We start from the raw sequence: 57,671 nt of genomic DNA, 5'->3' as shown, positions 1-57,671 counted from the left end.
TGTTTGTTTGTCTGATTCAGCTCCATATCGTTCAACACATAATCGGTGCTGACTTCCCAGGTACTGCGATCATTCAGGTGAAAAATAAAGGCGGGGAAGCGAGGACGCAGCCATTTGCGGATGGAGGCTCCCTCGAATTCGACTTTAGTGATTGCAGACCAAGGGACAGTTCGGACACCATCGGAAATACTATGTTCGTCAAAGATGAACAGGATGGGTTCCTTACGAAGTGTTCTGCTCAAACAAACTACCAAATAACTACCAAAAAAAGGGATTCCGACGATAGCGGATGTAATAAAGAAAAAGATTTGCAGAGCAGAGATATCTTCGTCGATAAAAATGAGCAGCAGCAAAAACAGGCAAATTAGCACAAACATCAAGCTGCCCAGAGCTTTCCAAAATGCCAAAGATCTGCGGTATACAATTTTATCCACGGAATACCGCCTCGTCGGGTACAAACGCCTGAATGAAGTGAGTGATCCGTTCTCTCCAGTCAGCTTCGGTCACACTTTCAATGCGCAGACGTGGGGTGGCTTGCATATCCAGTTCTGTATTTCTTACAACCCACACATCATTCGTTCCTGTAAGAACAAATAGTAGATTTGAAACGGAGGGACCCTCTTCATCTGTATCTGTGTATACCATCTGGCTCAAATTATCCAGGCTGCAGTGATTTCGATTAAAATCCTCTCGCCAGTCTTGTATCATTTGTTGATCCGACGCTTGAAGCTTCCATGTTGCCAATTGCTGCATTGTGAAGTTGGATGAGGTCAGCTCATTCCACTGTTCTTCTGTCAGATCGACGTATCGGCTGTGGGCATTGAAGCTGGAAGCCGACAGGCCAAACAATTGATCAATGTCGTGATGCCAGTCTTCTGGGGAAGACCAGCGAAAGAAATGGAGTTCATTGTGGCTGGAAAAATGATATAGAAAACGCTCGTCCCCATGGTGTATCGTTAATGTATTTTGCTTGTCCTGCTGCTCTTTGTATCCACGCAGCATCTGGCGGCTTTGTGCCAGGTGAGCCAGCAGTTCAACAATGAACGCATCAAATTCAAGTTGCTGTTGTCCGTCATCCCGCTGTTCCATCAAGCCCTTGGATATCAGGCTATGTGTTGCAGCGTGAAAAAGCAATTCCCAGCGATCTTCAGTCAGTTCCCCGTAATAGGATTGGAGCAGACCAGAAGCCATATCTTCTGCGCCCAGTGCGGTCAAGGCAAAGCCCAGTTCCTCAAGCGTTAAAATTACCGTTTGTTTATCCATAGTCAGGCTCCTTCTCCATCTGTTAGGTGTATATATCATTTAAATAGCTTGCTGGCCCAGCGTATCCCTTTTTCAGCGAATTTGGCGACTTTTCCACCTGCCCAGCTTCCCACTGTACCGCCAACGTATGCACCGACGGCTGCACCAACCGGACCGCCAATGGCACCGCCTATGGAACCCAAAACGACTGCACCGCCATATGTCGCGGCAGTTTTAATCGCTACGTTAGAAGCGGATACAGCCACATCCGTTCCGGTAAGCGTCCCGCTTTTCCATTTTCCAGCCAGATTGATCCCTTCGCCCACAATATTCATGGTGGCATTAATAGGGTATAGTTTTTTGGCGATCATGCCGGGAATTTGGCGTGTAGCTATGCCGTAACGGCCTTTTTCTACCCCAGCGATGACGTTCCGTGTCCACTGAGGAAAGCTACTGGCTTTGTTAAATCCAAGGCCGAGCTTACCCATTTGCAGCTTTCCAGCTAAACGATCAAAGCCCTTCAGGCCCTTCATCACAATACCGGGTTTAGCGAATTGGCGGTTTATACTTTTGCCCAAATTACGCATAAAAGCATTGTTACCCTTGCCTTTCACCCATGCCGCATTATGTATAACCGCCCGAGTGGGATTTTTCAGACTTTTCTTGAATTCTACTGTTTTGGTGAGTACAAGTGTGGAAGCCAGACCGCTATAAATCGCTGTTCCGGCAAAACCCAGTTGCCCCCGCCACTTGTTGGCCTCTGACAGGCTGTTAATGGCTATATCTGCTGGATCTTTTCCTTTGTTTCCGGAAGTTGTTCCTTCACTGCTCTTCATCTGTCTGCTCTGATCGCCTTGGTTAATCCCCGTGTCTGCTTGGGCATCTGTTTCCTTGAATTTTACTGCAATCGAACGCAGCTCTGCACTGACAGAACCAACCGTTTGAGTGAAAGCGTCCATTTGTCCACGTGCTTTATGAAAATCCTGATAAAAGCGCTGCTGTGTCGTTCCTGCCCAGCTATTCTCTAGCATTTGAATATGCTGGGACAGTTGTCCGCAAATTTGTGCCCCCAACTCACGTGCCTGTGCGAACTGCCTGGAAACTGCCTCTAGTTTCTCAGGAGGAACCATAATTTTAGCCATGATGTCCACCTCGGATGATTAAAATAATTACTTAATATTTTAGTGATTCTAGCGTTAGTTAGCAAAAAAAGGAGGGGGTTTATGCAAAAAATAAGTCATTTGTATGAGTTCATGAGGGTATATCAGGGAGAATAGTAGGAGTTGTTATGATCCGAAGTTCTTACTTGTTTTCGATAATGAAAAAGAAAAAGCCTCTCTTTCTTGTAGATATTCCCATAAGAAAGAGAGGGGTTCTTGCATAGAGGCTAATTATATATTGTGCGGTATTCTAGCTTATTTCAGAGGGACTTGCTTGGACAGTTTTTCAAACTGCTGCAAGTGAGGGGTGACCTTGGCGGTAATCCCCTTGAGATATTTGATAGCCGCTTGTCTTTGACGTTCTTTGGTAGCAATTTCTTCAGGGAAAATGGAATATTCCTTTTGGATGGAGCCATTTTTATAATTTACGGAGAAAAGCTCTCCTTGCTGCCATCTTTGGACCAGATCCTGATTAGTGTGCAAAATAGCTAGCACTTCATTTCCATTTTTATAAGTAAAGCTATAGTCCGGGTCGGCTACAGCATGGATCACTTGGTAGCCGTTCTGTAATCCATTGTTCTGAAAAGTACCTACTTGGATCTCATTCGAACGTATCGTTCCGTCCATTTGTGTCACCTTTTCAGTCTGCATACCCTTGCCGCTCATCGTGTCATTACTCCATGTTCCGTTGTATACGACTTTATGATGTTGTCCATCTGCATCTGTATATTGATTTATATATTTTCCAGTTCCTGAGCGTTTTCCATTCACAAAATCGCCCGAATACTGCTTGTATTCGCTCCATTTGATCGTACCGCGTCCGTGTGGCTGACCATTCACAACCTCTCCGTAGTAAGTCGTCTGTCCGGATAGCTGAAGCAGTTCCTTGGTTGCAGCGGCATTGGCCGCAGGTATACTTACAAACAGCGCTCCAAAAATCAGCGATGCCGACACGATAATAGGCAGGGACAGAGCTTTTCCTTTTTGCCACAGTTTTTGCATCATGCGTTTCCCCTTTCGAAGCTTTGAGTTTCTACGAGTCATGTTCAACAACCCAGCACTTTTAACCTATTTTGTGCTCGGTGGTTTATAGTTTAATATATATTGAGAGTTATAGGAAACTGTAAAGTAAAAAACAGGTAATAAGGAGGAGTATGTTTTGAATTTGCCTGAGTATGGGAGTGAGGACGTATCGAGCATTCTTGCCATAGAGTTGAATCATGCGCCTAGAAAGATGATAAAAGGAATCCATGAAGTGGAGCCTGATTCTAATATCTACTGGCTGATAGATGTGGAATTCTGTGATTTTACGTTGTCAGATGAAGACATTTTGCAATTGCTCAAAGGATATATCGTATACGGGCATGTTCAAGATTTGCAGATATGGACTAACGTCGGGCGTAGACTAGAAGGCGAATGCCATTATGATAAAATATGTATTTGTGTAGATATATTCAATAATGTAGAGATGCAGATTTGTTTGGAAGAAGCCAAGGTTGCCGACTTTATGAACACACTACCGGCGCGATTTCAGGAGAAGGGGACCATTCGTGTGCTCCCTCGGGAGGATGCTGCCCATGCACGTGCAAAAGCAGAAAAACTTCAAGCATTTGCAGATCAGGAAGGTGAGCGGGAACACACTGTCATGCTTAGGCTGGTAGCGGATCAAGGTCAATCTTATCGTGGAGCGGACATTTGGGATGTCATGCTGAGTCTTGGAATGAAGTGGGGAGATATGGACATTTTCCATGCACACCATCACGATCCGGGAGGTAATGATGAACTATTTAGCGTACATACGGGAACCGAGCCTGGATTTTTTTGGCTAAGTACACTTGCAGAGGATCGCTTTGCAGATTTGATTTTCAGTATGGATGTGGTAAGAACGGTGCAGCCGCAAGTTGTGTTTGAGGCGATGTGGAAAGGTGCCGAATATGCACGCGCCAGACTCGGCGGAACATTGGTCAATGAACAAGACTTGCCAGCTGTACCGGAAGATTATCTTCGTCAAATTCAAGAGATGGAAGACCGATTAAGTGAGTTTGGATTTAAAGCAGGCGAGTATGCTGTTAAGTTTCTACTCTAGCCTAAAAAGGGGTGATTTCGTTGACCAGCAACTCTATCGAGAAGCTAAGAACGATTCTAAAGCGTAAAGCTACTATTTTTCATACAGGGGGCCGCAGACCGTTAGATTCCCTGGAACAGAGCTGGATTGGCAGAGTTACAGTGGCTTTGCCGGCGGAAGAACAACCCATTGATGTACAGGGGAATGCTATGGCTCCGATCATGCAATTGTATTTGCCTGCTATGCCTTTTGTTCCTCAAGCTATGCGTGATGTCAAGTTGTTGACGGTCTTCCTGTCTCCCGATGTACTGGATCATGAGGACATGGAAGGATATATGTGTATTCGTGAGTATACGTCGGTAGAGGATTTGGTTGAAAAAGATTTTGGTCCAGCATTCATGCACATCAAGGCATTCCCGTTATTCCCTGAGCTCCTAGAGAATGACTATCCCGTTTGGGACGGGGAAGACATCCCTGAGGAGTATGGTGATGCTATCAACAACATGGATGAAGAGGAACCCGACTATTTTGAGGACATCGTAGAGGGAATCCATGTGGTTCACAAAATCGGTGGCTATCCCAGCTTTATTCAATCAGGCATCGACTTTGGTGAAGGCTGTGAATTTGTGTTTCAGATTGCGTCAGATGCCAAGGCTGGATTGAATATTGTCGACGGGGGCTGCTTTTATTTTGCCAAGCATCAGAATGAAGGAGCCTGGCGAGGTTACTTTGATTTTTACTAAATATTGAAATGAGGTAAAAAAGAGATGAACGTTTTAGGTCAGTTAGGATCTGCCATCCAGAACAGTCTATTTATTCAATCCGAACTGAAGAAAGCACATGCTTTGATTCAGAAGCACGACCTGCCTGTAGAACAGGTGAAGGATGATGTTCACCAGCAGATCATCTTGCTGGAGCAATATGCCGGCACTCGTATTTTTCAACAAGGGCTTGCCAGATACAAAGTAATTAATACAATGCTTATGATCCTATCTGTGATTATATTACTGGCAGCAGGCATCGTTGCGGCGGTGGAATATTTGCAGCCGGAGCGACATCTGCTGCAAGTGTTGGCGAATGCCATGTTCGACCACTGGGTTCCCTCTATTACCATACTTAGCGTTGTATTCGTGGGTGTGATCGTTCTTGCCATCGTGAGAAATATTTATGCCAGACAATTACATACGCGCGTGCTGGATCGGGCCTGGCAGGCCGTTTTCCGTCATGTGGATAAATAAGGACATAGAGTAGCTGTAGAAGATCGGCATATCATCCTAAGGAGTGGCAGCAATGAATGACTGGGAATCGGGAATCATCCAGGTCAATGATGAACAAGCGATTGATTCTTCTTTAACAGAAGATCAGTTGTTAGAGACTGCTTTCTATTCGAAATATTTTCATTCTGAAAGAAAGCTGGGGAATGGGTACATTTGGTATCATTTTGATCAGGTTCCTTTGCTGGATCGGCTTTTTTTTGTGTCTGTATGCTTTAAGGATGCAAGCCTAATGGTTGTGGAGATCTCGCTCCAGGGCAATGAATTTCCAACTTCATGGGATAATTGGTCTGAGGAAGGCGAGCGAAAGCGGCAAAGGGAGCATGATCGTTTGTTAGAGCGGCATTTGTCCATAAAGCCAAGCTACCGACAAACCAAGCCCTATCCTTACAAGGAATATAAACTAATCTGGGGAAAAATCTGCTCCTATTTTGATCCCCGATCTGGAAACACTGCGATTGCTTTTAAGTATAAAGATGAATGTTGAAGGTGAGAGTGTCAGATAAGTAAGGAGAAGTGTGATGGATAAAAAAGCAAGGAAAATACTCATAAACACTTTCTGGTCCTCCAGCGGCTGGAAGCAGGAACGAGGACCCTTTTCAGGCGAGGATTTTGAATATGCCAAAAGTAAGGGCTTGATGTTCGATCCGATCACCATTACACATGATGAGATGATAAAAAGGTTACATGAGCTGCACCAGCAAAAGGCTACAAAAGAGCGAGTGGCCGCGGCGTTTTTGCACAGTCTTTCCACGAAAAAGATTCATTTGCGAAGCGCCTTGTCGAGCTGGGCATTAACCGCAAAACTGCCGTTGCATACCTATGGGGAACGGCCCGTCGTCCTGCCCAATTACAGCAGCTGTGGGGATTGTAATTTTCATAAACTAATGTCCGATAAGGAATACGTCAATGCGGATTTGAATGTACTGAATTTTGAACGAATCAAATGGGGAGGTATTCGGCTGAATCACCTTCTTTATTGCTGGATAGACCTTGAATTGTTCAGTCAAGAGGAGGAGTTCCAGGTTTCTGATCAGGATCTGGCTATCCTTCATAACATGTTGCAAGCTGTTCAGGACTGTGAGGCTCATAACGGTCCACGACAATTGGAGAAGCGCTGGAAAGACGTGTTCCCATCCAGCAAAAATGAACGCGATGTGGCTATGGAAGTGTGGGGGTATGCGGGATTGCTGGTACCGCGGGACACACCTCGTAGACGCCGCGGCGGCAATGATGATTTTTATTCCGTAGCAAGTTGGCAAGGAGATGACGGATACTCCCAGGAAGCGCTGGATGATTACTTCGGTGCGTTTTTATAAGAAAAGTGAAGGGTTTATCTTCAGGTTAGGCTATTCCCCCAAACAAAAAAGGGAACTCCCTGATTGGTTCAATTGGACAGAATACTTAGAATTAAAGTAGGGTGAAAAATTGAATTTTTGGGGGAATGGATGATGAGTCGATTAACCGAAGCTATAAAGGTGTTAAACATTGTGAAAAAAGGATCAAGACGTTGAAAGGGATTAGTAGATACATCCCTAATCAGCATGGAGCCTGGGCAATGCTCATTCTTCCATTTTTGTTTGGCTTAGCTGCTTCTCCAAAACAATTCATTCATATACCTCTATTCGTATGCTGGTTTTTTATCTATTTATTTAGTTTTCCTGTTCTCCAATGGATCAAAACAGGAAACAGTAAAAGATACCGTAAACCTGTTGTTATATACGGAGCAATACTCCTTCCTCTTTTAGCTTCTCTAGTATGGGTTAAACCTGCGTTGATCTGGTACGGAGTTCTGCTCCTATTCTTTTTTATGGCTAATATGTATTACGCCAAAATCAAAAATGAGCGTGCTTTGTTAAATGACATTACCGCGATTCTGCTTTTCTGTTCTTTTATATATCCTGTTGTTCATATTGAAGAAGGCGGAGATTGGATACTGACTACAGAGCTGTTTTTGCTGTTGGTATGTTATTTCATAGGAACGGCTCTTTATGTTAAAACGATCATCCGTGAAAGAAAAAATCCACGTTACTATTATGCGTCTATTATCTATCATCTGATCATTGTGCTGTTTGCCGCCTGGATCAAGGTGTTTTTGATTATTCCATTTTTAATTTTGTTCATACGAGCTATATGGCTTCCTAAATTCGAGTTAAAGGCAAAGCATGTAGGCATGGCTGAAATTGGATTTTCATTGATGCTCTATGTATCTGTGCTGTTTTTATATTTTTAAAAAGGAGAGACATCAATGATATCTTTGCAAACGCCACGAGATTATCGTGTAGACCCGTTTATTGTCATTTGGGAGGTAACGAGAGCTTGCGCATTAAAATGCCTTCACTGCAGAGCGGAAGCCCAATATAAGCCTGACCCTCGTCAGCTGACATTGGAAGAGGGCAAAAGGCTGCTCGATCAAATCGCTGAGATGAATCATCCGCTGGTGGTTTTCACAGGTGGAGATCCGTTAGCGCGTCCCGATTTGTTTGAGCTGGCTCAATATGCCATTGAGGAGAAAAAGCTGTCGGTTTCCATGACTCCCAGTGCGACCCCGAAAGTGACACGAGCAGCTGTCGAAAAAGCAAAGCAGGTTGGCTTATCACGATGGGCTTTTAGCCTCGATGGTTCATGTGCGGACATTCACGATCATTTTCGTGGGACAGTGGGTTCTTACAATACGACTATGCGGGGAATTGGCTATTTGAAGGAACTGAACATTCCTATCCAAGTGAACACAACGGTGTCCCGATACAATCTTCATGACTTGGAGAAAATCGCAGAGAAGGTCAAGGAAATGCAGGCGGTGTTATGGAGCTTGTTTTTTCTCGTTCCAACTGGACGTGGTATGGAAAAAGATATGATTACTCCTGATGAGCATGAGGCGGTAATGAAGTGGTTGTATCAGATACAGCAACAGATGCCCTACGGTGTAAAGGCTACCGAAGCACCTCACTATCGAAGGGTTGTCCTACAGGAAAAGCATAAAGCAGGACAGCATAACGCGACGTCCGAACAAAAAAGGGTAGATGTTTTGGGGCGTGCTCCCAAAGGTGTAAATGATGGCGATGGATTTGTTTTTATCAGTCATATCGGCGAGGTATATCCGAGTGGTTTCCTGCCGCTGTCATGCGGAAATGTACGGAACGACAGTTTGGTCCATATTTATCGGCACTCTCCGATTATGAATAATCTTCGAGATAAATCTCTGCTTAAAGGCAAATGTGGAGTCTGCGAATTTAATACAATCTGTGGGGGTTCCAGAGCAAGGGCTTTTGCCATCACCGGAGATTACCTGGAGAGTGACCCTTATTGTGCATATATGCCCGGAGTGGGAAGGGAAGAGTGCTCATGAATAAAAATGCTAAAAAAGTTGTGATCCTTGGTGGAGGAATAAGCGGTTTAAGCGCTGCATTTTATGTGAAAAAGCTGGCGGAGGACAGGCAGCTTGAAGTGGAGATTACACTGGTGGAGAAAAGCGACCGTCTGGGAGGAAAGCTGCAAACGGTTCGCCAAAACCATTTTATGATTGAAAAAGGACCGGATGCTTTTCTGGCCAGAAAGACAGCTATATTGGACCTGACTATGGAATTGGGGCTGGAAGCCGATTTGGTGTCAACAAACCCGAAGGCCAAGTCTGCCTCCATTTTGCATAAAGGCAAGCTGCATACGATGCCGATGGGCTTTATTTTAGGTATTCCAACAAAGCTAACTCCTTTCATCCGGACAGGGTTAATTTCTCCGCTGGGAAAAGCGCGCGCAGCCCTGGACTTGGTCCTTCCAGCCAAGAAAGGCGATATGGATGAATCTCTGGGAGATTTTATCAAGCGGCGTCTTGGCGAAGAAGTGTTGAACCAGATTACGGAACCCTTGCTATCTGGTATTTACGCTGGCGATACGTATTCTCTTAGCCTCAAGTCAACCTTCCCCCAATTTAAGCAGATGGAACAAAAGCATAGAAGTCTGATTATAGGTATGGCTAAGGGAGCCGGGAGAAGATCAGGTATATCTAAAAAATACCCGGAAATCGCCAAGAAAAGCATGTTTCTTTCCTATCGGCAAGGATTATCCACCATCGTGGAGCGGTTAAAGGAAAAGCTTGACACCGTTCAATTTGTGATGGGACAGCGTGCCTCTGAAGTAAGAAAAGAGGACGCTTATCAGGTAATCCTGGATAATGGCCAAATGTTAGAGGCAGATGCAGTGATTTGTGCTGTTCCAGCCTTTGAGGCGGCTGCATTATTTTCCGATATCGAAAGTGTGAGCTGGCTCCATAAGATCAATTACGTTTCGGTAGCGAATATTTCCCTGGCTTATAAAAATTCAGACCTTCGCTTGGCCTATGAGGGAACTGGATTTCTCGTCCCCCGCAAAGAAGGAAAAATGATTACGGCCTGTACTTGGTCGTCGACAAAGTGGAGCCATACCGCACCTGAAGGGTATACACTCTTACGGACTTACATTGGTCATGCAGGTGCACAGGAGTGGGTTCAGATGACAGACGATGAACTGGTGGAAGCAGCTCGCAAAGACCTGAAAGATTTAATGGGGATTGAAGCTCAACCTGAAATGACCGAGGTCAGTCGGTGTATTCAATCGATGCCGCAATATCCGATTGGGCACACAGAGCACATGGCGAAGGTGAGACACGATTTGTCCCGGCATTTTCCGAATGTGTTTCTGTGTGGTGCTGGTTATGGAGGCGTTGGCATTCCGGATTGTATCGCTCAAGGCAAAGAAGCAGCAGAACAGCTGGTTGCAGGTTTTTTATAAGCAGGCTCTTTCCATGAGTGAAAAAGGGAACCCCCTTATTGGCACAGTCTTGAGAGAAACATAGAATGAAAATTAAGTATAAAACTGAAGTAAGATGGGGGAATGAAAAATGAGCCTGTTAACGGAAGAAACATGGGTAGCGGACATTGTGAAAGAAGTGCCCAAGACAAGTGACTTGTTCCGTAAACTACGGATTGACTTCTGCTGTGGCGGGAAAATACCGCTCCGTGAAGCAGCAGAGAGCCGAGGTCTGCACGTGGATGAACTGCTGGCGCGGGTGCATGAAGTGGAGGAAAGTCAGGCACAGCAAAAGCAAATGCAGCCTTCCTCGCTGGAACCCAAGGAACTGATTGCCTATATTCAGGATGAGTATCACACAAAATTATGTGAAGAACTAGCGGCGCTCACACCGTATATTACCAAACTGACGCGGGTCCATGGCGAACGTTATTCGCACCTAAAGCGAGTGAACGAACTTTATACCTTGCTTAAGCAGAAATTATCAGTACATATTCAATTCAAGGAAAACCTTCTGTTTCCATTGATTCAAGCGGTTCTTCAAGACTCGGCATCTGAACGTGTGGATGCACTTCATTTTCATTTGTCCGAGTTGCAGGGTGAGCATCAAGCGGTTGTGGATTTATTGCAGGAGCTGCGCTTGATTACCAATGGCTTTGAGCCGCTACAGGAAGCGTGTGGTACACACCGACTTGTATTGAAGCGTTTGGAGGACTTGGAAGCGGATATTTATAATCATATTCTGCTTGAGAATTGTACGTTGGTTGAACGTACCCAACAGGTACAACTCGATTCATAATGTGACTATCATTTAATATAAAGTGAACGCAAGGAGCCAAATCATATGGAAAAATTTATTAAACCTAGTCAGGCACTCTTTTTTGCTTTGTCCATTGTGTTATTACTTGCAGGATGCGGTGCGGGGCAACAACCAGCTTTAAGTGGAAGTAGCACGACTCAAAACGAGGTCTTCAGCCAGGATTCATCGAAAAAGGTTGAAACTGTTGATCTCACCATTTCCGCAGCTGCGAGCTTAACAGATGCACTCAAAGAAATCCAGACGTTGTACGAGTCATCCCATGAAGGCATTAAATTGAATTTCAACTTTGGTGGTTCCGGTGCATTGGAAAAGCAGATTGAGCAAGGCGCACCGTCGGATTTGTTCTTGTCTGCTTCAAAGAAAAACATGAAGTCGCTCGTAGATCAGCAGTTAATCGAGAGTAATCAACAAAAAACATGGCTGACGAATGAGCTGGTAGCAGTGATCCCTGTAGATGGGACGATGAGCATCACGAATATCAAGGATCTAACGAAAAACGAAGTGAAAAAGGTAGCAATCGGTATTCCTGAAAGTGTTCCTGCAGGCAAATATGCACAGGAAGTACTGACGAACGTAAAGCTATGGGATGTGCTGCAGGACAAGCTCGTTCAAGCGAAAGATGTTAGACAAGTGCTGCAATACGTAGAAACGGGTAACGCTGATGTCGGGTTTGTGTATAAGACAGATGCGTTGACTTCGCAAAAGGCAAAAATTGCCTTTGAGGCGGACCCTAAAACCTATTCTACGGTTGAGTATCCTATCGGGATTGTCAAAGCTTCCAAGCACATTCAAGAAGCCAAAAACTTTTATGAATACCTTCAATCGCAAGAATCTTTGAATATTATGGCTAAGTATGGATTTACCATACCGAAGTGAGTATGCAAGCTATAGATTGGAACGAATATTGGCCTCCAATCCGATTATCGCTGCAGGTTGCGCTGTTATCCAGTATTTTGGTGATCCTCTTAGGTTTGTTTTCGGCATGGTCCATGTCGCGGTTAGGATTATTTAAAGGGAAAACACTCGTTGAAACCGTGCTTATGCTGCCTCTGGTCCTCCCGCCGACTGTAGTTGGATTTCTACTGTTAATCGTACTCGGACGAAAAAGTTGGTTTGGACGGTTGGTGGAGCAATGGTTTGGCGAGCCTATTGTTTTCTCATGGTGGGCTGGGGTTGTGGCAGCGGTAGTTGTGGCTTTTCCTCTGGTCTACCGGACACTGAGAATGGGATTCGCCTCAGTGGACCGGGATTTGGAAAGCGCAGGGCGCTCGATGGGTGCAAATGAATGGCAGGTCTTTCGGTATATCACCTTTCCGTTGATCTTCCCTGCTTTTAAAGCGGCCTTTACACTCGGTTTTGCCCGTGGGCTGGGTGAATTCGGTGCTACGCTGATGATTGCTGGGAATATTCCGGGTAAAACACAAACGATCCCGACTGCCATCTATATTGCAGTAGATTCTGGTCATCTCCCCATGGCCTGGGCTTGGACATGCTCGATCATACTCATTTCCTTTATGATGCTCCTGTTAACAGGCCAAAAGAACAATTAATCTATTCATACAAGCTTCCCTCTGAAAGAGGGGGCTTTTTTTGTATGATTCCATAGAACGAGGGATTTTCTATAACGCTATAGGACATTCCCTAATGGGAACAGAGATGAATGAATTTCATAATGAGAGTAAGCGAATGAATCTTTCCCATGTACTTGCGATGGACTGAATCATTCTGAAAAGGAGCGTTGATCACCGATGAAAAAGAAATACAGTCTCAACTTCTTCAAACCAATCGAGAGCTATTCCGGAAATTGGTCAATCCTTGAGGAAAAAAATAGAGAATGGGAAAACGTGTACCGCCAGCGTTGGTCTCACGACAAAGTGATTCGCACGACGCATGGTGTTAACTGTACTGGCTCCTGTAGCTGGAAGGTTTTTGTAAAGAACGGCATCATCACTTGGGAAAATCAGCAAATTGATTATCCTTCCTGCGGTCCAGACATGCCGGAATTTGAGCCGCGTGGATGCCCGCGTGGAGCTTCATTTTCCTGGTATGAATACAGCCCGTTACGTGTGAAATACCCATATATGCGCGGTAAGCTATTGCGACTCTGGCAAGCTGCCCTCAAGGAGCATAGCAATCCGGTAGACGCATGGGCCAGCATTGTGGAAGATCCAGAGAAGGCCAAGCTTTACAAATCGGCTCGCGGCAAAGGCGGGCATGTTCGTGTGGCTTGGGATGATGTTCTGCACCTGATTTCGGCTCAATTAATTTACACAATCCGTAAGTATGGTCCTGACCGGATTGCAGGCTTCACCCCTATTCCGGCGATGTCAATGATTAGCTACGCCTCGGGAGCGCGATTCATTTCTCTGCTTGGTGGGGAAATGTTGAGCTTTTACGATTGGTATGCCGATCTTCCACCTGCTTCTCCTCAAATTTGGGGTGAGCAAACGGACGTACCTGAATCCTCAGATTGGTACAATGCGGGTTACCTGATCATGTGGGGATCGAATGTACCACTTACCCGGACGCCAGATGCTCACTTTATGACGGAAGTACGCTATAAAGGAACCAAGGTTGTATCCGTGGCTCCGGATTTGGCAGAAAACGTGAAGTTCGCTGACAACTGGCTTGCACCCAATCCAGGTACAGACGCCGCTGTGGCACAGGCGATGACGCATGTCATTCTGGATGAGTTCTATCAAGAACGTCAGGAACCCATGTTCATTAACTATGCCAAGCAATATACAGATATGCCATTCATGATTCTGCTTGATCCCCACGAAGGAGCCTGGAAAGGCGGACGTTTTCTGCGGGCCAGCGATCTGGGAGATGCTTCACAGCATGCAGATTGGAAACCGGTCATATTCGATGAAGTAGCAGGCGAAATGATGGTTCCGAACGGTACAATGGGACAGCGCTGGGAGCAGGATAAGAAATGGAATCTGATCCTGGAGCGGGAAGACGGAACAAAGGTTGAGCCTGCTCTTACGGTGGTAGGTCATGACGAGCAATGGGAAGAAATCGTATTCCCTTATTTTGATAACGCAGGTAACGGAACGTTTAAACGTGTCATTCCGGCGAAAAAAGTACGTCTAGCTGATGGCACAGAGCGTTTCGTAGCTACCGTATATGATTTGATGATGAGTCAGTATGGTGTGGCTCGCAATGATAGCCCTCATAATGCAAAGGATTATTATGATGCAGCTTCTCATTATACGCCTGCCTGGCAGGAAAAGATCACGGGAGTCAAGGCATCAGTTGTCGTGCAAGTTGCTCGCGAATTTGCTCAGAACGCCATCGATACCCAAGGACGTTCCATGATCATTATGGGGGCGGGGATCAATCACTGGTTCAACAGTGACACCATTTATCGCTCCATCTTGAACCTGGTCGTGCTGACTGCTTCCCAAGGTGTTAACGGCGGAGGCTGGGCGCATTATGTAGGTCAAGAGAAGTGCCGTCCTATTGAAGGCTGGTCAACGATTGCCTTTGCTAAAGACTGGCAGGGGCCGGCTCGATTGCAAAATGCCACTTCATTCTTCTATTTTGCAACAGAACAGTGGCGCTATGAAGAAAGTGGCACCGACACATTGAAATCACCGACTGCGGGAGAGGTCAGTTACCAACATCCGGCGGACTACAATGTGCTCGCTGCCCGGTTGGGTTGGATGCCTTCTTATCCGCAGTTTAATAAAAACAGCCTGCTATTTGCTGAAGAAGCAGCGCAATTAGGCAAGAAGTCAAACGAGGAAATCATTAACCACACTGTGGAAGAGATTAAATCGCGTAAGACCCGTTTCGCTATTGAAGACCCAGGTGCAGCAGAGAACTTCCCGCGTTCACTCTTTATTTGGCGGTCCAACCTCATTTCCAGCTCGGCCAAGGGACAGGAATATTTCATGAAACATTTGCTCGGAGCTTCCGACGCGCTGCTGGCCCAGCCGAATGAAGATCAGAAGCCAGAGGAAATCATTTGGCGGGAAGATGTAGAAGGAAAGCTTGATTTGATGGTCGCGCTTGATTTCCGGATGACCACAACGCCATTGTACGCGGATGTCGTACTTCCGGCGGCAACCTGGTATGAGAAAACGGATTTGTCCTCGACAGACATGCATCCGTTCGTACATCCATTTAATCCTGCGGTTAACCCACTTTGGGAATCCCGCTCAGACTGGGATATTTACCGTCAGCTATCTGAAACCTTCTCGAACATGGCCAAAGTACATCTGCCAGGAATATATAAAGACCTTGTAACTGCACCGCTTGGACATGATTCTATAGGCGAAATTTCGCAGCCGATGGGTCTTGTCAAGGACTGGACGAAGGGTGAGGTCGCTGCTGTGCCGGGTAAAACTATGCCTAATTTCAGCATCGTAGAACGCGATTACACGAAAATTTACGATAAGTATGTCTCGCTCGGTCCAAATTTGGCTACAGGAAAAACGGGCGCGCACGGCGTTAGCTTCTCGGTAGCGGATGAATATGAGGAATTGAAGAAGCTGAACGGGGTCTAGTACGATGAGTCCATTAAAGATGGACTGCCGAAGATTCAGACAGCTCGCCAAGTAGCCGATACGATTCTCCATCTTTCGTCGGCAACCAATGGCCGTGTCTCCCAAAAAGCCTATGAAGAGGCGGAAAAGGATCACGGGGTGAAGCTGATGGACATCTCAGCCGACCGTGCTGCCGAGAAAATCACGTTCCAAAGCATTACGGCGCAGCCGCGTGAAGTTATACCGACACCAGTATTCAGTGGCTCTAACAAACAGGGACGTCGCTACTCGCCATTTACCACGAATATTGAGCGTCTCGTTCCGTTCCGGACTTTGACAGGCAGACAGCATTTCTATATTGATCATGAAATCTTCCAGCAGTTTGGAGAGTCGCTGCCTATCTATAAACCAACTTTACCACCAATGGTATTTGGTACGCGTGATCGGGAAATCAAGGGCGGTCAGGATTCACTGGTGCTTCGTTATCTGACTCCACACGGGAAATGGAATATTCACTCCACCTATCAGGATAACCAGCATATGCTTACGCTGTTCCGTGGAGGTCCAACGGTATGGATTAATAACGAAGACGCAGCAGCCCACGATCTGGCCGACAATGATTGGGTAGAGGTGTACAACCGTAACGGTGTCGTCACTGCCCGGGCAGTTGTCAGCCACCGGATGCCAAGAGGGACGATGTTTATGTACCATGCTCAAGATAAGCACATTCAAGTGCCAGGCTCCGAAATCACGGATACACGCGGGGGCAGTCATAATGCGCCAACAAGAATTCATCTCAAACCGACCCAGATGGTTGGCGGATACGCTCAGCTTAGCTACGGGTTCAACTATTACGGACCGATCGGCAACCAGCGCGATGTGTACGTAGCGGTACGCAAAATGAAGGAGGTTAACTGGCTTGAAAATTAAAGCTCAAATTGCCATGGTCATGAACCTGGATAAATGTATTGGCTGCCATACGTGCAGCGTGACGTGCAAAACAACTTGGACCAACCGCAAAGGTGCGGAATATATGTGGTTTAACAACGTGGAAACCAAGCCAGGTATTGGGTATCCGAAGCGTTGGGAAGACCAGGAGCAGTATAAGGGCGGCTGGCAGCTTCGCAAAGGGAAGCTTGAACTGAAGTCAGGGAACAAGCTATCCAAGATAGCGCTCGGTAAAATTTTCTACAATCCCGATATGCCTGAAATGAAGGATTATTATGAACCCTGGACCTACAATTATGAACATTTAACCAACGCTAAAGAGCAAAAGCATTCTCCGGTAGCACGTGCACAATCTGCTGTAACAGGCGAAAAAATGGATCTGAATTGGGGACCAAACTGGGAAGATGATTTGGCAGGTACTCATGTGACAGGACCTCTTGATCCCAATATTCAGAAAATTGAAGAAGAGATTAAATTCAATTTCGAGAAGTCGTTCATGCTGTATCTCCCTCGGCTTTGCGAGCACTGTCTGAATCCGAGCTGCGTCGCATCCTGCCCTTCGGGTGCCATGTACAAACGGGACGAGGATGGCATCGTGCTCGTGGATCAGGAAGCATGTCGCGGCTGGCGATATTGCATGACAGGTTGCCCATACAAGAAAGTGTACTTCAACTGGCAGACGAACAAAGCAGAAAAATGTACCTTCTGCTTCCCACGCGTGGAAGCCGGGTTGCCAACCGTCTGCTCCGAGACATGTACTGGACGAATTCGTTATCTTGGCGTTCTATTGTATGACGCGGATAAGGTGCAGGAGGCTGCTTCTAAAGAGGATGAGAAAGATCTGTACAAAGCACAGTGTGATTTGTTCCTGGACCCAAGCGATTCGGCGGTAATTGCACAGGCCAAAAAAGATGGCATCTCGCAAGACTGGATTGAGGCAGCACAGAATTCACCAGTCTACAAGCTTGCTATTGAATATAAGCTGGCATTCCCGCTTCATCCGGAATACCGCACGCTGCCTATGGTCTGGTATGTCCCACCACTTAGTCCGATCATGAATTACTTTGAAGGAAAAGATTCCATCGAGAATCCGGATATGATCTTTCCAGCTATCGAAGAAATGCGCACGCCAATTCAGTATCTCGCCAATATGTTGACGGCGGGCGATACCCAGACGGTGAAGGAATCGCTGCAGCGGATGGCTATGATGCGCTCCTATATGCGTGCCCAGTCTACAGGCCAATCTTTCGATGAAAGCCGTCTGGAACGCACTGGTATGACTGCACGTCAGGCCGAGCAGATGTACCGGCTTCTGGCCATTGCCAAATATGAGGACCGTTTCGTCATTCCGACGTCGCATAAAGAGGGTTATGCCAATCCATATCGCGCCCAGGGAGCTACTGGTTACGGTGACACCTTAGGGAATATGGATGGTTGTGGAGTTCAAGGAGCTGGCTGTAGCGGTTGTAGCCTGGGAAGCTCCACAGGAATGGAAGAGCCTTCGAAAACAGGCAAGCAAATGTATGAAGAAAACTTCTACGGGGGTATTTGGCGTGATTAATGTAGCGAAACTGTATGAATTCAAGCCTTCATTCGGGTTTTTCGCCCAACAACTCATGTACCCAGAAAAGCTGGATTTTCATCCGGCTTTTCTGGAAGCATCCTTTGATCCGGGTCATCCTGCCTATTCGCATGTTCATATGTACTGGTCTCTGATGCAAGAGTTTAGTATGGAAGAGATCCAGGAAATGTATACCGAAACTTTTGATTTTCAAAAAAATTGCGCACTATATATGACTTACTTCAAGTTTGAAGATGCAAAAGAAAGAGGACAAATGCTGGTCAAATTAAAGGTTCTCTATGAAATGTATGGTCTTGAAATGCCAGATGGAGAGCTGCCTGATTATCTGCCACTCATGTGTGAATTTCTGTATGCCGCCGAATGGGTGCAGGATGCAAAGACGATAGAAAACTTCCGCATGCCGATCGCGATTCTGGAAGACGGCACCTATCATTTGCTTAAGGCACTGGAAAAAATAGAAAGTCCATATTTTCATCTGATCAAGGGACTGCGCGAAACGCTTAAAGCTTGCGTAGAACAGGAGGCGGCCACGCTATGATGTTGGAACAATTTTTATGGGTCATTTTCCCTTATATGTGCGTGGTCATTTTTATCGTAGGCCATATCTTCCGTTATAGAACTGACCAGTTCAATTGGACGGCAAAATCAAGTGAATTTATTGAAAAGAAACAATTGATGATAGGCAGTCTCTTATTCCATCTGGGGATCATTCCAGTTATTTTCGGTCATGTGTCTGGTCTGGGTATTCCTAAAACATGGATGCATGCGCTGGGTGTAAACGATCATCTATACCACATTGGAGCAGTCTATATTGGCGGAATATTCGGAGCTATGACGTTCCTTGGGATGTTGATACTTACCTCTCGACGGTTTACAATTCGTAATGTGCGCCGTTTAAGTTCAGCTTCTGATTTAATTGTAAACGTATTGCTATTAGCTCTTGTATGCGTGGGGATGTTTGCAACTCTTGTAACAAATGCGGTACAGCCTGAATTCGATTATCGGGAGACGATCTCGATCTGGTTCCGCGGTCTGTTTATATTCCGTGTCGACCCGACACTGATGAGAGATGTACCGATTTCTTTCAAGCTACATGTACTTATGGGGTTTGCGATTTTTGCATTCTGGCCGTTTACCCGGCTTGTACATGTATGGAGCGTTCCGTTGAATTATGTGCGCAGAAGTTATATTCTGTACAGAAGACATAAAACGAACTAGGAAAGCGGGCCCTGCCTTCTTTCCTAGTTTTATTAGGAGAGAGTGATGAATAATAAGATGGATTATCAAAGGGAGCTTGAGCGAATACGCGAACATTTCGGTTATGATTTTATGGCACTTGCTCTGGTTGAACCAGCCGAATATCAATACGTCATTAAATGGAAAAATGCCGCTGGCAATTTAAATGATCGATTTAAGCGGATTGTGCTGCAATCTGGAAAGGGCATAGCAGGAGTCGTGTTTAAAACCGGGAAATCTGTCTTTATTCCATCTGTTCATCAATATGTTGGGGCAGAGAACCTATTTAATTATCCAATCGTTCAATCCGAAAAGCTCAAGAGTCTAGGGGCTGTGCCTTTGTGGAACGATGCTCGCGTCGCGGGCGTGCTATTGGGTGGATTTCGAGAAGAACAACGGATGACCGAAGCCATGATGCGTGATTTGGAAGCCTTGGCACATGAGGGATTTGGAGAGTTGAACGGGAAGGAAGTGATTTGAATTGACATTGTCTATAGGAACAGACTCTTTGAGTGCGCTAATGGTGAAGATGTTTGAGAACAGCACAGAAGCTATCTTCTTTTTTGATAGGGAAGGGAAAACCCTAGCCATGAACCCGGCGGCTGAGGAGATTGTAGACGATGACGTTCTCATTCAACTCTATGAAGGACAGGACAGGGCTTTATGCGGAACATGCAGAGGCTATACAAGCGACACAGAGCCCCGTACCTGCCTCGACTGTTATTTCAATGTGCCTGAATCCGACAAATTTGCTTCTTTTCAAGTCTATTTGGAAACCAAAAGCAATGGCATGATTCCCTATGCCGCTTCTTTTCATACCGTTGATTCTACAAATGGAATCCGGGTGCTGATGCTGAGAGATTTGACCCCACAATTTCAGACACAGGAAAAATTATATCAAAACAAAATGATGAAGCATGTCATTGAAGCACAGGAAAATGAGCGAAAACGGCTTTCCAGGGAACTGCACGATAGTGTCGCCCAGGAATTGATGAGCGCGGTTGTTGAACTACGGGTGTTAAAATACATGACGAATGATGAGCAGCTCATTAAAAACATGAAGCAGACGGAAGCATCCATGACCCGCTTGCTGGATGATATCCGTAACCTGTCTGTGGAACTTCGTCCGGCCACCCTTGATGATTTTGGGCTTGAAGCGGCCTTCCGCTCCCACTTTAAGCGGGTCGAGCAAAGCTTTGGTCTAGTGGTTGAGTTTGTGTCTGATCTTCCCCAAAAGCGGTATGGAAGTGAAAAAGAAACAGTCATATACCGTGTCTGCCAGGAAGCTGTGCTTAATGCGTTGAAGTATGCACAGGTCGATACCATTAAAGTTTCTTTGTCCGAGCATGAACATTCCCTTCGTTTGACTGTAGAGGATAATGGGATTGGCTTTGATAAGGGAGGCAAACCTATTGGAACGGGACTTGGCTTGTATGGTATGCAGGAGCGAGCAGAGCTGGTAGGCGGAAGTTTTGGCGTCCTTTCGAATGTCGGTCAAGGCACCAAAGTCTTTTTACAAATTCCGATTGGACATGAGGAGGAATAGAAACTTGATCAAAATTGTATTAGCGGATGACCATGCCATTGTACGAAGCGGATTTTCCATGATCCTCAACTTCCAATCGGATATGGAGGTTGTGGGAACGGCTGCGGACGGTATTGAAGCGTATACTATGGTAGCTAAGCATAAGCCGGATATTCTCATTATGGACCTCAGTATGCCGCCAGGCGAAAGTGGATTGATCGCCACAGGTAAAATTAAAGAGGACCACCCTGACACTAAAATTCTGATTCTGACCATGCATGATGACGAAGAATATCTATTTCATATTTTGAAGAACGGTGCTTCAGGGTATGTTTTGAAAAATGCACCCGATGAGGAACTATTGCTTGCCATACGCACCATTCATGGGGGCGGGACGTATATCCATCCTAAAATGGCCACTTCTCTCGTGCGTGAGTTCATCAAGAAAGACACAACATCACAAACAGAGGATCCGTATGAGATCCTGTCCAAGCGTGAGCTGGAGATTCTCCCTCTGGTCGCAAAGGGATACGGTAACAAGGAAGTTGCCGAAAAGTTGTTCATCTCTGTCAAGACCGTGGAAGCGAACAAAGCTAAAATCATGGAGAAATTAAATTTAAAAAGCCGGCCTGAACTGGTCCAATATGCTTTAAAGAAAAAAATGCTGGATTTTTAGCCGATGAAGAAGATCATCTTTCATCCAATAATATATCTGGAATAAATCAAGTAGCTTCTTACGAGAAGCTGCTTTTTTATTTTCAGGGACTCCCCTGACCGGGAAAGGGGAGTCCCCTATATTCGAAAGGAACCGCTAGCGGCTACAATGGGAACAGAAAAATACAAATCAAACATTCGACAGAATAAAGTTGAAAAGGTGAGTTAAATGATTAGAAAAATGCAGTTGCCACTACAAACATTGAACCTGATTCTTGGATTTATGGTATGGGTTATCATTTCATCTCTCATGCCGTTCATTACGGAGGATATTGCTATTCCACCCGGAAAATTGGCTATGGTTACGGCGATTCCGGTCGTGCTTGGATCGATTCTGCGCATTCCGCTTGGTTATTATGCCAATATTTTCGGGGCAAGAATCGTTTTTCTCGTTAGCTTTGTTTTGCTTTTGTTTCCGGTCTACTATATCAGTGAAGCTTCTACGATGACGGATTTAATTATCGGTGGCTTGTTCCTTGGAATCGGGGGAGCGGTGTTCTCGGTTGGGGTAACTTCGTTGCCTAAGTATTATCCGAAGGAAAGACATGGCTTTGTCAACGGGATGTATGGTGTGGGCAACCTGGGGACAGCGGTAACGACCTTCTCCGCTCCGATTGTAGCGACACAGGTAGGATGGGCACTTACAGTTAAGCTGTATCTGATCCTGTTGCTTGCTTTTATCGTTTTGAATTTCTTCTTTGGGGACCGTCATGAAACTAAAGTCAAAACCCCCATTATGGAGCAAATCAAAGGAGTTTACAAAAATGAAAAGCTTTGGTTTTTCTCGCTCTTTTATTTTATTACGTTTGGCTCATTTGTGGCTTTTACGGTGTATCTACCGAATTTTCTCGTATCGAATTTTGAACTGGATAAAGTCGATGCAGGGATGCGTACAGCAGGCTTTATCGCGATTGCTACATTCTTCCGCCCGATCGGTGGCTGGCTGGCGGATCGTTTTCAGCCCTTGTTCCTGCTGGTAGGTACGTTTGCTGTGTATACGGTCGCTGCGATTCTTCTGGCTTTTTCACCAGACATCACCCTGTATACCGTAGGGTGCTTGGCTATCGCTGTGAGTGCGGGAATCGGGAACGGTGTCATTTTCAAGCTAGTTCCATTTTATTTTAATAAACAGGCAGGCATAGTGAACGGAATTGTATCCATGATGGGTGGCCTGGGTGGCTTTTTCCCTCCGATCTTGTTATCGACGATTCATGCCGCTACTGGCCAATATTCCATTGGGTTCATGCTGCTCTCCCAAGTGGCACTAGCTAGCCTGATTCTCGTCATATGGTTGTATTATCAAGCACGCTTCCCTGTAGCTGCCGAGCAGAACAGCTTTGAGAAACAACAGGAACTTCAGCAGTAAAGCAGTAAGAGAGAAGAGATTATAAAGGCACCTTTAACGTTTCTAGCGAGAGCCACAGGAAAAAGCACAAGTTAACGATCGCTCTTCAACGTTAGGGGGACATTGTGATGAAGGAACGTTATTCAAGACAGATCTTATTTAGACCCATCGGCAGTGAAGGACAACGTAATCTGTCTGAAGCTGTTGTTACCATTATCGGCTGCGGGGCACTAGGCTCCGCCATCGCTGAAACATTAGTAAGAGCGGGCGTCGGAGAGATTCACCTGGTTGACCGTGATTATGTGGAGACGTCGAATCTGCAACGCCAGCAGTTATTCACGGAGCAGGATGCTGCACAAATGCTCCCCAAGGTAACGGCTGCTGAAAAAAGGTTGAAGGCGATACGAGAAGACGTACGCTTGTATACCTATCTCGACAGCCTCGATGCCGGGCTTGCTCAAGAGCTTGCTGGTAAAAGCACATTGCTGATGGATGCAACGGACAATTTTGAAACCCGGCTGCTTATAAACGATGCTGCACTAAAGGCTGAAATTCCATGGATTTACGGCGCCTGTGTTGGAAGCACAGGCGTTGTTTTTCCGTTCGTGCCGGGCAAGTCGGCTTGTTTTCGCTGCCTTCTGCCCTCGCTGCCAGCAATCAATCAGACCTGTGACACGGCTGGAATCATTTCGCCCGCAGTCCAAGTGACGGCTGCCCTCCAAAGTGCAGAAGCCATGAAGTGGCTGAGCGGCAAACGTGATCAGATGCGCAGCAAGGTTCATCTATTTGATTTATGGGAGAATACGCAAATGGACATAGGGATTTCCCGTATCCATAATCCGGATTGTCCAACCTGTGGGGAACAGCCCGTGTTTCCTGCACTGACAGCACCCCATCGCTCGGCGTATGCTGCGCTGTGCGGGCGGGATGTGGTGCAGGTTCTTCCAGACCCGCATCGTCCGATCACACTGGACGATGCAGAGAAGATGGGTAGGCTTATAGCGGAACATGTAAAAAGGACTCCTTATTTCGTTGAATTTTATGCCTTTAAGCATCGAATGATTTTATTTAAAAACGGAAGACTCCTCATTCACGGGATCGGAAGTGTTGCCAGGGGTCAAAAGTTATATCATCAGTTGTTCGGCTGAACAAGAGATATAGATCTAAGAAATAGAAATTGTTCATAGAATTTTCAAAGGAAAGTAGCGTGCCGGGTGGCTGGAAGGTGGAAAAAATGAGTGTATTTGAAATCGTGACGGAGCCCATTCTCCCACAGACCTATGCGGATTATGTCTTAAGGCCGGAAGCAGGAGCAGTGACTTTATTTACAGGGCATGTAAGAGAGTGGACCCAAGGCGTACGGACGTTATCCCTTGCTTACGAAGCTTATGTACCTATGGCCGAGAAAAAGCTTGCGGAGATTGGCCACGAAATCGAACAGAAATGGGAAGGAACAAGGGTGGCAATCGCGCATCGGATTGGTGAGCTTCAAATTGGAGATATTGCGGTTGTCATCGCTGTCTCATCACCACACCGCTCGGATGCGTATGAAGCGAATGAATATGCAATTGAACGAATCAAGGAAATGGTTCCGATCTGGAAACGAGAAATTTGGGAAGACGGCACGCAATGGATCGGACAACAAAAGAAAAAACCGGGGGAAATCAGTCATGATTAAGCTGTACTATTTTGCGGGGCTCCGTGAGGTGACGGGAAAATCTGAAGAAATAGCAGACTTGGCAGGCCATACTGTGGAGGAATTGTGCAGGTGGATCACAGACAAATATCGGGATATGCCGATCGAGTCTATACGAGTTGCATTAAATGAGGAATATGCATTGCCAACAGATGTACTGCAGGATGGAGATACCGCAGCTTTTATTCCGCCAGTCAGCGGTGGCTAGTGAAAATGCTCGTCATGTGTCCATTTCTGCAACGTCAATTACAGCTAATGAAAAAAAAGAAGGTGGTCACATGAGTTCACATCCGCTGAAAGACACATTGCGGCGTCCGATCCGTGATTTACGTATATCCGTGACGGATCGATGCAATTTTCGCTGTTCCTACTGTATGCCAAAGGAAATTTTCGGTGACGACTTTGCCTTTCTTCCCAAAAGCGAATGCCTATCGTTTGAAGAGATTCATCGGCTTACGGAGCTCTTTGTGGGCCTTGGGGTCCAAAAAATCCGACTTACAGGCGGTGAGCCATTAATGCGGCCCAATCTTCCCGTCCTTGTCTCCCGTATTTTGTCGATCAACGGCGTGGGGGATATGGGATTGACCACAAATGGCTTGCTACTGGGGCAACAGGCAGAGCGCCTGTATGACGCAGGGCTGCGACGCCTTAATGTCAGTGTAGATGCTCTGAACCCGGAACTATTCGGGCGGATGAATGGACGAGGCATTAAGCCTGCTTTTATTTTGAAACAGATCGATTATGCTAGAAAAATCGGTTTTGAGATCAAGGTGAATATGGTAGTACAAAAAGGTGTTAATGACTCTGAAATTTTGCCGATGGCCGCTTATTTTAAGGAGCAGGGAATAACCCTTCGTTTTATTGAGTTTATGGATGTAGGTAACGATACCGGATGGAGCTTCAAAAAGGTAGTAACCAAAGAAGAGATTATTGAACAACTTAAGAATGCATACGAGCTGGAGCCAATAGATCAGAACTACTTTGGAGAAGTGGCCAAACGTTACCGTTATAAAAACAGCGACGCGCAAGTTGGCTTCATTACCTCGGTTTCTGATTCGTTTTGTTCATCCTGCACGCGTGCCCGTCTATCTTCGGATGGCAAGTTTTATACGTGTTTGTTTGCTTCAGACGGATTTGATTTGCGCCAGATGCTTCGTGACGGGGCGAATGACCGAGAATTACTCGATGCGATTACTTCCGTATGGGAGCAACGCATAGACCGGTACTCCGATGAACGTACTGAACAGACTGTAAACAACCGAAAAAAGATTAACATGTCCTACATTGGCGGCTGATATTTTTATCATGGCAATGTGACGTATTCAAGGTGCTGTCTCCAAAAAGAAAGCGCAAACATTTTTGTTGGCAAAACTTAAATTTGATGTTATTATGATCTTGGGATTGTTACTGAAAAGGCAAAACCCGGGACATGGAACTGGATTTCCATGTGTTGGGTTTTGCCTTTTCTTTTTGAATACAGATTTGTAGTAACGCAGAAAGGTGAGTGATGATGAGCCTTACAAGTGCTGAACAACAATGGTAATAACGTCGACCAACAAAACAGCAGCCCAGAATAATGTCGTAAGACCTTGGTTAAAGGGAAAACGTAGGGCTTATCTCTCTTTGTGAATGCGCTTTCAAGGAAAGGGTTGTAAATCTGTGCATTATAGTTGGTTTACAGCGAAAGTTGATCGGCTATTACCGTCTTGTGACCTATCTGAAATATCGCCCAGCATCTAATTCCTTTTTTAAATTATTGCGGGATCAGGGGGCAGCCAGAATGATCATAACAAAGATATTTAATAATAACGCCATAATAGCCAAAGATTCAAAAAGGCATGAATTTGTTGTTATGGGTCGTGGAATTGCTTTTAAAAAGAATGCAGGGGAACAAGTAGAAGAGCATTTAATTGAAAAGGTTTTTGTCCTAAAACAAAAAGATGCCTCCGAAAAATTCAAGCTATTGCTAGAGGATGTCCCTACAGAATATGTTTCGTTATGCTATGACATCATTGAATATGGAAAAAGCATATTGGAAGCACAGCTGAGTGACTATGTATATGTTTCGCTTACAGATCACATGAACAATGCATTTAAAATGTTTGATGAAGGGTTTAAAAATGCGAACCCGCTCATTTGGGAAATCAGAAAATTTTATCCTAAAGAATTCGGAGTTGGCTTAAAAGCATTGGACTTTATTGAAGAGGAAACAGGTAAACGATTGTCTGAAGATGAGGCAGGCAACATAGCTCTTCATTTAATCAATGCTCAAGTCAACAGCTCCTACCATAAAGTAGCTGATGTTGCTCAACAAACTCAAAAAATACAGGATATCTTAAATATTATTAAATATTCTTACAATATTACCCTGGATGAGCATTCGACCAGCTATGAACGATTTATTACGCATTTAAGGTTTTTCTTTCAGCGATTAATTCAAAAAGAAAAAAAATTAGCACTGGAAGATGATTTTCTATTAAGGCAAGTGAAAGCAAAGTACAAAAAAGCTTACAACTGTATGCTAAAGATCGAGAAATACTTGGACACAGTATTGTCAGACGAAGAAAAACTGTATATAACGATTCATATTCAGCGCGTAACTCAATGACCAATTGAATAACTCCTTGGATTGTTACTGGTAATGCAGGCGAAACCAACCTAGATCGAATTTGATCTATTTTGGTTTTGCCTTTTTTTATAAATACAAATAAAGGGGCAGTTACAATGAAGTATGAGACATTAGCAAAAGACATCATCAGAAATGTCGGCGGCAAAGAAAATGTAAATAGTCTAACTCATTGTATTACACGCTTGCGCTTCAAACTAAAGGATGAGAGTAAGGCCGATACAGAGGTTCTGAAAAATATGGATGGTGTGGTCACTGTGGTAAAAAGCGGCGGACAATACCAAGTGGTGATCGGTAATCATGTGCCCGAGGTTTATGCGGATGTTGCCGCGATAGGTGGCTTCCAGGCAGGTGATGCAGAAGAAGCATCAGGTGAAAAAGTGAGTTTGTTCAATAGGTTTATTGATACCATTTCAGGTGTATTTACACCCACGCTTGGCGTCTTGAGTGCCACGGGTATGATTAAGGGCTTTACGGCCTTGTTTGTAGCTTTAGGCTGGCTGACCGTTACCTCAGGTACCTATCAAATTCTCAATGCTTTAGGAGATTGCTTGTTCTACTTCTTCCCAGTTTTCCTGGGGTATACGTCGGCCAAAAAGTTCAATGCCAACATTTTTATAGGTATGGCGATCGGGGCGTCACTTGTTTATCCAACCTTTAGCACGATAACAGCCTCGGGTAAACCGCTATACACTCTATTTAGCGGCACTATATTTGAGTCACCGGTATATATCACCTTCTTAGGTATTCCGGTCATTCTCATGAGCTATGCATCAACTGTGCTTCCGATTATTGTATCCACCTATGTCGGCTCAAAAATAGAAAATTTCTTTAAAAAGGTCATCCCTAGCGTAGTAAGAACTTTTTTGGTTCCGTTTTTCACCTTGTTAGTTATTGTTCCCTTAGCTCTGATTGTGATTGGACCGCTCTCGACTTGGGCAGGTCAACTGCTGGGTGCAGCCACCCTCTTTGTGTATAACCTAAGCCCGATTATTGAAGGTATTATCATGGGGGCTTTCTGGCAGGTATTTGTTATTTTTGGACTGCACTGGGGTCTCGTTCCTATCGCTATGAACAACTTGGCGGTGCTCAAATTCGACCCGATCCTTGCTGCGACGCTGGGGGCCTCCTTTGCTCAAACAGGTGTGGTGCTGGCGATTTTGTTCAAAACCAAAAACGTAAAACTGAGATCCCTTTCCATTCCAGCTGTCATCTCCGGGATTTTTGGTGTAACAGAACCTGCGATTTACGGAATTACATTACCACGTAAGAAACCATTCATTTTAAGCTGTATAGCGTCTGCAGTAGGCGGCGGTATTATCGGAATGATGGGAACGAAAGGGTATATCATTGGCGGCCTGGGCATTTTCGCGATTCCAAGCTATATCAGTCCGTCAGGAATAGACAGCGGATTTTATGGGGCGGTTATCGGTATTCTGGTAAGTTTCGTATTAGGCTTCTTGCTTATGTTCCTTGGCGGATTCAAAGATGATGAGGTGAAAGAAACGAAAAAAGAAGCGAGTACAACAGGTGCAGCAAAAGGGGGAGAAGTCTTAATCAGACAGGAGACGGTGATCAGTCCGTTAAGGGGTGACGTAAAACCGTTATCTGAGGTAACTGATGAAGCCTTTTCGACAGGTGCTCTGGGGAAAGGGATTGCCATTGAGCCTGCTGAAGGTAAGGTCGTTTCGCCTGTAGATGGTGTATTAACCTCCTTATTTTCGTCAGGTCATGCCATCGGAATTACCAGTGATCAAGGCGTGGAGATTCTCATCCATGTAGGCAAGGATACGGTCAAATTAAAAGGTAAACATTTTTATCCCAAAGTAAAACAAGGGGAAGCCGTCAAAAAGGGACAATTGCTGATGGAGTTTGATATGGAGGCGATCAAAGAGGCTGGCTACGTTCTGACTACCCCTGTAATCGTTGCCAACACGGCTAGTTACTTGGATGTCATTGAAACGGAGAAGAAGACGATTGGTTATAAAGAGGATTTATTGACGGTCATGGTTTAAACTACCAATATTTTAGGAGGAATGACAATGAGTAATAATATAACCAAGAAGTTTCCACAAGGATTTTTATGGGGAGGGGCCACGGCTGCTAACCAATTTGAAGGTGGATATAACGTGGATGGTAAGGGACTAAGCACTGCTGATGTCATAACAGCCGGGACGCATACTGTTTCCCGAAGAATTACGCCTGTGTTGGAAGAAGGCATGAACTATCCAAGTCACGAGGCGATTGATTTCTACCATCATTATAAAGAGGATATCCGATTATTTGCTGAAATGGGGTTCAAGGTCTTTAGAATGTCGATTGCTTGGTCGAGAATATTTCCGAACGGGGATGATACCGAGCCGAATGAGCAAGGCTTGCAGTTTTATGATCGTGTATTCGCAGAATTAAAAAAGTACAACATTGAGCCGTTGGTTACAATCTCACATTATGAGGCACCGTTTCATTTAACTGAGAAATATAATGGCTGGTCCGATCGCAGAGTCGTCGATTTTTATGTAAGGTATTGCGAAGTGCTCTTTAACCGATACAAGGATGTCGTAAAATACTGGCTCACCTTTAATGAAATTAATATCTTAACCTTGTCTTTCGGAGCGTTCATGGCCGGAGCGATGATGCCAGAGGGAAATGGAGAGCTCGCCCATGCTACAGTGAAGGATGAGCAGGTGCTGTATCAAGCATTGCACCATCAATTTGTAGCCAGCGCAAAGGCAGTAAAGCTGGGGCATGAAATTAATAAGGATTTTAAAATTGGCTGTATGATTGCTTATATGTGCTCATATCCACTTACCTGTAACCCTGATGATGTTTTGCTGGCCCAACAAAAGGATAACTTGAGTAATTTCCTATGCTCAGATGTTCAAGTAAGAGGTGCTTATCCCGGCTATGCGAAACGATATTTTAAAGAACATAATATCCAAATTACGATGCAGGACAATGATGAAGACGTTTTAAAAGAAGGTTGCGTAGATTTTTATACCTTTAGCTATTATTCATCTACTTGTGTCAGTGCAGACCCCAATCAGGAAAAGGTGGGTGGTAATTTATCCATGGGATTAAAGAATCCCTACTTAAAAGCAAGTGCCTGGGACTGGCAAATCGATCCGCAGGGATTGAGATGGTCGCTCAATAACATTTATAACCGATATGAAATTCCGTTAATGGTTGTGGAAAATGGTCTGGGCGCCGTGGATACCGTAGAAGAAGATGGCTCCATTCAGGATGATTATCGAATTGATTATCTAAAGCAACACATTGAGCAAATGAAAGAAGCGATTGCTGATGGAGTAGATTTAATAGGCTATACCCCTTGGGGATGTATTGATCTGGTAAGTGCAGGAACCGGGGAAATGAAAAAACGCTATGGATTCATATATGTGGATAAGGATAATGATGGGAAAGGGACACTTGCCAGATCCAGAAAGAAAAGCTTCTATTGGTATAAGAGCGTGATTGAAACCAATGGAGAACAGCTGGATTAATGCTTCGTGTGTGTCTTCAAAAAGTTATACAGTCAGCGCGTGCCTATTCATAGGTATGCGCTGTTTGGATTAAAAACGAATGAACAGAATGAGATCGAGGCAGTAATGTGCATCACCTATAGTCTGGATAATCAAGATCAACTGAAGAAATTGATGAGCCAAGCGGAGGAGGTTACAAGCAAGCTGGTTGAAGGGATTCAGCATGTGGCGACCCATTCGGAGGAGCTTAGTGCAACCGCACGGGAAATTTTAGGTAATACGAAAAAAGCGGTTGAGGACTCCGGTAACGTGACTGAGGTGGCTGGCTACATCAAGGAAATCTCAGAACAAACCAACCTGCTTGGACTAAATGCTGCGATTGAAGCTGCTCGGGTGGGTGAGGCAGGAGCAGGTTTTGGGGTTGTCGCTACAGAAATCCGCAAAATGTCTACAGGCACCAAGGAAGAGGTTTAGTAGAGAAAATTACGAATGATGTTGATGCAAAATAAAGATTTTAAAAAAAGTCTTGGTCTGTGAATTGTGCATTCCGTCATGGTAATGTAGATCACTGGTCGAGACTTTTTTACGTTTATGTAGGGGACTATTAAACGCTGGATTTATGAATGAGAGCCATTATCCATAATCGAATCTTTTCCGATATAATAGGGAAGAGAAGCCATAGAACAGATACTACCTCAGAGAGGTGATTCACAGTGACCATTGATATTCTCCGACGTAATAATGTAAAAGTGCTAGGCACAGGTAGCCAGACGATTGTGTTTGCTCACGGCTTTGGATGCGACCAGGATATGTGGCGTTATATCGTCCCTAGCTTTATCGACAACTACCAAATCGTCTTGTTTGATTACGTAGGTTCGGGAGATTCTCAAATAAAGTATTATGATTCGAAAAAATACAGTGACTTGCAAGGGTATGCCCAGGATGTACTGGATATTATGGAAGCGTTAGACTTAAGAAATACCATATTCGTCGGACACTCCGTTAGCAGCATGATCGGAATGCTCGCATCCATCCGCAGCCCTCAATATTTTGAACGCATTGTCATGCTCGGTCCTTCTCCACGCTATGTGAATGACTTGCCTTCTTATTATGGGGGCTTCGATAAGAGTGATATTGATGAATTACTGGATATGATGCAAATGAACTTTATTGGCTGGGCCAGTTACATGGCACCCATTGCCATGCAGAATTCCGAGCGAGGGGATTTAACTGAAGAATTGGAAAAGGCATTTTGCTCCAGAGATCCTCATATTGCACGGCAATTTGCAGAGGTTACATTCTTTTCAGATTGCCGTTTCGATCTTCAGCATGCTTCGGTTCCTACGCTTATTCTCCAGTGCTCAGACGATAGTATTGCTCCAATTGAGGTAGGGGATTATTTACATGCCCATCTTAGAAATAGCAGACTTCAGCAGATGAGAGCAAAGGGACATTATCCTCATTTAAGCCAACCAGGAGAAACGAGCGATTTAATCAAAGAATATTTAGCCAGTGTGTAATATCGTATGAAAGGCAGTCATGCAATGGATATTCAATTAGATAAAGCTCCCTGTGGATACTTTTCAATTTCGGACACTGGGATCATTCAATCGGTAAACCAAACTTTGTTGGACATGCTTCTTTATGAGCGCGATCAATTGCTCGGACGGCCGATTGAAATGACAATGTCTGTTACCAACAAGCTATTTTTTCATACTTATTTTTATCCCTACATCCAGTTGTACGGGCGTGTCGATGAGATGTACTTTTCGTTTCGCACAAGTGATCGACAGGATGTACCTGTACTTCTAAACGGGATTCGCCAGGAACGAAATGGAGAAGCAGTGATTGACTGTGTAGTGCTTGTGATGCGTAAGCGTATTGAACATGAGAAAGATATACTTCAGACCAAAACCAAGCTTCAGGAATTATATCAGGCGACGAATGAAGCCAACCAGGAACTTGAACGGTTGCACGAAGAGTATGAAGCCAAACAGCAGGAACTAGTGAGGATTAATCTCCAGCTAGAAATGATGGCGTCAACCGATCCGCTAACCGGGCTAAAGAATAGAAGATATTTTCAAGATCAATTACTAATCAGCCTAGCTTCCTTTCAAAAGACCGGAATACCTTTTTCGCTGCTGCTCATTGATATTGATCATTTCAAAAGCATTAACGACACTTACGGTCATCCGGTGGGCGACCTAGTGCTCACTAAACTGGCAGAAATACTCCAATCCGTGTCACGGGACGTGGACATTGTCGCTCGTTATGGTGGCGAAGAGTTTGTCATTATTCTTCCGGGCATCGATCAAGAGGAAGCCATTCGTACAGCAGAAAGATATCGCTCCACGACGGCCTCAAGGGATTGGGGAGAATACAGCATTACTGTGAGTATTGGTGTGGCAACAGTTACGCCAGCGGATACGGAACAATCGATCGTTCATCAAGCAGATTTGGCTCTGTATGCCTCCAAGAGTGGTGGGAGAAACCGGGTTACACATTCAGCAAGTCTTGTAAAGAAATAGAGGCTTAATAAAGGGATTAAGAGCCGACGCGCCTTAGAGCTAATTAGCCTAGCCTACCTCTTATGACGGGCTTTTTATTATAAAAAGAATGAGTGATGTGGAGGGTTAATCATGGGGGAAGCGTACAAGCTGGATTGTGATAGCTGTGTTTTTACTAAGAACATATTTGTGGGATTCGGTTTTTCATATATGAGTTTGGAATCTATTGCTTCATTTGTGCAGGATGCTGCCCTTAAGCGGTGCATAGAAGAATTCACAGGCAACCCTTCGACGAGATATGATGCTTATGACGCGATATATGTATGTCCGGTCTGTCAGGCCATCCGCAATGAACTGTTTATTGAGATGATATCGGACTCATCACAGTATAAAATTTCTTATGCTTGTCCTAGATGCGCGAGTGTTATGGAACAGGCACATATTGAAAACAGTGTGCCTGTTCATTTGAGTTGCCCAGCATGTGAGAAGGGGAAATTGAAAGCAACGTTTTATATGGATTGGGATTAATAGATTCCCCGAACATCTCCACAGCATATTCCAATAAGTCTGGTCAAACCATTCAAATTCGGTTAATATTAATGATAACGATTCTCATTTGAATCATCAGAATGAATGAAAACATTTGAGGTGTGCGCTTGTGAATTCAAATGCGTTATCATTAATATATCAGCATTACTTAGAAAAAACTCCGTTTAGAAAACAAAACGAGCATACGTATATGATGTTACCGGAAGCGGGTAACGGACATATCTACCGAGTTACAACTTACAGCGGAATCGAGATTGTCTATTCGCACATTCAATATCACGAGCCGTACCCGACGTATTTTGCTTCCAGAGGACAAATGATTGAACTTCAATTTGCACTTTCGGGACGACGTTATGTGAATATATCCGGTCTGGATTATACACTCCCGATGGGACAGGGTGCTCTTATTTTTTTACAGGATTTCAAAGCACGTTTCCATCCTCCGGTTAACGAACAATACCAATCATTTGCACTTGGTATTCCTGTTTCGTTGTTTAATTATGCGGCTTCACAGTTGGCGGCTCGTCACCAGGCAGCTATTGAATTTAATCAAATTCTGAAGGGTGCTGCATTCCATCACCTTGGTTTTGAACTGGATCACCGAAGTATAGTGATGATTGAACATTTAATCAAAGACTTGAAAAGTGTGCATAGATCGCCTTTATTAATGGAAGCAGCAGCACTGGAGATTTTAAATCGATTTATGATTCAATTATTTGATTTAACCCCCATGCCCGAAGGCTTATCTAAAGAAGATGTCAGAAAGTTGCATATGGCTCGGCAAATCCTTGAGTCCAGCATGATTGATCCTCCTTCACTGATCGCATTATCCAAAAAAGTTGGATTAAACGATTTTAAATTAAAAAAAGGATTCAAAGCATGTTTTGGGATGACTGTATTTGAATATTTGCGCCAAATTCGTCTCGATTATGCGATGAAGCTGCTACGAAGCCAGGAAAGCAATGTGACAGAAGCTGCGCTGGCTGTAGGATACAGCAATGTGAGTGCCTTTTCAGAGCAATTTTTCCGGGAATACGGAGTGAAACCATCGTCCTTGAAGAAAGTATTTTAAATTTCTTTTGTGACCATTCTAATAAATATCAAGTAAACAAAAAGCTGGAGCCTATATAGATAGGATTCCAGCTTTTTTATGTGATGCTTATTTTACAAAAGTTTCTGTACCCTCTGAATTGATGGTTGAAGTATGGGTACGAGACGCTTCTTCAATATTTTTAAATGCCCAGTAATTTGCTGGTACATCCTTCCACGTAGCCTGAATTGTTCCTTCCAGGGGCCCACGTTTTAAGATCGTGTTCAAAATTGTAACCGTCTCTACTCTTGTTATATATTTATTCGGTTGGAAACTGTTGTCGTTATAACCGTTAATCCATCCTGCATTAGCTAGCGCTACAATGGAATCTCTTGCCCAATGCTTTTCGATATCGGTATAAGGAGACGCTGCGGTTTGCGTTCCTTTAAGATGCTTCCAGGATGCGATTATTGCTGCCATTTCAGCACGGGTAATGGGTTGCTCTGGGTGAAATGTTCCATCTGAATATCCATTCATGAGGTGCTGTGTCGTGAGTGCTATAATCGAATCTTTTGCCCAATACGTGCCAGGTACATCTTTGTATGTCGTTGTATTTTCTTTTGTCTCCAGCTTCATAATTCTAGCCATCATCGCAGCGGTTTCAGCTCGCGTAATCGATTGGTCGGGTCGGAATGTACCATCCTGATAACCCGTTATATATTTCTCATGCACCACCTCGGATTGCTCTACTGGCGTGATTTCCGGAGTCGGTAAATCTGTCGGTAAAGTCGATGGTGATAAAGGTGTGGTTGTTTCGCTGGAAGCAATAGACTCACTGCTATCTGTACTATCCTTCTTATCTTTTATACTGCTAGTAGTACCAGTTCCGCCAGTATTTCCAGTACCTGTATCTCCATTTACAACCTGTATATACGCTTCAGATGTACTCGGTGCGAATCGAGCATCTCCACTGTATAAAGCAGTAATCGAGTGGCTTCCTACACTCAAGTCGCTTGTAGTATAGTATGCATTGGCATATCCATTCGAAATGCCCACTGGCTCCATCGTCAGCGTATCTAATATATTCGTGCCGTCCATTAGGATGACCGTTCCAGTTAAATCGCCCGAAGTTTGAGGGTTCGAGATTGTCCTCACGCTAAACCTTACTTCTTGACCGTGATTAGACGGATTCAGCGCACTCAATACTGTAGTTACTGTAGGTCTTAGTGTAGGAGTAGGAGTAGGCGAAGGTGAAGTTGAAGGCGCATTTACGACCTGAATGTATGGCTCAGATGTACTAGGGGTAAAACGGGCATCCCCACTATATATAGCAGTAATCGGGTGACTTCCCACACTTAAATCGCTTGTAGTGTAGGTCGCGGTGGCATATCCATTCGCAATGCCATTTGGCCTCATCGTCAGCGTATCTAGTATATCCGTGCCGTCCATAAGGGTAACCGTTCCGGTTAAATCTTTTGAAATTTGTGGGGTTGAGATGGTTTTGATGCTAAACGTTACGGATTGACCTTGTTTAGATGGATTTGTCCAACTCGTGACCGTAGTTTCAGTAGCATACACGTCGTCCGTTACACTAGGTAGCGGTGAAGAGGTTGCATATACGGCACTCTCGGAAAAACTCCATGTCCAGGTCCCCAATAAGACGATAACAGCAAGATACGTTAAACAAATAGACTTGAATTTACTCATAAACTTCCTCCATAAATTTTTCCGGTGTCACGATGCTTACTAAGATCCTCCATGATGACTAACCTTCTAATATGATTTTTTTACACTACCGAATTACTATACTAAATGCCTCTGAACCAATTCTGAACCAAATCAACTGTAACCGTGTCCAATTCAAATCGTCTCCTCAGAACAAATGCAAAAAGGGTCAACCTCAAAGAACTGGTTGACCTCATAAATATGAATAACAGTTTTAGCGTGATGTTCTGGAAAAACTTAATCCGTTAGTATTTGAATTTGACCGTTAGCTCCTGTAATTTCTGTGACATATCTGACAAGGTCGTTGCCAGGCTGGTGATCTGCTGCATCGAAGCCAGCTGCTCTTCTGCAGACGCTGCAATATTCTGCGAGTTGTCTGCCGCTTGGAGTGCCAGACTGGATACGTTCTCTCCGCTCGCCGAAATTTCCTGGACACTTGCGGTTATTTGCTGCGTGATGCTTGCGAGCTCTTCCGTTTGCTGTGCAATATGATTGGTGGACGCCACAATTTTGTTAAACTGCTGCTCTGTCTCATTGGCAATTTTAATGCCAGAGCCGACATCCTGTTTTACGCGTTCCATGGTCTTAAGCGAATGCTCCATATCTTTGCGCATATTCTGAATCAACTCGGAAATCTGCCCGGAAGATTGGTTCGATTGTTCGGCCAGCTTTCTCACCTCTGAAGCAACTACGGAGAAACCGCGACCTTCTTCGCCTGCACGGGCAGCCTCAATCGAAGCATTTAAGGCAAGCAGATTGGTCTGCTGTGCGATATCCGTAATGGCATGCAGCATCGTGTCGATCTGTTGAGTGCGTTCATCCAGCATCCTCATAACCGCATCGGTTTCATTGACGGAATGGTTAATCAAGTCCATTTGCTTCACTGTATGTTGTACAGCAGTACCACCAAGGCTCGCCATTTCCATCGCGTCTGTAGACGATTCAGCAATGGTCAAGGAGCTGTCTGTGATCCGCTGCATACCTATTGAAATTTCTTCAAGCGAGCTGGTTGTCTTCTGGAGCATCAACTGCTGCTCCTTTGCACCAGCCGCCGATTCCTGAATTGCCACGGTGATATGCTCGGTTGCTTGCCCCGTGTGTTCTGCTCCAAGAGTCAATTCTTTCGAGGAAGCAGCGACCTGCTTTGTGGACAGGTCTACCTCACCGATCAGAAATCTAATATTTTTAATCATATGATTAAAGTCCTTTGCAAGCTCGCCGATCTCATCTTTTGAATTCATTTTGACTTCTTCGACTGTTAAATCACCGTCCGCAACAGCGTTAAGCCGCTTTGCAATCATGATGATAGGCTTCGTAAAACGCGCCGAAACAAAGCTTACGATAACTGATCCCAGAATAACGGCAACAGTCGTAATAATCAGGACAATATAAAGGACTTTGGTCGCTCCGCTGTTAAATTCGTTAAAATATGCTCCAGAACCGATGATCCATCCCCAATAAGGATCTTTTTCAACATACGAAATTTTCGTCTCCACTTGATCTGTACCAGGTAAAGCCCATTTATAAGTGACGAATCCCCCGCCGTTAGTACCGACTTCTACAAACTCTTTTCCCACATGCACACCGTCTTCCGACACGGCATTCATTAAATTCTGACCTTCATTTGAAGGGTTCATCACTGAAACGGCATCTTGGTTGACTGCCCACGGATAACCTGTTTTACCTACTGTATATTTAATCTTTATCGGTCTTTTATTATTAGCATCTTTTACACCGAGCAGCTCGATGCGCAGTTTTTCCTGTGCTTCCTCCAATGTTAAATTACCGGCTTCGACTTGCCCATTGAGGAAACTAATCATACCAATTACCATTTGCACACTATTCTTAAGTGCCACTTTGCCTGATTCATTCATTTCATTCTTGGAAACAAAATAAGAACTGCTTCCAATCACGAAAGTAGGTACAATTAAAATAATCAAGCACATTATGGTTAACTTCGTTCTTAGTGATCTCACCTTCATGTTTGATCCTATCTTTGTTTTCACTGCGATTTCCCCCTTAGACATCGATGTACAGATTCAATCCATTCCTATAGTAGTTCAAAAGCATAAAAGACTTTACATCATATATCGTAATATCATGCTAGGAAATTAAGCTCTCTCATATAGTCAGCGATGAAGAGAATATTAAAGTTCATCTAACAACGATATAGGGAGCACAAAATGACGGCGTTCATTGGTTAAATGCAGACTACTTTTACTGTCCTGAAGCCTGGTTGCTGTTTTATATGCTAAATTTAATCCGTTTAACCGCAATTTTATCCGTATACAGGCAGTAGTTTCTTAGCATGCCCCGTATACTTCTGCATAGAGAAAATCTATAGCAGAGGAGTATGCGAGGATGAATAGAATAAAAGGGAGTATTTTTTTTAGTGTATTTGTGGCCATGTTAGGGCTCATGCTTATTGCTCCGATTATGCCGCCCCTTATTCGTGAGTTAGGCTTAAAAGAAAGCCATTCCGGATTAATAATATCGCTTGGCTCTATAACGATGGCCTTGATGGCTCCAGTATGGGGAAATCTGAGTGATACAAAGGGACGCAAGCCTGTGATTTTGCTTGGTTTCATAGGGATGTGTTTAAGCTGTTTGTTATTTACGCTTACTCTTTTTGCAGGATTAAATAGTTGGCTCAATGGGTGGCTGCTGTTAATCCTACTGATTGTTACGCGCGGCCTAATAGGCGGTTTTATCCCAGCGGTGTTGTCATCGTCCCAAGCTTATATGGGGGATGTAACGGAAGGAGAAGAGCGTGGGAGTGGGATGGCTATTATTAGTGCGGCCAATGGGCTTGGTCTGGTTTTTGGTCCCGCGATTGCAGGTGTTTTTACTCTAATAGGGCTGTTATGGCCCTTATATTTTGGGATTGTCATTGCCGCTGTTGCATTCGTGGTGTCTCTGCTGGCGATTCCGGCTGCCCAGCCCGTTATTCAGCAAAAACCCGCTAGAGTTAACCCCCTCCTTCCAGGACTAAGAATGTATTTGTTTGTAGGTTTAGTTACAATGATAAGTATTGTGACGATTCAGGTTATAGGTGGTTTTTATTTTCAAGATCAGTTAGGTCTTACATCCAACGAAACGGCAAGAGTCGTTTCCTTTGGACTTATGTTCTCCGGGGCAGCGATGCTGATTGTGCAGATCATTCAGATGAAATGGCTTAAATGGCAGCCTAAGCCGATGATTTTGCTCGGTTCTCTATTCCTGATTGCTGGAATGACATCATTTCTGATTTCAGCCAGCTTGGTCGTTTACTATGCAGCGTTCTTTATGTTTGGCATAGGCACGGGCTTACTGATGCCCGGATTTATGGCAGGTGCTTCGCTTGCAGTCAGTCAGGAACAGCAAGGGGGAGCAGCGGGGCTGGTAGCTGCGGTACAGGGGATTTCCGCGATCATTGCTCCTATTTTGACGACCACCTTGTATCGAGTGGACAAATATATTCCCTTTACGCTTATAGCAGTCTTGGTTGCTGTTATGGCTGTTATTATGCTGGGAGCTAGAAAAAGAAACGGGAATAGTGAGCCAGGCAAAATAGATAAAAGAGTTGTTTGATGAATCCATAGGCTTTCGGGGTATACTCACCGGAAGCCTATATCTATTATAATAAGTTATAAGAAATTTCAATCGGTTCATAATGCGGGGCATATCGATCCTCACGATTATACATAGCCAAAAGCACCTTCAAACGATGGGTATAATTGGCATCATTTTTTCCATATTCCTCACTATGTTTCTCCAAATAGTCAACCTTCGAATAATCGGCGTGATTACCTATTAGACTTTGCAGCATTTCATCATAGGGCGCCATCATCTGATCCAACAGCTTTTTGTAGTTCGTTATGTACAAAAAACAAGCGATGTCCTTTTGAGAGGGGACTGTGCCTAATGGGATAGACGTCCAATTCTAATGGGTGACTCTATTTGTTATAATAGCTGCAAATTCACAAGCTAGCATGTAAAGGGGGGGCATCTTTGGAAGCGATACTAAGACGGAACTGGCCGGAGTGGGACGGAACATTGCAGAGACGAACCGGAGGTTGGAATAATACGACGTATTTTGTTAAGAGCGGTGGGCGAAGTGGGGTGCTGCGCATCTACGATACGCACAGGGATCGGAACAAAATCGTATTTGAGCATGCGGTTTTGCAGGAGCTGAGCAGGCATTCTCTATCATTCAGGGTTCCAATGCCAATCCGAACGATTACGGGAGAGACACTTGCACAGGTTGAGGAGGAAAGGGGCAAATATGTATGTCTGTTTCGAATACATAGAAGGCATATCTCCATCCGAGCAGGATGCAAGCTTTGCCTATTCTTTTGGCGAGGCTGCTGGTGAACTATCTGCTGTGCTTGCAACATTCAAACTTGGTATGACCCCAGTCTATCGTCCATATTATGCTTTGCAGCAATCCTATCCATTATGTAACCGGGAAACGGTACAAGGTTTCTGTTTCAACCCATCGGAGCATTTTCAAGATCTACATAAAGAACTGCGACTGATAGGAAAAGCATGTGAAGAGATAACAGATTCACTTCATGCATTGGAAGAGCTGCCGCATCAGCTTGTACATGGTGATTTGAATGCTTCCAATTTATTGGTAAAAGACTCTGATCCTAGCCAGGTCGCTGCACTTCTTGATTTTGAATTTTGCACGCTAGACGTTCGGGTGATGGAACCGGCGGTCATTTTATCAGGATTTTTGGGACAACCGGAGGAGACGACAGCTGTTCGTGATTTTTGCCGGGGCTTCTGCCGCCAGGTTCGTTTGAGCCATTCTGAGATTGATGCATTGCCTGTGTTAATGCTGCTTAGAAAGGTAGACGTATTTCTTCATTTTTCAAGTCGCTTTCTGGAAGGAACCGATCAGCCACACGTGCTGCAAGAACAGGTCAAACAGATTGCGGGCGACTTGCTCCAACTGTCTACCAGCAGTAGCTGGATTCAGGAGGAGTTGGCTCAATCTGGAACAGTATAGGAATAAGCGAGCTACACGCCGTGTTATGTTATAATTTTTGGAATAACAGAGATGAAGTCTACTGAATGGTACTCGGAACAGGAGGAGCAGATGAATAGTTGGTTAACCAACGCGTTACGACCCTACTTCGGGCTGGAGACACTGGAGGAGCATTGGGACGTGGTAGAAATTAAAGGAGGATATTACATTTGTTTGGATGGGGATGTTATTCGCAAGCGAATTTCTTCCACTGAGGATGCTTATGGAGAAGCGGATGTAGAGATTTTTACCCGTGATCAGGCATTTGTTCTGCCTAAAACGGCTCGTGGCAAAGAGAAAAAACTGAATTATACAAGTGTTTCGAGCATCACGGCAGAAGGTGTGGCATTTTCAGCAGGCATTCGAAGAGATCGTCCTATTGGTTATGTTACTGCTGTGAATAACAAAACTGGTGTGAGACTGCCTATCACTGGATGCGAGCATTTACATAGTAAAGAAGAGATCATCGATTGGCTTCAACGTTATCCGTCGCTTGTGCCTAACGACTATGATCGGAAGCTGGATCGATTAAAGCATATGAAAAATCAGCGTTATAAAACCATCCCGGGAGACATCTTTCGCGTGGAAATAGACCTTTTCACAGATGGGTATGTACTGGTCGTCGGTGATTTGCGCCAAATGCAAAAGGATCAGCTGTTTGCAAAGGAGAGCATATGGAACAGTGTCATGACGATGCCTTTATTCGTACGTCCGTATTTGTGTACAAGTCGTGACCGTTCAATAACTCTGGAATCCATCACAGCCGCCCCGTTATCGGATACAACCTGGATTGTCATGGATGATTCCTTTATGCGAGGGTCCTACGAGCGGGTAGGGCATAAAGCATTGGTAGAAGAGGATATTGTGTTTCCGATTGGTTACGGCAGTAGCATAGATAGCAGTAAAGAAAGAATATATAGGCTGTCCTGGGGAACGGGCACAATTTTCAAACCGGAAGGGGAGACAGTATACAAGTCTGCGCGGGAATTTTTAAATAACGGTGTGTATTCAGGTATCATTACGGACTGTTTTGGTCCTTGGGAAGAGCGGGAGTGGCACAAAACGCTGGATAATCCGTTGTATCGGGAGGAGCGTCGAAAAGCACTGGCCGAATTCGGATTCCCGGAAGACATTTCATACGATGAGTTCAACCGCCAGACGGGAGGACTGACACGTTCGGAATATCTCGCTTATTTGGGAAGGAGCTATAGCGGAAAAAGAAAGATAAAATGATGCGGTTATACATCTTTATAGGAGGGGCCAATGAAATATCTTAAAGATTGTCCGGAACCAGGCATGGGAACCTGGTACTTTGAAATTGATTCAGATGGCGTAGCTTATCGGCAAATTGTTATCCAGGATGACGGTACGTATATTGCTTCTAATCGCAAGCATGAGCAGTATCATTTCTTGTTGGCCGAGAAAGCGATTGATGATACAGAGCCTTATTATACGAAAATCACAAAAAAAGAGTTTGAAGAAGTCTGGTCCAACAATCTTCACACTTTCAACAAGGAATGGCAGCAAATCAAAAATGCACTGCCCGTTGGGACTAAGGTAAAGGGGTATATTGAAGCCTTTTTCCCACATGGCACACTTATTCATATTTTCCAGTACAATGCAGTCGGATTGGCAGACACCCGTTCATATGCGGAAAAGGCCCCGTCCGAGTGGATGTATCCGAGACATGAGATCACAGCGATTGTACAAGGCTTTGACGAGCTGAATCAGTGGGTGATTTTGGAGCAAATGCAGGTGTTCGAAAATCAGTTCACAGGCTGAAAGATGGATATCAGAATACAGAAAGGGGAATGAACATGCGTACGTTAACGGTTGATGAACTGGTGGATCAGGACAACCATGCATGGGAAGAGGTCAAAAATATTCTGGAAGAAGGGGATAATCCATATCGCATTGTATCGGCAGAATCGGAATCTGCGAGCGTAGATACGCTCTACCGCTTGCAGGTGAGTACAAAATCGTACTTGGGAACGGTTGCCTATGAAACAGGCGGGATCATATTTGATCACGGGTGGATCACTTTACTGGGTGCAGGCGGGACCGGAATTTACGGTAGCTTGACTTCGTGGAACGGGCTGCAAGAGCCAGCAAGCGTTTCTGCACTGGGGGGAATGCTGATTGTAGCCTATGATGCAGCAGGTGGCTTCTTTGGGCTGGACACAGGGAAGTTTGGACGCAGCGGCCATATCTACTATTTTGCACCGGATACATTGGAGTGGGAATCCACAGAGCTGGCCTATTCCGGTTTCTTGAATTGGTTGGCTGAGGGAGATTTGGGCTTGTTCTACCAGACATTCCGCTGGAATGGTTGGCAGGCGGATATGGAGCAACTTCAGCCAGGAGAGGTATTTGCTTATTATCCACCACTATGGACTCAGGAAGGTGGCGGAGAGACCAGTCACAAATCTCCTATAAATGTAACAGAAGCGTGGCAGGCGGTAATAGATAGGGGCTAACCCCGCTAAAGGGGAGGAGGCGTAGATCATGAATCATCCCATTCAATCCAAACTGATGCAACTGAATGAAATACTTTCTCAAAATAACATTGATCATTTTTACATTTATGATTATACAAGCCGGCCCAAGCTGGTACTAGCAGGGAGCTTTGACTTTAGCTATTATCACAACATAGAGATCACATTTTACGAGGTCTCGTTCCTTTCCTGTCCGGGCGGTGTATTTTCAATTGAGTGCTTTAGACTGGCGAATGACAAGGAATTAGAATTATTAAAAACCATCTCTTACGGATTTCATGAGGGGCCTGTGATTTGTATGGAAGATCAAACGTTTGGCAGCCGATTTTTTATAGCTGCGGAAAGCTTGGATTACGAGCTCAAGACGGTTTATTACTACAGACGCGAGAACCTTCAACCTCATGAAAGTTTGGCTGAATGGGTTGAAAAAGATAGAGAAGGTAGAAACAACAACGCTTAGAGACACCGAGGTAGGGAGGGTGGTTATGATGTGGAGTATTCACTTTGAACATCAATTTATAAAATGTCCGGAAGCAACTGGTGAACAAATCGCTAATTTTCTGAAAGCATGGAACATCAAGCTATCGGAGCAGGAGATTCACGAAATCCAACAAAGACAAGTGAACCCTTTTCCGAAATCGTCTCCATTTTACGATCAATATAAACCGCTAGATCCTGTTAGCTGGCATTTGCCCCAAGGACAATTTCCTGATCGTTACATAGAATTCCTGAAATACTCTAACGGCGGGGAATTTCAAAATGGAGAACGTTATTTTCAGTTTTTCGATACCGAAGATTTGAGAGAAATGAACCTCGCTTATGAGCTGCCAGCTTATATGCCAGGTGCCGTGTCGTTTGCGATGGACGGTAGTGGAAATCACTATATGTTTGATATGAGAGAGGAAAAAAGAAACAACGAATATCCCATTCTTTTTGCTCATTCTGGAAGTTTGGGGTACGACGAATGTGAACAGGTAGCTCATTCTTTTATGGAGCTATGCACGGAAAAATGGGCTTTATATTGATATCTTGACTAAACTTCGCTTTATTCCCCCTAACTCATCCAGTAGGAAATGTAAAACCCGCAAGCTGCACCCTTTTTGCCAGGTCTATCTTGCGGGTTTTTAACGCTACCTATTTTCATTCATCATTTCCATTAAAACTTGATAGACGATCGGTAAAGTGGTAAAGCCGTCACTTTGTAAAAAGTGTCCTCCATGATCTAATTCGTGAAAATCAGCCCGGATATCTTCCGCTAGTTTCTTACTAAGTGCAAAGGGGACAATTGCGTCGTCCTTTGAAGCTATAACTGCACGCGCTTTTAGCGAATCCGTGATCTGCTGATGATCCAAATGGTCATTTGTAAATTCATCTAATGACGGCAGGCTTGGCACTGGGTCAGTAAAACCGGAAACGAAAACGGCGCCACCTAGTGGTTCAGGGATGTTGACTTGCTGCAGGTATCTTAATATGGATACACAACCCAAGCTATGACCAATAAAATAGGTGTCTTTATGTAGGGCTTTAATATTTTGCAATAGGTGCTCAATCCACTCATTAAGTTTGGGGGCTTGCGAGTTGGGCATATCTAGTATATTTACCGAAACCCCGTCTTCCTGTAATTTATCTTGTAACCAAGGAAACCAATGATCTGTTGGCGAAGCTGTGTATCCGTGGATTATATATACTTGTTTTTGATTTTGTATGTTTGTCACAGTGTTTTTTCTCCCATTATTCAGTGTTTAGTTCATGCTGATGATAGGTGTCCCTCTTCGTCTGAGAACCCTTCCAGTTTAGCAAAATCTCTATGCCTATAGTATCAGAAATTGTTGATTTATATAGATAATTTTTTTAATGAGTTTTGGCGAGTTTTTGATCTTGCCTATCCCTATTTAATCACGACTACCGTCAGGAGCTCATATCCTGCAACTCTTCCTGTTCAGCCATTTGCATCAGCTTATAAATCTGGCGTGCTGTGTTCACATTCCGTACTGTCATTTGCTGATACAGCTTGGTGCCGACTAATTTCGTTAACCCGCTTTTTGTGACTTGTTCTTTGCTGACAGAAAACAGAACGGCCCCGGTCGTATAGATGACATGCCCAATTCCCGATTTCAAGGGAAGCTTGTCCAGAACAGAAATATCGTTAATCTCATCCCACAGAAACATTACATCACTTTTCATCTGTGTATCATTAGCCCATTCATTCGGTAGTGCCTCCATAATGCTCTGAATCTCCTTTATATTACGAACGATGACGCGGATAGGTAAGCTAAAATCCTCCAGAATCGCCTGTTCCAGTATGAGCGATAGCTCCTGGTTGGGCCGCTCCTGACTGGAAAAAATAATGTTTCCAGAATTAATGTAAGTCGTCACATGCCCCATACCTGCATGTTCAAACGTTTGCTTGAGCTTCTTCATCTCGATCTTGTTGTTGCCGCCAACATTGATGCCCCGCAGTAATGCGATATAGATCATAAAAAGCCCACCTCTCTTCAACCAATAGGATTTCTAACAAAGGGATAGGTAATTCAGCAAATACGTGGTTTGGTTTTCGCCCAACACATGATGCAGCAATGGTTTTACGTGCTCGATATATGCTGCTTTGGTTTCGTATGTATCTTCATCTATCAATTCTCCCTTAAAGGTACAGGCACCTTCGATCAGAATGGAAAGAGCCATAAAGAAGTTAGCTAAAGAGTCAGCCACCTGCTGCGCCCCACCACTCTCAATTGCAGCATATACAGGGGAACCAGGTGCGCTAGTATCGACAATGATTGGATCATCATTAAACGTGGCAATTACAACATGGTGGGAGGGCCACGAAGATGACTCATGAACAATCTCTCCAGATGTAATGAAGCGATAGCCCAGCTGTTGGCGATATAAATGTTCTGGTGCGACAAAAAAGAGAACAGCAGCATCCCCGATTTCAACGGCTGCATTTTTTAATTTGTGTGTTCCCGCTGCCTTAGCATCGATCATTTCATAATGGCTATATAGATACTCAAGCTCAGGGGATATAGGTATGCGGCTGTCCCAGCAATCTGTTAGGTTCTCCATCTGGGGCTGGATGTCGTGGTCTTGGAATAGCCCGTAGGCTGCATTATACAAGTTTTGCTGGTGTACAAACCGGGTCAGCGCTTCGCTTAATTGTTTCATAGGTGTTCATTCCTTTCTAATCGTAGGCTATAGCCTGCGACATGACGTCATCCTAGCATAAAGATATCATAATATAGAAAGGAAGAACATATGTTTCTGTATTTGTGTCACCTTGCCAGTCGATCCAGATTAATTTTACAATATAGGAGTTCGGATTAATGTGTGATGTCAGGTTCAACATGAAGTTTGGCTTGCTATGCAAGGAGGAGAGAAATGTCATTTTCTAAAATATACGATTACAAATTAAGAGCCTATTTTAATGAGCGTATTTCTGATGTAGATCATGAAGATCTATTTTATTCCTATCCTGATCAAGAGCAAAATTTAAGAGTATTAACTCTGAATATAAACGAGCAGGATCATATTTCTTTAGTGCGATGGCATGATTTATTTGACAGGTCGCTATTTACAAAAATGGATCATCCCATTCTAAGTGTAGCGGATGCTGAACGTCTGATTCGATTGCTTTCGCTCATGTTTAACGTTTTTGATATACATAAAGATGCTGTTTATAGCCGAAAAAACTTATGTTGTGTTTATTATCAATATCAAATTTCTCTTCTAGCAGAGAGAGGGAATGAATTCTCGCCTACTCAGGACAGGCTATTTTTTCTTCACCAGCTCTTATTTGAACTGGGTTTAGGGGATGACATTTATGATCGTCTAACGATTGAAAATAATAAGCTGATGTACAGGATGGAAGACGCACAGCAGTATGATATGCACATTCTAATTGACATTTTGCATGAGCATATTAACAAAAATAAGATGGATATGGATACCCGAGCAGCGCTAGGAAAAATAAAAATCTTGCAAGGCCAGTTGATCAGCTTCATCCTGGGCAGTCATGATGTATATGATTTTCCGTATGACGATTTCAACAAGTCGTTTGCAGAAGCAACCCTGTTTATACAAGCCTATAACTCCAATAAAAATAGGGTATTAGAGGTGCTGATCGACTGTATCAATGAACATCAATCTCCAACAGAGCAGTTCATCTCCAATATGATCTTGATGAATTACTCCTATTTTGTTCTCAAAAGTAATCCTAGCGAAATTACATATCTTAAATTATTCTGCAAGAAAAAACCGGGGATTTTTATGAAAGTATTGACTGCATTGCTTGAACTCAGATTTTTTATCGATAAATCCAGCTTCACAAATACGGGTATAAATTATTATTTATCAAGAATAAAAGGGGTCTAACGATGCCATTCCATGACATTTCTTTACCTGATTTACCACAGACGATCGGGCATCTTACAGCCATTCATCCTGTAAAAGGTGGCTCTCAGGGAAGCATAACCTTGTTGGCATTGAACACACAAGCAGAACTGTGGAGGATAGAACTTCGCTCAGGCAGTGCAGAATTATGCACCCGTATTTGTATTCCTAATTTTAATCCCCTGCAACCTGTCCAAATGGTGACCAGTCCTGATGGCAAGTACGCAGCCATCTCCAATCGTTTTGGCCGGCATGCGGCAGTGTATGATTTAGTCCATGCTCAAGAAAAAATGCAATTATCACGGGACGAATACCACTACGATAAAAGTATGTTTCCCCTGGCATTTGTATATCAAGACGGTGCATGTATCCTTGTTCATGGAACGGAATGGAACCGGCTGGATCTGACGGATGTAGAAACCGGGTTGCTTTTGACTGCAAGACCTACCCCAGTTTATAACAGCGAAAACAAAGATGAGCATTATCTAGACTATTTTCATGGGAGGCTGCTGGTTTCACCAGAGGGAAAGTGGATTGCAGATACAGGATGGGTATGGGCTCCCTTAGGAGTGGTCCGAACTTGGTCATTATCCGATTGGCTGCTGAATCCATGGGAATCGGAGAATGGTCCGTCAGTTCGCCATCTTTGGCAAACTATAGATTGGGATGGGCCAGTGTGCTGGACAGGACCCGATACATTGGCGGTTTGGGGACAGATGGATGCCGATCTACTGGAGGAGGAAGATTGGGGAGAGGAAGGAGTGGAACCGGCGGTTGTCCTATTCGATATGACTCAGCCCGGGTACCGACGTGTGCTTCCTGCGATCCCGCCTCTAAATTGTAAGCCTGATGAAGACGGGATTTACCCATATTCCCAAGCGGATATAGCCGTTTCCGGCGACCGATTATTCTTATGGGGAAAAGGGGTCCCGCTTCAGGTATGGCGGCTTTCAAGCGGTGTGCGGGAACATGTAGATACGGAGCGATTTTCGCTCATTTACCATCACGAGGCAGGAATTTTCGTTGAATTGAAATCGGATAGCCGTTGTACAGCCTTGAGCTACGAATAAATAGCGTTACCGGATTTTCTTCCATCCTGGCCATATGGAAAATATACATTATCTATATCAATTACAAAGGAGTGTACATCAAAATGGCACTGATCAAGGATCGTTTTTTGGGATGCCTGGTTGGGCTGGCTGTGGGGGATGCTTTGGGGACCACAGTAGAATTTAGCAGTCCAGGCACATTTGAACCAGTAACGGATATCGTAGGCGGCGGTGTATTTGGGTTGAAGGCGGGGCAGTGGACAGACGATACGTCTATGGCGCTCTGTTTGGCTGAGAGTATGGTGCAAAAAGATAGCTTTGATCCAGCAGATCAAATGCGCCGTTACACCAATTGGTACCACCTGGGTTATATGAGCAGCACGGGAACGTGCTTTGATATCGGTGGTGCGACGAGAGCAGCACTACATCGCTTCGAGGCCACTGGAGAGCCGTATAGTGGGTCCGTTGACCCCATGACTGCCGGTAATGGCTCGATTATGAGGCTTGCACCTGTTGCCATGGCCTATGCGAACCGCCCGGAAGAGGCCGTGAGGTACGCTGAACTGAGCTCGCGAACTACTCATGGAGCAGCCGAAAGTGTGGAGGCCTGTGCTGTGCTTGCTTCCATTCTTGTGGCAGGTCTGCGGGGAGCAGACAAAGAATCCATGTTATCAGCCGACGTTTGCTATAAGTGGCGGCAGGAACAGCCAGCTTATTCGGCAGCCATTGAAGAAATCATTCAGGGATCTTACAAGGTTAAGGAGCCGCCTGAAATACAAGGAACTGGTTACGTCATTCTTTCCCTTGAGGCTGCACTGTGGGCATTTTACCATTCGGCTTCATTTGAAGAGGGGGCACTGCTGGCCGTAAATCTGGGGGATGACGCAGATACGACCGGGGCGGTGTATGGGCAAATTGCAGGAGCTTATTACGGGCTAAGCGGTATCCCGAGTCACTGGCGCGAGAAGCTGGTGATGAAGGAGACGATCGATGAGCTGACGGAGGCTTTGTGGCAGAAGGCCGACAAGGGCCAGCCACTCTAAGAGGAACATCCATAAGATCAAGCTGGGTTGCTTTTATTGTGAAGCAGAACCCGGCTTTTTTTGTTCACTATATTTTTTCCCATGACTCATCTCTTGGGATTACTCCCCATATCGCCATACTTCCACCCTCCTCAGTTACATGTCGTTATGACAAAATGAAGTCCAGTACAAATCATACTTCACTTTACTGACTTTTAGAGGAGGAACTACATTGTCACATCAATATAAACAGCTTCATTCATTTGTCGCTATTTCCAAGGATATAAAAGGGTTTGAGATCGTTTCGACCCAATTTGGACCTGATGGACGTGTGTATATTTTGTTAATTGATAAAGTCCCAGAACGAGTGCGGGGGATGTTCACGCCTACCTCTCTTAAAGAGAGACGTACTTACAAGATACTCATTATAGACGATTACATTGAAGAAGTGTATGTGGAGGGGCAGCAGTTTAACTATCATTATGTACAGCCTCTACATCAACATCTACTGCTCGTCGGAGCGCGGTGTCATTATTATGGAACCGGCCAATACGATTTAAATGGTAAAATCATTGATTATGAAGGTCGTACCGTGAGTGAACTACTGCTTGGAGACGGTATCCAGAGTGTTCAGGTTACAGGGGAAGGTACGATCTGGACCAGTTATTTTGATGAAGGTATATTCGGGAATTATGGTTGGAATGAGCCTGTGGGGTCCTCCGGCCTGGTCGCCTGGAATAAAGAGGGACACAAAGTATATGAGAACCAAGCGGCAGACATTCATGATTGCTATGCTTTGAACGTGGTTAGCGAACAGGAAATCTGGTTTTACTACTATTCAGACTTTTCATTAGGACATATTTCCGGTAGCGACCGTACGAATATTACGTTAATGAATCCGAGGATTTCCGGCTGTTCCGGGGTGGCTACAGATGGGGTTCACTTTTTGTTCGACAGCGGGTATGGAAAGAATGGACAATATGTCTTGAAAAAGAATGTGAAGCCAGGCAGCTTGAGCAAAGGAGAACACATTCGCTTTTTAAATGACGAGCAAGAGTTCCTTCAGCCGCACGAACAGGATTTCAGAAAAGACCGCCTGCTGCTCCGTGAAGGTTCTCTGCTGTATCAGGTGGCTGTTGAAAAGTTAGTATAAAAACCCACGTCAGACGTGGGTTTTTCCTTAACACCAAAATACTTATTCATACGTTTTGACAAGATCATTCAGGGAGGTAATGGTGCTTCCTTCCCCAATAGCACCGAATTTCCACTCCCCTCCATAGCGGTAGACTTCACCTACACGGATACTACACATCCCTTTATAGTCCTCTGTCAAGTTGTATCGGAGAATCTCTCCATCTTGGGACGCATCCAATACTCGAATATAAGCATTGTTCACCATACTGAAATCTTTACGTCTACCAAAGCTGAAAAAACGGAATATATTCACAATAAATACGACTCTATGCACTTCAGGTGGTAGTTGTTGGAGGGAGACGGTAATGACTTCATCATCACCGTCACCATGTCCTGTCAAGTTGTCACCACTATGTACGACGGCCCCGCAAGGGCTATTTTTGTTTCCGAAATATACTAGATTTTTCGTCTGAGTCAGCTTGCCGTTCTCATTAAGAAGCAGTGCTGACGCATCAATATCCATGGATCTGCCCCTCATAGGGTCCCATCCCAGCCCTACTTTTAGCACGGATAAGTGTGGATTATTTTTGGTTAGGTCTACCTTCTGTCCTTTAACTAGACTAATACTCAATGTTATGCCTCCCTATCATTATGTTCGTTCTACTCTGAATTGTAGCATATTTATAGAAGGAGATAATCTATTCATAACTTCGTAGTTGCAGAGAGCGCTTCAGTATTTTGCATCACTCTATGCTGTCTACGTTGTCTATGCTGTTTTGCTCCTGGGTCTAATGTGATGTCAATACATCTGAATAAACAAGCAAAGATGTGAATATCTGGTGACTTCAGTACTGTATTTTGTCCGTTACGGCGCGTTCTCTATTATAATGATTTAAAACGGACAAGGAGATGAACTCCAGATGAAAAAAGGAATCTTGGTCGCTTCAGGGTTGGTTGTTGCAGCATTGGGCACATACCTGATTGCAGGAAATATGCAGAAAGAAGGAGCGGACAGGCTCGGGACAACAGATATCAAGCAATTGGTGCATGATTTCAGCGCAGGCAAGGGAACAGGTCAATCTGCTTCCATTAATTCCAGTCAGTTAATTGTTAATGGAGACCATACACAACCCATAACTTATGATTTGCCTGACAACGAGTTTTTTGTTTCGATAGCGCCATATGTAGACCAGACGCACCCTTGTGCAACTCATAGTCTAACCGGCTGCCAAGGCGAAATAAAAAATGGAGAGTTCAATGTGACCGTTCACGACTCCGAAGGGAATGTCATTATGGAGAATGCTGCTATGAAATCACAACCCAATGGTTTTATTGATCTATGGCTGCCAAGGGACAAAACTTACCGCATTAGCGTAAATCATGAAGGTAAAACGGCCCAAACGGAATTCTCTACATATGAGAAAGACGATACATGTATTACAACGATGCAGCTAGGTTAACGACAGAGAATAAAGGGGGTGAGCTTATTGATCGCTCGTACACTTTAAGTCTGCATAACCCTGCGTTCTCATACATAGCTTTTAGTAAAGAGCCTACGTCTAACGGAGGCTCTTTGTGCTACCCTAATCTTTTGCTAGAGTTACCGAACAGGTTGGGAGGAAATCTATGAGGAATCAGATAGCAAAACCTTAAATTGTAAATACTAAAAACCTATTAAAACAGCTGCGAACTTCCGACATATTATCTAAGAGCTTTTCGCTCAATATTCCTCGGGGAGATGGCGGCATGTCACAAAATATGAAGAAGCGCGAATTCAGATCATCCAGTATCGCTAACACATTGGCTATGGTCTTGTTAGTCATTATCGTTGTCGTCTTTGCAACCTTGGGGACGTTCATGTATGCGAGCACGCAAAGCATGCTTGTCAAGCAACAAGAGGCCATGCTCCAGACCAAGACGCAGGCCACTGTCAGTCAATTTGACGCGTTATTTAAGGAAAAGGGCTCACTTGTCAAACAAATGGCAACAAATAATCTTTTTCGGCAGTATATAGAGACCACCGAATCAGCTGAAACGGTAAAAACTTCCCCACATGCTGCGGAAACCGAAGCGACTCTGGCAGCGATTGTAAAGGCAGAGCCATCTTTTGCCGACGCTTGGATTGCAGGAATACATGGCAAAGGCTTCTTTCTTCAGAATGATGGTGTTGCTTCCAAACCGGATTTCGATATCCATACACGCCCATACTTCAAGCCAGCTGTTGAAGCAGACGGTTTATACTACTCAGAACCCTATAAGGACGTCAATTCGGGTAATGTGCTCATGGGCATTTTCTATCCGATTAAAGATAGCAGTAACCAATTGATCGGATTTGCTGCAATCGATATTGCTTTCAAAGACATCCCTGCCGTTATGCAAAGCTATTCGCTTGGAAGCACAGGTTATTCGATTCTTGCATCCAAAACAGGTGATATTTTGTATCACCCCGATCAAAATAAAGTGCTGAAAGAAAAGATTAACGAAAGCACAGGTGATCTTGGCGAGATCGGAAAGAAAATGATTGCTGGTGAGTCCGGAGTACAGATCATTAATGATAATGGGGAACCTCGTTATATTGGGTATGCAACCAGTAAAGATACGGGATGGTCTGTTGGCTTAACCATTTCTGAAGAAGAGGCGCTCTCAGAATTAAGAACCTTTACCTGGATTACGATTGGCGGTTTTGCCGCAGCCACCATCCTGCTGGTTGTGATTTGTTATATAACGCTCCGTTACCTGCTGAGATCCATTCCGAAATTGCTCGCCAAAATCAAGCTGATTGAAAATGGCGATTTGACCGTTCAGTTTGATACGAATTCCCATAATGAAATTGGGCAGATTTCTCAAGGGATTCACAATATGGTTCAAAAAATTCAAGGCATGCTCCAAATGGTGGGAAGCTCCGCCCAAGTCTTGAATCAGTCTTCTCACGATCTACAGTCCATTTCTTCCAGAACCGCGGTCACGATGAACGATACGGCGACAGCAATTAATGAAATTGCCAATGCGACGAACTACCAGTCCATCGAGACGGATAACATTTTACAAAAAACCGGAGCCTTATCCGGCCAAATTGACGAAATTGCCAATGATACCAAAGCCATCGAATCGATGGTACAAACTTCGGCCGAACAAAGCGGACAAGGGCTTGCAGTAGTAGGCCAGCTTTCCAAATGGGCGGAAGAAAATCACAATTCCACACAAGCGATGTCGGCTATTATTCAGGATATCGATCTGAGCCGTCATGAGATTTCAGGCATTGTGGATACAGTCAACCAAATTGCAACACAGACCAACCTGCTAGCGCTTAATGCTTCTATAGAAGCTGCGCGTGCAGGAGAACAGGGCAAAGGGTTTGCTGTTGTTGCCGGAGAGGTTCGCAAGCTGGCTGAGCAGACGGCGCTGGCGACACAGGAAATCTACAAGAAGGTCCGTGTCATCGAAGAAAAAACCAGTGTATCGGTTGAGCATACCGTTCACGGTTTGAAAATCGCGGAAGAAAATGCGAGATCGGTAGAGGACACGAAGCAAGTGTTCTTTAGCATTAACAAGGATTTGGAAGATTTGAAATTACGAATGATCCAGATCAGCACCAACACCTCCAAAGTCCACAAGCACAAAGATGAGATTTTGCAGGCGCTGGAGATCATCTCTTCCACCACGGAAGAGAATTCCGCTTCAACCGAAGAGGTTAGCGCCAGCACGCAGGAACAATTGGAGAGCTTCGAACAGGTTGCTGAACTATCCAAACAATTAAACCAATTGTCTAATAAGCTGCAAGACGAATTAAAACAGTTCAAGGTCGAGTAACATGGTAGGTGGCGGCGATGCTACGGGATGATGTGACGGAGGAACTGGACAAATAAAGGTAAAGCATTTTATGATAATGTAAATTGGACTTAATGATCAATAATTCACTCTGAAAGAATCAGGGACTTAAGATGAATATCCATCTTAAGTCCCTTTTTTTGTGTAAAATTAGATTTCCAATTTTTTGAACGGCTGATATACTAGGGAGGCAAGTGAGATGAAGATAAACCTACTTTATCGGGATGAAAAAACGATCGGCGTACGGTTGGAGCGATACGGATTCAAGGAGCGAGAAGGGATTCGATCCATACCGAGCAGGAAATGGGTTCCAGACGAAAAAATATGGACCATTCCTTACAGTATCTCGGCTGTAGAAAGCATGTTGGAAGTGTATCGGAGCTGCAAGTTCGAGTGCGACGAGCGCTTGAATAAAGAGCTGCCGTTCATCCGGGAATGGCTGGATCGGCGGGACACGCAGGCTAATGCGGTTCCCTCTTCTTCGGAACGAGGTGAATGGAACCCGGATCAGCAGCAAGAAATGCGCGATGCATTGGTGGCAAGGGGCTACAGCAGCAAGACGATTAAAGCATACATATCGCAAACGGAACGTTTTTTTGCCGGATTGCAAGGGACCGAAGCAAGCATAAATGATACGGCGGTGCAAAAATATGCGTTGGCGCTGCTCGAAAAAGGCCTTTCGCACGCTTATGTTAACCAAGCGATCAGCGCGCTGAAATTTTACTTTCGCCATGTGCTAAAGCAGCCCAAATCCGCCGCCTATGTTCGTCCGAAAAAGGAGAGTAAACTGCCAGATGTGCTGTCCCTGAATGAGGTTATGCGTCTGTTGAAAGCAGTGAAAAATCTAAAGCATAAGGCTATTCTGTACCTGACGTATACATCCGGGCTGCGGGTAAGCGAAGTGGTGAGGTTGCGTCTTGAAGACTGCGACCGTTAACGGAAAGTACTGAAAGTTCGTCAGGGAAAGGGCAGGAAGGATCGGCAAACGCTGCTATCCGAAGCGGCTTTTGCGGTGGTCGAGCAGTATATAGAGGTGGAGCAGCCAGCAGACTGGCTGTTTCCAGGGCAGAGGGAAGGCCGCTACCTGACGGAACGTTCAGCGCAGAAAGTGTTTGAAAAAGCGCTGGCTGAAGCGGGCATTCGCAAACAGGTGAGTATCCATTCGCTAAGGCATTCCTTTGCGACCCACTTGCTGGAGAATGGGATTGGTCTTCGCTATATTCAGGAACTGCTAGGGCATCAGAGTGTGCGAACGACGGAACGGTATACACATGTGAGCAGACGGGACATTGGGCGGATTCAAAGTCCGTTGGATCGGATGAGCGGGCTGGAGGATTGAAACGCAGAAAGTGCGGGAATCAGGAGAAAAGTGCAGGATTCACGAAGTTCGTGAATATGACAAAGAGAGTATTCTTTCGGAAGTTCGTAAATAAGACGTTATACGACAGAATTTATTGGAGGTTTAATATGGATTCATTGTTAAGCCAAGAAGATTTAGATGAAATTGAATCAGTTGCTGCTGACTTTGAACAAAAATATAACAAGTTCACAACTGACACAAGTTCTGAGAGTGATCTTCAAACTATACTAAGAGCACACTTATATATTGAATACGAATTAGAGCAAATATTATTAAAAAACTTACTTCATCCAGAATTATTAAGAGATAAATTACGTTTCATTGACAAAGTAAGATTCGTGTTTTCAATGGGGCTGGTCCCAAGAGAGAACATGGACGCAATATTGAAGATCAATAATCTGAGGAATACATTTGCGCATAAGCTAGAATATAACTTCTTTGAAGAGGACTTAAATAAATTAATGGATTCTTTTTCAAATAAGCAGCGAACAGACTATGCATCATATTTAAAGGGAGAAACAATGGCTGGTGTAAGTGGAAAACTTAAAACAGCCCTTTTCACTATATGGATATCATTATATGAAG

General features: G+C 44.5%; 55 protein-coding genes and 3 pseudogenes (1 of these 58 running past the window's edge). 47 read left to right on the top strand and 11 right to left on the bottom strand.

Features of this window, described 5'->3' with window-relative positions:
* From ACQQ6X_RS07805 to ACQQ6X_RS07790, 4 genes are all read right to left on the bottom strand, one after another.
* Window positions 1–434, bottom strand: partial view of a DUF5381 family protein gene (locus ACQQ6X_RS07805; RefSeq protein WP_149033873.1) — the 5' portion only. 52 nt of this gene lie to the left of the window's left edge; only the first 434 of its 486 coding nucleotides appear in the window; it begins with the start codon at window positions 432–434; its stop codon lies beyond the left edge, outside the window.
* Window positions 427–1,263, bottom strand: coding sequence for a hypothetical protein (locus ACQQ6X_RS07800; protein ID WP_305164871.1), 837 nt, complete (start codon window positions 1,261–1,263; stop codon window positions 427–429). Before ACQQ6X_RS07800 ends, ACQQ6X_RS07805 begins: the two co-directional genes overlap by 8 nt.
* Before the next feature lie 35 nt (window positions 1,264–1,298).
* Entirely contained in the window at window positions 1,299–2,384 is a 1,086-nt protein-coding gene (locus tag ACQQ6X_RS07795) for a WXG100 family type VII secretion target (protein WP_305164869.1), read from the bottom strand.
* A gap of 273 nt (window positions 2,385–2,657) precedes the next feature.
* Window positions 2,658–3,404 carry a hypothetical protein gene (locus ACQQ6X_RS07790; protein ID WP_305165068.1) on the bottom strand — a complete coding sequence of 249 codons (747 nt, stop codon included), beginning with the start codon at window positions 3,402–3,404 and terminating at the stop codon, window positions 2,658–2,660.
* Window positions 3,405–3,561: 157 nt separating this feature from the next.
* Here ACQQ6X_RS07790 and ACQQ6X_RS07785 point away from each other — a divergent pair, with 157 nt between their 5' ends.
* From ACQQ6X_RS07785 to ACQQ6X_RS07635, 31 genes and pseudogenes are all read left to right on the top strand, one after another.
* On the top strand, window positions 3,562–4,488 hold the full coding sequence (locus ACQQ6X_RS07785) for a cell division protein ZipA C-terminal FtsZ-binding domain-containing protein (RefSeq protein ID WP_305164868.1): 927 nt from the start codon (window positions 3,562–3,564) through the stop codon (window positions 4,486–4,488).
* 20 nt (window positions 4,489–4,508) lie between these two features.
* Window positions 4,509–5,210, top strand: a complete 702-nt coding sequence (locus tag ACQQ6X_RS07780; protein WP_305164867.1) for a DUF1963 domain-containing protein — start codon at window positions 4,509–4,511, stop codon at window positions 5,208–5,210.
* A gap of 24 nt (window positions 5,211–5,234) precedes the next feature.
* The gene (locus tag ACQQ6X_RS07775; protein ID WP_305164866.1) at window positions 5,235–5,705 is read left to right on the top strand and encodes a DUF6097 family protein; all 471 of its coding nucleotides are present in this window, start codon (window positions 5,235–5,237) and stop codon (window positions 5,703–5,705) included.
* Window positions 5,706–5,757: 52 nt separating this feature from the next.
* Window positions 5,758–6,228, top strand: a complete 471-nt coding sequence (locus ACQQ6X_RS07770) for a hypothetical protein (protein WP_305164865.1) — start codon at window positions 5,758–5,760, stop codon at window positions 6,226–6,228.
* Between the two features lie 34 nt (window positions 6,229–6,262).
* Window positions 6,263–7,060, top strand: coding sequence for a hypothetical protein (locus ACQQ6X_RS07765; RefSeq protein ID WP_305164864.1), 798 nt, complete (start codon window positions 6,263–6,265; stop codon window positions 7,058–7,060).
* A gap of 125 nt (window positions 7,061–7,185) precedes the next feature.
* Complete coding sequence (locus ACQQ6X_RS07760) at window positions 7,186–7,974, top strand: YwiC-like family protein (RefSeq protein ID WP_305164863.1); 789 nt, start codon at window positions 7,186–7,188, stop codon at window positions 7,972–7,974.
* Window positions 7,975–7,989: 15 nt separating this feature from the next.
* On the top strand, window positions 7,990–9,090 hold the full coding sequence (locus ACQQ6X_RS07755; protein WP_305164861.1) for a TIGR04053 family radical SAM/SPASM domain-containing protein: 1,101 nt from the start codon (window positions 7,990–7,992) through the stop codon (window positions 9,088–9,090).
* Entirely contained in the window at window positions 9,087–10,508 is a 1,422-nt protein-coding gene (gene hemY / locus ACQQ6X_RS07750) for a protoporphyrinogen oxidase (protein ID WP_305164860.1), read from the top strand. Before ACQQ6X_RS07755 ends, hemY begins: the two co-directional genes overlap by 4 nt.
* Window positions 10,509–10,617: 109 nt before the next feature.
* Window positions 10,618–11,325, top strand: coding sequence for a DUF542 domain-containing protein (locus ACQQ6X_RS07745; RefSeq protein WP_305164859.1), 708 nt, complete (start codon window positions 10,618–10,620; stop codon window positions 11,323–11,325).
* 45 nt (window positions 11,326–11,370) lie between these two features.
* Entirely contained in the window at window positions 11,371–12,222 is an 852-nt protein-coding gene (gene modA / locus ACQQ6X_RS07740) for a molybdate ABC transporter substrate-binding protein (RefSeq protein ID WP_305164858.1), read from the top strand.
* A 2-nt stretch (window positions 12,223–12,224) separates the two neighbouring features.
* Complete coding sequence (gene modB / locus ACQQ6X_RS07735; protein ID WP_326400056.1) at window positions 12,225–12,896, top strand: molybdate ABC transporter permease subunit; 672 nt, start codon at window positions 12,225–12,227, stop codon at window positions 12,894–12,896.
* A 198-nt stretch (window positions 12,897–13,094) separates the two neighbouring features.
* Window positions 13,095–16,769, top strand: a pseudogene (locus ACQQ6X_RS07730) (nitrate reductase subunit alpha).
* Complete coding sequence (gene narH / locus ACQQ6X_RS07725; protein ID WP_305164855.1) at window positions 16,759–18,348, top strand: nitrate reductase subunit beta; 1,590 nt, start codon at window positions 16,759–16,761, stop codon at window positions 18,346–18,348. Before ACQQ6X_RS07730 ends, narH begins: the two are co-directional and overlap by 11 nt.
* The gene (narJ, locus tag ACQQ6X_RS07720; protein WP_305164854.1) at window positions 18,341–18,907 is read left to right on the top strand and encodes a nitrate reductase molybdenum cofactor assembly chaperone; all 567 of its coding nucleotides are present in this window, start codon (window positions 18,341–18,343) and stop codon (window positions 18,905–18,907) included. Before narH ends, narJ begins: the two co-directional genes overlap by 8 nt.
* Complete coding sequence (gene narI / locus ACQQ6X_RS07715; RefSeq protein ID WP_305164852.1) at window positions 18,904–19,587, top strand: respiratory nitrate reductase subunit gamma; 684 nt, start codon at window positions 18,904–18,906, stop codon at window positions 19,585–19,587. Before narJ ends, narI begins: the two co-directional genes overlap by 4 nt.
* Window positions 19,588–19,632: 45 nt before the next feature.
* Window positions 19,633–20,085 (top strand): GAF domain-containing protein, encoded by a 453-nt coding sequence (locus tag ACQQ6X_RS07710; protein ID WP_149033860.1) that lies wholly within the window; start codon window positions 19,633–19,635, stop codon window positions 20,083–20,085.
* Between the two features lies 1 nt (window position 20,086).
* On the top strand, window positions 20,087–21,151 hold the full coding sequence (locus ACQQ6X_RS07705) for a PAS domain-containing sensor histidine kinase (protein ID WP_305164851.1): 1,065 nt from the start codon (window positions 20,087–20,089) through the stop codon (window positions 21,149–21,151).
* Window positions 21,152–21,158: 7 nt separating this feature from the next.
* Window positions 21,159–21,806, top strand: a complete 648-nt coding sequence (locus ACQQ6X_RS07700; protein WP_040103856.1) for a response regulator transcription factor — start codon at window positions 21,159–21,161, stop codon at window positions 21,804–21,806.
* A 207-nt stretch (window positions 21,807–22,013) separates the two neighbouring features.
* The gene (locus ACQQ6X_RS07695) at window positions 22,014–23,210 is read left to right on the top strand and encodes a nitrate/nitrite transporter (protein WP_305164850.1); all 1,197 of its coding nucleotides are present in this window, start codon (window positions 22,014–22,016) and stop codon (window positions 23,208–23,210) included.
* A gap of 107 nt (window positions 23,211–23,317) precedes the next feature.
* The gene (locus ACQQ6X_RS07690) at window positions 23,318–24,337 is read left to right on the top strand and encodes a ThiF family adenylyltransferase (protein WP_305164849.1); all 1,020 of its coding nucleotides are present in this window, start codon (window positions 23,318–23,320) and stop codon (window positions 24,335–24,337) included.
* Window positions 24,338–24,423: 86 nt separating this feature from the next.
* Window positions 24,424–24,867, top strand: a complete 444-nt coding sequence (locus ACQQ6X_RS07685) for a molybdenum cofactor biosynthesis protein MoaE (protein ID WP_305164847.1) — start codon at window positions 24,424–24,426, stop codon at window positions 24,865–24,867.
* A complete protein-coding gene (locus tag ACQQ6X_RS07680; RefSeq protein WP_305164846.1) occupies window positions 24,860–25,093 on the top strand; it encodes a MoaD/ThiS family protein in 234 nt (77 codons plus the stop codon). The genes ACQQ6X_RS07685 and ACQQ6X_RS07680 overlap by 8 nt, the downstream gene beginning before the upstream one ends.
* A gap of 70 nt (window positions 25,094–25,163) precedes the next feature.
* Window positions 25,164–26,180, top strand: a complete 1,017-nt coding sequence (gene moaA, locus ACQQ6X_RS07675; protein WP_305164845.1) for a GTP 3',8-cyclase MoaA — start codon at window positions 25,164–25,166, stop codon at window positions 26,178–26,180.
* A 485-nt stretch (window positions 26,181–26,665) separates the two neighbouring features.
* Window positions 26,666–27,493, top strand: a complete 828-nt coding sequence (gene licT / locus ACQQ6X_RS07670) for a BglG family transcription antiterminator LicT (protein ID WP_149033853.1) — start codon at window positions 26,666–26,668, stop codon at window positions 27,491–27,493.
* Window positions 27,494–27,609: 116 nt separating this feature from the next.
* Window positions 27,610–29,526, top strand: a complete 1,917-nt coding sequence (locus tag ACQQ6X_RS07665; RefSeq protein ID WP_305164843.1) for a beta-glucoside-specific PTS transporter subunit IIABC — start codon at window positions 27,610–27,612, stop codon at window positions 29,524–29,526.
* A 27-nt stretch (window positions 29,527–29,553) separates the two neighbouring features.
* Window positions 29,554–31,011 (top strand): glycoside hydrolase family 1 protein, encoded by a 1,458-nt coding sequence (locus ACQQ6X_RS07660; RefSeq protein ID WP_305164841.1) that lies wholly within the window; start codon window positions 29,554–29,556, stop codon window positions 31,009–31,011.
* 6 nt (window positions 31,012–31,017) lie between these two features.
* The gene (locus tag ACQQ6X_RS07655) at window positions 31,018–31,464 is read left to right on the top strand and encodes a methyl-accepting chemotaxis protein (RefSeq protein WP_305164840.1); all 447 of its coding nucleotides are present in this window, start codon (window positions 31,018–31,020) and stop codon (window positions 31,462–31,464) included.
* Window positions 31,465–31,703: 239 nt separating this feature from the next.
* On the top strand, window positions 31,704–32,510 hold the full coding sequence (locus tag ACQQ6X_RS07650) for an alpha/beta fold hydrolase (protein ID WP_305164838.1): 807 nt from the start codon (window positions 31,704–31,706) through the stop codon (window positions 32,508–32,510).
* Window positions 32,511–32,534: 24 nt separating this feature from the next.
* Entirely contained in the window at window positions 32,535–33,518 is a 984-nt protein-coding gene (locus ACQQ6X_RS07645) for a sensor domain-containing diguanylate cyclase (RefSeq protein ID WP_305164837.1), read from the top strand.
* Between the two features lie 111 nt (window positions 33,519–33,629).
* A complete protein-coding gene (locus ACQQ6X_RS07640) occupies window positions 33,630–34,025 on the top strand; it encodes a hypothetical protein (protein ID WP_305164836.1) in 396 nt (131 codons plus the stop codon).
* A 130-nt stretch (window positions 34,026–34,155) separates the two neighbouring features.
* Complete coding sequence (locus tag ACQQ6X_RS07635; protein ID WP_326400069.1) at window positions 34,156–35,118, top strand: helix-turn-helix domain-containing protein; 963 nt, start codon at window positions 34,156–34,158, stop codon at window positions 35,116–35,118.
* Between the two features lie 87 nt (window positions 35,119–35,205).
* Here the strand turns inward: ACQQ6X_RS07635 and ACQQ6X_RS07630 are convergent, their stop codons facing one another.
* Together ACQQ6X_RS07630 and ACQQ6X_RS07625 are read right to left on the bottom strand one after the other, a co-directional pair.
* Window positions 35,206–36,783, bottom strand: a complete 1,578-nt coding sequence (locus tag ACQQ6X_RS07630) for an S-layer homology domain-containing protein (RefSeq protein ID WP_305164834.1) — start codon at window positions 36,781–36,783, stop codon at window positions 35,206–35,208.
* Between the two features lie 263 nt (window positions 36,784–37,046).
* Complete coding sequence (locus tag ACQQ6X_RS07625; RefSeq protein ID WP_305164833.1) at window positions 37,047–38,807, bottom strand: methyl-accepting chemotaxis protein; 1,761 nt, start codon at window positions 38,805–38,807, stop codon at window positions 37,047–37,049.
* Between the two features lie 355 nt (window positions 38,808–39,162).
* Here ACQQ6X_RS07625 and ACQQ6X_RS07620 point away from each other — a divergent pair, with 355 nt between their 5' ends.
* Window positions 39,163–40,371 carry an MFS transporter gene (locus ACQQ6X_RS07620; protein WP_305164832.1) on the top strand — a complete coding sequence of 403 codons (1,209 nt, stop codon included), beginning with the start codon at window positions 39,163–39,165 and terminating at the stop codon, window positions 40,369–40,371.
* 46 nt (window positions 40,372–40,417) lie between these two features.
* Here the strand turns inward: ACQQ6X_RS07620 and ACQQ6X_RS07615 are convergent, their stop codons facing one another.
* Window positions 40,418–40,639: a hypothetical protein gene (locus ACQQ6X_RS07615; protein ID WP_430493551.1), complete on the bottom strand. Its 222-nt coding sequence runs from the start codon at window positions 40,637–40,639 to the stop codon at window positions 40,418–40,420.
* 152 nt (window positions 40,640–40,791) lie between these two features.
* On the opposite strand from ACQQ6X_RS07615, the pseudogene ACQQ6X_RS07610 reads away from it, so the two are divergent.
* The 6 genes and pseudogenes from ACQQ6X_RS07610 to ACQQ6X_RS07585 all read left to right on the top strand — a co-directional run bounded on the left by ACQQ6X_RS07610 (window position 40,792) and on the right by ACQQ6X_RS07585 (window position 45,332).
* Window positions 40,792–41,794: pseudogene (locus ACQQ6X_RS07610) on the top strand (phosphotransferase enzyme family protein).
* Between the two features lie 90 nt (window positions 41,795–41,884).
* Complete coding sequence (locus tag ACQQ6X_RS07605; RefSeq protein WP_305164830.1) at window positions 41,885–43,045, top strand: immunity 26/phosphotriesterase HocA family protein; 1,161 nt, start codon at window positions 41,885–41,887, stop codon at window positions 43,043–43,045.
* A gap of 30 nt (window positions 43,046–43,075) precedes the next feature.
* A complete protein-coding gene (locus ACQQ6X_RS07600) occupies window positions 43,076–43,594 on the top strand; it encodes a hypothetical protein (RefSeq protein WP_305164829.1) in 519 nt (172 codons plus the stop codon).
* A gap of 35 nt (window positions 43,595–43,629) precedes the next feature.
* Window positions 43,630–44,289 (top strand): DUF2625 domain-containing protein, encoded by a 660-nt coding sequence (locus ACQQ6X_RS07595; protein WP_305164828.1) that lies wholly within the window; start codon window positions 43,630–43,632, stop codon window positions 44,287–44,289.
* 28 nt (window positions 44,290–44,317) lie between these two features.
* Entirely contained in the window at window positions 44,318–44,767 is a 450-nt protein-coding gene (locus ACQQ6X_RS07590) for a hypothetical protein (protein ID WP_305164827.1), read from the top strand.
* 28 nt (window positions 44,768–44,795) lie between these two features.
* Window positions 44,796–45,332, top strand: a complete 537-nt coding sequence (locus ACQQ6X_RS07585) for an SMI1/KNR4 family protein (protein WP_305165067.1) — start codon at window positions 44,796–44,798, stop codon at window positions 45,330–45,332.
* Window positions 45,333–45,437: 105 nt separating this feature from the next.
* On the opposite strand, the gene ACQQ6X_RS07580 is transcribed toward ACQQ6X_RS07585, so the two are convergent.
* The 3 genes from ACQQ6X_RS07580 to ACQQ6X_RS07570 all read right to left on the bottom strand — a co-directional run bounded on the left by ACQQ6X_RS07580 (window position 45,438) and on the right by ACQQ6X_RS07570 (window position 47,469).
* Window positions 45,438–46,022 carry an RBBP9/YdeN family alpha/beta hydrolase gene (locus tag ACQQ6X_RS07580; RefSeq protein WP_305164826.1) on the bottom strand — a complete coding sequence of 195 codons (585 nt, stop codon included), beginning with the start codon at window positions 46,020–46,022 and terminating at the stop codon, window positions 45,438–45,440.
* Window positions 46,023–46,215: 193 nt separating this feature from the next.
* Window positions 46,216–46,785, bottom strand: a complete 570-nt coding sequence (locus tag ACQQ6X_RS07575; RefSeq protein WP_305164825.1) for a DUF1697 domain-containing protein — start codon at window positions 46,783–46,785, stop codon at window positions 46,216–46,218.
* Window positions 46,786–46,818: 33 nt separating this feature from the next.
* Window positions 46,819–47,469: a hypothetical protein gene (locus tag ACQQ6X_RS07570; RefSeq protein WP_305164824.1), complete on the bottom strand. Its 651-nt coding sequence runs from the start codon at window positions 47,467–47,469 to the stop codon at window positions 46,819–46,821.
* 213 nt (window positions 47,470–47,682) lie between these two features.
* Here ACQQ6X_RS07570 and ACQQ6X_RS07565 point away from each other — a divergent pair, with 213 nt between their 5' ends.
* The 4 genes from ACQQ6X_RS07565 (at window position 47,683) to ACQQ6X_RS07550 (ending at window position 51,917) form a co-directional block, all read left to right on the top strand.
* Window positions 47,683–48,675 carry a hypothetical protein gene (locus ACQQ6X_RS07565; protein ID WP_305164823.1) on the top strand — a complete coding sequence of 331 codons (993 nt, stop codon included), beginning with the start codon at window positions 47,683–47,685 and terminating at the stop codon, window positions 48,673–48,675.
* A 2-nt stretch (window positions 48,676–48,677) separates the two neighbouring features.
* A complete protein-coding gene (locus tag ACQQ6X_RS07560; protein ID WP_305164822.1) occupies window positions 48,678–49,763 on the top strand; it encodes a hypothetical protein in 1,086 nt (361 codons plus the stop codon).
* A gap of 83 nt (window positions 49,764–49,846) precedes the next feature.
* Window positions 49,847–50,785 carry an ADP-ribosylglycohydrolase family protein gene (locus tag ACQQ6X_RS07555; RefSeq protein WP_305164821.1) on the top strand — a complete coding sequence of 313 codons (939 nt, stop codon included), beginning with the start codon at window positions 49,847–49,849 and terminating at the stop codon, window positions 50,783–50,785.
* Window positions 50,786–50,996: 211 nt separating this feature from the next.
* Complete coding sequence (locus ACQQ6X_RS07550; RefSeq protein WP_305164820.1) at window positions 50,997–51,917, top strand: hypothetical protein; 921 nt, start codon at window positions 50,997–50,999, stop codon at window positions 51,915–51,917.
* A gap of 42 nt (window positions 51,918–51,959) precedes the next feature.
* On the opposite strand, the gene ACQQ6X_RS07545 is transcribed toward ACQQ6X_RS07550, so the two are convergent.
* Window positions 51,960–52,529, bottom strand: a complete 570-nt coding sequence (locus ACQQ6X_RS07545; protein WP_305164819.1) for a TerD family protein — start codon at window positions 52,527–52,529, stop codon at window positions 51,960–51,962.
* Window positions 52,530–52,818: 289 nt separating this feature from the next.
* Between ACQQ6X_RS07545 and ACQQ6X_RS07540 the strand changes: the two genes are divergently transcribed.
* From ACQQ6X_RS07540 to ACQQ6X_RS07520, 5 genes and pseudogenes are all read left to right on the top strand, one after another.
* Window positions 52,819–53,358 carry a CueP family metal-binding protein gene (locus tag ACQQ6X_RS07540; RefSeq protein WP_305164818.1) on the top strand — a complete coding sequence of 180 codons (540 nt, stop codon included), beginning with the start codon at window positions 52,819–52,821 and terminating at the stop codon, window positions 53,356–53,358.
* 286 nt (window positions 53,359–53,644) lie between these two features.
* On the top strand, window positions 53,645–55,708 hold the full coding sequence (locus ACQQ6X_RS07535; protein WP_305164817.1) for a methyl-accepting chemotaxis protein: 2,064 nt from the start codon (window positions 53,645–53,647) through the stop codon (window positions 55,706–55,708).
* A 217-nt stretch (window positions 55,709–55,925) separates the two neighbouring features.
* Window positions 55,926–56,663, top strand: a complete 738-nt coding sequence (locus ACQQ6X_RS07530; protein WP_305164816.1) for a tyrosine-type recombinase/integrase — start codon at window positions 55,926–55,928, stop codon at window positions 56,661–56,663.
* A gap of 9 nt (window positions 56,664–56,672) precedes the next feature.
* Window positions 56,673–57,065: a tyrosine-type recombinase/integrase gene (locus tag ACQQ6X_RS07525; protein ID WP_369425850.1), complete on the top strand. Its 393-nt coding sequence runs from the start codon at window positions 56,673–56,675 to the stop codon at window positions 57,063–57,065.
* Window positions 57,066–57,193: 128 nt separating this feature from the next.
* Window positions 57,194–57,671 (top strand): annotated as a pseudogene (locus ACQQ6X_RS07520) (hypothetical protein); the annotation flags it as partial.

The organism is Paenibacillus ottowii (assembly GCF_050516475.1).
Lineage (GTDB): Bacteria > Bacillota > Bacilli > Paenibacillales > Paenibacillaceae > Paenibacillus > Paenibacillus ottowii.
The sequence above is the reverse complement of the archived record's forward strand: the minus strand, read 5'-3'. Positions and strand labels throughout refer to the sequence as shown.

Excerpts from the sequence above, each read along its gene's own strand:
- ACQQ6X_RS07560 (WP_305164822.1), top strand. The coding sequence starts at position 48,678 with ATGCCATTCCATGACATTTCTTTACCTGATTTACCACAGACGATCGGG.
- ACQQ6X_RS07535 (WP_305164817.1), top strand. The coding sequence starts at position 53,645 with ATGTCACAAAATATGAAGAAGCGCGAATTCAGATCATCCAGTATCGCT.
- modA (WP_305164858.1), top strand. The coding sequence starts at position 11,371 with ATGGAAAAATTTATTAAACCTAGTCAGGCACTCTTTTTTGCTTTGTCC.
- ACQQ6X_RS07775 (WP_305164866.1), top strand. The coding sequence starts at position 5,235 with ATGAACGTTTTAGGTCAGTTAGGATCTGCCATCCAGAACAGTCTATTT.
- ACQQ6X_RS07530 (WP_305164816.1), top strand. The coding sequence starts at position 55,926 with ATGAAGATAAACCTACTTTATCGGGATGAAAAAACGATCGGCGTACGG.
- ACQQ6X_RS07645 (WP_305164837.1), top strand. The coding sequence starts at position 32,535 with ATGGATATTCAATTAGATAAAGCTCCCTGTGGATACTTTTCAATTTCG.
- ACQQ6X_RS07695 (WP_305164850.1), top strand. The coding sequence starts at position 22,014 with ATGATTAGAAAAATGCAGTTGCCACTACAAACATTGAACCTGATTCTT.
- ACQQ6X_RS07570 (WP_305164824.1), bottom strand. The coding sequence starts at position 47,469 with ATGAAACAATTAAGCGAAGCGCTGACCCGGTTTGTACACCAGCAAAAC.
- modB (WP_326400056.1), top strand. The coding sequence starts at position 12,225 with ATGCAAGCTATAGATTGGAACGAATATTGGCCTCCAATCCGATTATCG.
- ACQQ6X_RS07600 (WP_305164829.1), top strand. The coding sequence starts at position 43,076 with ATGAAATATCTTAAAGATTGTCCGGAACCAGGCATGGGAACCTGGTAC.
- ACQQ6X_RS07710 (WP_149033860.1), top strand. The coding sequence starts at position 19,633 with ATGAATAATAAGATGGATTATCAAAGGGAGCTTGAGCGAATACGCGAA.
- ACQQ6X_RS07690 (WP_305164849.1), top strand. The coding sequence starts at position 23,318 with ATGAAGGAACGTTATTCAAGACAGATCTTATTTAGACCCATCGGCAGT.
- ACQQ6X_RS07620 (WP_305164832.1), top strand. The coding sequence starts at position 39,163 with ATGAATAGAATAAAAGGGAGTATTTTTTTTAGTGTATTTGTGGCCATG.
- ACQQ6X_RS07540 (WP_305164818.1), top strand. The coding sequence starts at position 52,819 with ATGAAAAAAGGAATCTTGGTCGCTTCAGGGTTGGTTGTTGCAGCATTG.
- ACQQ6X_RS07790 (WP_305165068.1), bottom strand. The coding sequence starts at position 3,404 with ATGCAAAAACTGTGGCAAAAAGGAAAAGCTCTGTCCCTGCCTATTATC.
- ACQQ6X_RS07595 (WP_305164828.1), top strand. The coding sequence starts at position 43,630 with ATGCGTACGTTAACGGTTGATGAACTGGTGGATCAGGACAACCATGCA.
- ACQQ6X_RS07590 (WP_305164827.1), top strand. The coding sequence starts at position 44,318 with ATGAATCATCCCATTCAATCCAAACTGATGCAACTGAATGAAATACTT.
- moaA (WP_305164845.1), top strand. The coding sequence starts at position 25,164 with ATGAGTTCACATCCGCTGAAAGACACATTGCGGCGTCCGATCCGTGAT.
- ACQQ6X_RS07585 (WP_305165067.1), top strand. The coding sequence starts at position 44,796 with ATGTGGAGTATTCACTTTGAACATCAATTTATAAAATGTCCGGAAGCA.
- ACQQ6X_RS07760 (WP_305164863.1), top strand. The coding sequence starts at position 7,186 with ATGGATGATGAGTCGATTAACCGAAGCTATAAAGGTGTTAAACATTGT.
- ACQQ6X_RS07555 (WP_305164821.1), top strand. The coding sequence starts at position 49,847 with ATGGCACTGATCAAGGATCGTTTTTTGGGATGCCTGGTTGGGCTGGCT.
- ACQQ6X_RS07680 (WP_305164846.1), top strand. The coding sequence starts at position 24,860 with ATGATTAAGCTGTACTATTTTGCGGGGCTCCGTGAGGTGACGGGAAAA.
- ACQQ6X_RS07630 (WP_305164834.1), bottom strand. The coding sequence starts at position 36,783 with ATGAGTAAATTCAAGTCTATTTGTTTAACGTATCTTGCTGTTATCGTC.
- ACQQ6X_RS07640 (WP_305164836.1), top strand. The coding sequence starts at position 33,630 with ATGGGGGAAGCGTACAAGCTGGATTGTGATAGCTGTGTTTTTACTAAG.
- ACQQ6X_RS07770 (WP_305164865.1), top strand. The coding sequence starts at position 5,758 with ATGAATGACTGGGAATCGGGAATCATCCAGGTCAATGATGAACAAGCG.
- ACQQ6X_RS07795 (WP_305164869.1), bottom strand. The coding sequence starts at position 2,384 with ATGGCTAAAATTATGGTTCCTCCTGAGAAACTAGAGGCAGTTTCCAGG.
- ACQQ6X_RS07685 (WP_305164847.1), top strand. The coding sequence starts at position 24,424 with ATGAGTGTATTTGAAATCGTGACGGAGCCCATTCTCCCACAGACCTAT.
- ACQQ6X_RS07665 (WP_305164843.1), top strand. The coding sequence starts at position 27,610 with ATGAAGTATGAGACATTAGCAAAAGACATCATCAGAAATGTCGGCGGC.
- ACQQ6X_RS07575 (WP_305164825.1), bottom strand. The coding sequence starts at position 46,785 with ATGATCTATATCGCATTACTGCGGGGCATCAATGTTGGCGGCAACAAC.
- licT (WP_149033853.1), top strand. The coding sequence starts at position 26,666 with ATGATCATAACAAAGATATTTAATAATAACGCCATAATAGCCAAAGAT.
- ACQQ6X_RS07660 (WP_305164841.1), top strand. The coding sequence starts at position 29,554 with ATGAGTAATAATATAACCAAGAAGTTTCCACAAGGATTTTTATGGGGA.
- narI (WP_305164852.1), top strand. The coding sequence starts at position 18,904 with ATGATGTTGGAACAATTTTTATGGGTCATTTTCCCTTATATGTGCGTG.
- ACQQ6X_RS07605 (WP_305164830.1), top strand. The coding sequence starts at position 41,885 with ATGAATAGTTGGTTAACCAACGCGTTACGACCCTACTTCGGGCTGGAG.
- ACQQ6X_RS07800 (WP_305164871.1), bottom strand. The coding sequence starts at position 1,263 with ATGGATAAACAAACGGTAATTTTAACGCTTGAGGAACTGGGCTTTGCC.
- ACQQ6X_RS07745 (WP_305164859.1), top strand. The coding sequence starts at position 10,618 with ATGAGCCTGTTAACGGAAGAAACATGGGTAGCGGACATTGTGAAAGAA.
- ACQQ6X_RS07565 (WP_305164823.1), top strand. The coding sequence starts at position 47,683 with ATGTCATTTTCTAAAATATACGATTACAAATTAAGAGCCTATTTTAAT.
- hemY (WP_305164860.1), top strand. The coding sequence starts at position 9,087 with ATGAATAAAAATGCTAAAAAAGTTGTGATCCTTGGTGGAGGAATAAGC.
- ACQQ6X_RS07755 (WP_305164861.1), top strand. The coding sequence starts at position 7,990 with ATGATATCTTTGCAAACGCCACGAGATTATCGTGTAGACCCGTTTATT.
- ACQQ6X_RS07765 (WP_305164864.1), top strand. The coding sequence starts at position 6,263 with ATGGATAAAAAAGCAAGGAAAATACTCATAAACACTTTCTGGTCCTCC.